Source organism: Streptomyces sp. NPDC001617 (genome assembly GCF_053596855.1).
In genome coordinates this window covers 1-57,671 of the sequence record NZ_JBSFHA010000046.1, presented here as the reverse complement: position 1 = coordinate 57,671, position 57,671 = coordinate 1, and the positions used below count along the sequence as shown (strand labels likewise).

At 69.7% G+C, this 57,671-nt stretch carries 51 protein-coding genes and 1 pseudogene (1 of these 52 running past the window's edge); 24 read left to right on the top strand and 28 right to left on the bottom strand.

Going from position 1 to position 57,671, the window contains the following annotated elements:
• Both ACWC09_RS30205 and ACWC09_RS30200 read right to left on the bottom strand, forming a co-directional pair.
• On the bottom strand, positions 1-715 hold the 5' portion of the coding sequence (locus ACWC09_RS30205; protein WP_152770334.1) for an NADP-dependent oxidoreductase. It extends 242 nt beyond the left edge of the window; only the first 715 of its 957 coding nucleotides appear in the window; its start codon is at positions 713-715; the stop codon falls past the left edge of the window.
• Between the two features lie 839 nt (positions 716-1,554).
• Positions 1,555-4,323, bottom strand: coding sequence for a helix-turn-helix transcriptional regulator (locus ACWC09_RS30200; RefSeq protein ID WP_152770322.1), 2,769 nt, complete (start codon positions 4,321-4,323; stop codon positions 1,555-1,557).
• Positions 4,324-4,879: 556 nt separating this feature from the next.
• On the opposite strand from ACWC09_RS30200, the gene ACWC09_RS30195 reads away from it, so the two are divergent.
• The 6 genes from ACWC09_RS30195 (at position 4,880) to ACWC09_RS30170 (ending at position 11,289) form a co-directional block, all read left to right on the top strand.
• Positions 4,880-5,713, top strand: coding sequence for an enoyl-CoA hydratase/isomerase family protein (locus ACWC09_RS30195; protein ID WP_450854082.1), 834 nt, complete (start codon positions 4,880-4,882; stop codon positions 5,711-5,713).
• Between the two features lie 405 nt (positions 5,714-6,118).
• Complete coding sequence (locus tag ACWC09_RS30190; protein ID WP_152770320.1) at positions 6,119-6,934, top strand: oxidoreductase; 816 nt, start codon at positions 6,119-6,121, stop codon at positions 6,932-6,934.
• A 137-nt stretch (positions 6,935-7,071) separates the two neighbouring features.
• Complete coding sequence (locus ACWC09_RS30185; RefSeq protein WP_228033945.1) at positions 7,072-8,157, top strand: SMP-30/gluconolactonase/LRE family protein; 1,086 nt, start codon at positions 7,072-7,074, stop codon at positions 8,155-8,157.
• 52 nt (positions 8,158-8,209) lie between these two features.
• Positions 8,210-8,788, top strand: a complete 579-nt coding sequence (locus ACWC09_RS30180) for a TetR/AcrR family transcriptional regulator (RefSeq protein ID WP_322723880.1) — start codon at positions 8,210-8,212, stop codon at positions 8,786-8,788.
• Positions 8,789-9,128: 340 nt separating this feature from the next.
• Positions 9,129-10,646, top strand: a complete 1,518-nt coding sequence (locus tag ACWC09_RS30175) for a carboxylesterase/lipase family protein (protein ID WP_152770318.1) — start codon at positions 9,129-9,131, stop codon at positions 10,644-10,646.
• Positions 10,647-10,938: 292 nt separating this feature from the next.
• Positions 10,939-11,289, top strand: coding sequence for a DoxX family protein (locus ACWC09_RS30170; protein ID WP_450854081.1), 351 nt, complete (start codon positions 10,939-10,941; stop codon positions 11,287-11,289).
• Between the two features lie 645 nt (positions 11,290-11,934).
• Here the strand turns inward: ACWC09_RS30170 and ACWC09_RS30165 are convergent.
• A pseudogene (locus ACWC09_RS30165) lies at positions 11,935-12,321 on the bottom strand (AMP-binding enzyme); the annotation flags it as partial.
• Here ACWC09_RS30165 and ACWC09_RS30160 point away from each other — a divergent pair.
• From ACWC09_RS30160 to ACWC09_RS30145, 4 genes are all read left to right on the top strand, one after another.
• On the top strand, positions 12,305-12,415 hold the full coding sequence (locus ACWC09_RS30160) for a CocE/NonD family hydrolase (protein WP_450854093.1): 111 nt from the start codon (positions 12,305-12,307) through the stop codon (positions 12,413-12,415). The pseudogene ACWC09_RS30165 and the gene ACWC09_RS30160 sit on opposite strands and share 17 nt — an antisense overlap.
• A 1,163-nt stretch (positions 12,416-13,578) precedes the next feature.
• Positions 13,579-14,652 (top strand): Rieske 2Fe-2S domain-containing protein, encoded by a 1,074-nt coding sequence (locus ACWC09_RS30155; protein WP_450854080.1) that lies wholly within the window; start codon positions 13,579-13,581, stop codon positions 14,650-14,652.
• Complete coding sequence (locus ACWC09_RS30150) at positions 14,649-14,837, top strand: hypothetical protein (protein WP_450854079.1); 189 nt, start codon at positions 14,649-14,651, stop codon at positions 14,835-14,837. The genes ACWC09_RS30155 and ACWC09_RS30150 overlap by 4 nt, the downstream gene beginning before the upstream one ends.
• Positions 14,834-15,769: a PDR/VanB family oxidoreductase gene (locus tag ACWC09_RS30145; RefSeq protein ID WP_450854078.1), complete on the top strand. Its 936-nt coding sequence runs from the start codon at positions 14,834-14,836 to the stop codon at positions 15,767-15,769. Before ACWC09_RS30150 ends, ACWC09_RS30145 begins: the two co-directional genes overlap by 4 nt.
• Here ACWC09_RS30145 and ACWC09_RS30140 read toward each other — a convergent pair.
• Positions 15,684-16,535 (bottom strand): IclR family transcriptional regulator domain-containing protein, encoded by an 852-nt coding sequence (locus ACWC09_RS30140; RefSeq protein ID WP_450854077.1) that lies wholly within the window; start codon positions 16,533-16,535, stop codon positions 15,684-15,686. The two genes, ACWC09_RS30145 and ACWC09_RS30140, sit on opposite strands and share 86 nt — an antisense overlap.
• 155 nt (positions 16,536-16,690) lie before the next feature.
• On the opposite strand from ACWC09_RS30140, the gene ACWC09_RS30135 reads away from it, so the two are divergent.
• Genes ACWC09_RS30135 through ACWC09_RS30120 form a run of 4 tightly spaced genes read left to right on the top strand, consistent with a single transcriptional unit; the run spans position 16,691 to position 20,044 of the window.
• Positions 16,691-17,659, top strand: a complete 969-nt coding sequence (locus tag ACWC09_RS30135; protein WP_450854076.1) for an ABC transporter substrate-binding protein — start codon at positions 16,691-16,693, stop codon at positions 17,657-17,659.
• Entirely contained in the window at positions 17,656-18,429 is a 774-nt protein-coding gene (locus ACWC09_RS30130; RefSeq protein ID WP_450854075.1) for an ABC transporter permease, read from the top strand. The genes ACWC09_RS30135 and ACWC09_RS30130 overlap by 4 nt, the downstream gene beginning before the upstream one ends.
• Positions 18,426-19,205, top strand: coding sequence for an ABC transporter permease (locus ACWC09_RS30125; protein WP_450854074.1), 780 nt, complete (start codon positions 18,426-18,428; stop codon positions 19,203-19,205). Before ACWC09_RS30130 ends, ACWC09_RS30125 begins: the two co-directional genes overlap by 4 nt.
• A gap of 20 nt (positions 19,206-19,225) precedes the next feature.
• Complete coding sequence (locus ACWC09_RS30120; protein ID WP_450854073.1) at positions 19,226-20,044, top strand: ABC transporter ATP-binding protein; 819 nt, start codon at positions 19,226-19,228, stop codon at positions 20,042-20,044.
• On the opposite strand, the gene ACWC09_RS30115 is transcribed toward ACWC09_RS30120, so the two are convergent.
• The 16 genes from ACWC09_RS30115 to ACWC09_RS30040 all read right to left on the bottom strand — a co-directional run bounded on the left by ACWC09_RS30115 (position 20,013) and on the right by ACWC09_RS30040 (position 37,715).
• On the bottom strand, positions 20,013-22,157 hold the full coding sequence (locus tag ACWC09_RS30115; protein WP_450854072.1) for a discoidin domain-containing protein: 2,145 nt from the start codon (positions 22,155-22,157) through the stop codon (positions 20,013-20,015). The two genes, ACWC09_RS30120 and ACWC09_RS30115, sit on opposite strands and share 32 nt — an antisense overlap.
• A gap of 84 nt (positions 22,158-22,241) precedes the next feature.
• A complete protein-coding gene (locus ACWC09_RS30110) occupies positions 22,242-23,843 on the bottom strand; it encodes a glycoside hydrolase family 13 protein (protein WP_450854071.1) in 1,602 nt (533 codons plus the stop codon).
• 30 nt (positions 23,844-23,873) lie between these two features.
• Complete coding sequence (locus ACWC09_RS30105) at positions 23,874-24,734, bottom strand: carbohydrate ABC transporter permease (protein WP_450854070.1); 861 nt, start codon at positions 24,732-24,734, stop codon at positions 23,874-23,876.
• Positions 24,731-25,687: a carbohydrate ABC transporter permease gene (locus tag ACWC09_RS30100; RefSeq protein ID WP_450854069.1), complete on the bottom strand. Its 957-nt coding sequence runs from the start codon at positions 25,685-25,687 to the stop codon at positions 24,731-24,733. Before ACWC09_RS30100 ends, ACWC09_RS30105 begins: the two co-directional genes overlap by 4 nt.
• 5 nt (positions 25,688-25,692) lie before the next feature.
• Positions 25,693-27,042 carry an ABC transporter substrate-binding protein gene (locus ACWC09_RS30095; RefSeq protein WP_450854068.1) on the bottom strand — a complete coding sequence of 450 codons (1,350 nt, stop codon included), beginning with the start codon at positions 27,040-27,042 and terminating at the stop codon, positions 25,693-25,695.
• Positions 27,043-27,152: 110 nt separating this feature from the next.
• The gene (locus ACWC09_RS30090) at positions 27,153-28,148 is read right to left on the bottom strand and encodes a LacI family DNA-binding transcriptional regulator (protein WP_450854067.1); all 996 of its coding nucleotides are present in this window, start codon (positions 28,146-28,148) and stop codon (positions 27,153-27,155) included.
• A 46-nt stretch (positions 28,149-28,194) separates the two neighbouring features.
• Entirely contained in the window at positions 28,195-28,875 is a 681-nt protein-coding gene (locus tag ACWC09_RS30085) for a GntR family transcriptional regulator (RefSeq protein WP_450854066.1), read from the bottom strand.
• A gap of 41 nt (positions 28,876-28,916) precedes the next feature.
• Positions 28,917-29,915 (bottom strand): proline racemase family protein, encoded by a 999-nt coding sequence (locus ACWC09_RS30080; protein ID WP_450854065.1) that lies wholly within the window; start codon positions 29,913-29,915, stop codon positions 28,917-28,919.
• Between the two features lie 11 nt (positions 29,916-29,926).
• Complete coding sequence (locus ACWC09_RS30075) at positions 29,927-30,823, bottom strand: dihydrodipicolinate synthase family protein (RefSeq protein ID WP_450854064.1); 897 nt, start codon at positions 30,821-30,823, stop codon at positions 29,927-29,929.
• 31 nt (positions 30,824-30,854) lie between these two features.
• Positions 30,855-32,252, bottom strand: a complete 1,398-nt coding sequence (locus ACWC09_RS30070; RefSeq protein WP_450854063.1) for an FAD/NAD(P)-dependent oxidoreductase — start codon at positions 32,250-32,252, stop codon at positions 30,855-30,857.
• Positions 32,245-32,547, bottom strand: a complete 303-nt coding sequence (locus tag ACWC09_RS30065) for a (2Fe-2S)-binding protein (protein WP_450854062.1) — start codon at positions 32,545-32,547, stop codon at positions 32,245-32,247. The genes ACWC09_RS30070 and ACWC09_RS30065 overlap by 8 nt, the downstream gene beginning before the upstream one ends.
• Positions 32,544-33,695: an NAD(P)/FAD-dependent oxidoreductase gene (locus ACWC09_RS30060; RefSeq protein ID WP_450854061.1), complete on the bottom strand. Its 1,152-nt coding sequence runs from the start codon at positions 33,693-33,695 to the stop codon at positions 32,544-32,546. The genes ACWC09_RS30065 and ACWC09_RS30060 overlap by 4 nt, the downstream gene beginning before the upstream one ends.
• A 62-nt stretch (positions 33,696-33,757) precedes the next feature.
• On the bottom strand, positions 33,758-34,573 hold the full coding sequence (locus ACWC09_RS30055) for an ABC transporter permease (RefSeq protein ID WP_450854060.1): 816 nt from the start codon (positions 34,571-34,573) through the stop codon (positions 33,758-33,760).
• An 11-nt stretch (positions 34,574-34,584) separates the two neighbouring features.
• On the bottom strand, positions 34,585-35,448 hold the full coding sequence (locus tag ACWC09_RS30050) for an ABC transporter permease (protein WP_450854059.1): 864 nt from the start codon (positions 35,446-35,448) through the stop codon (positions 34,585-34,587).
• A 3-nt stretch (positions 35,449-35,451) separates the two neighbouring features.
• Positions 35,452-36,651 carry an ABC transporter substrate-binding protein gene (locus ACWC09_RS30045; RefSeq protein WP_450854058.1) on the bottom strand — a complete coding sequence of 400 codons (1,200 nt, stop codon included), beginning with the start codon at positions 36,649-36,651 and terminating at the stop codon, positions 35,452-35,454.
• Between the two features lie 26 nt (positions 36,652-36,677).
• The gene (locus ACWC09_RS30040) at positions 36,678-37,715 is read right to left on the bottom strand and encodes an ABC transporter ATP-binding protein (RefSeq protein ID WP_450854057.1); all 1,038 of its coding nucleotides are present in this window, start codon (positions 37,713-37,715) and stop codon (positions 36,678-36,680) included.
• 128 nt (positions 37,716-37,843) lie between these two features.
• Here ACWC09_RS30040 and ACWC09_RS30035 point away from each other — a divergent pair, with 128 nt between their 5' ends.
• Both ACWC09_RS30035 and ACWC09_RS30030 read left to right on the top strand, forming a co-directional pair.
• Entirely contained in the window at positions 37,844-38,569 is a 726-nt protein-coding gene (locus ACWC09_RS30035) for a FadR/GntR family transcriptional regulator (RefSeq protein ID WP_450854092.1), read from the top strand.
• Positions 38,570-38,608: 39 nt separating this feature from the next.
• A complete protein-coding gene (locus ACWC09_RS30030; RefSeq protein ID WP_450854056.1) occupies positions 38,609-39,394 on the top strand; it encodes a PDC sensor domain-containing protein in 786 nt (261 codons plus the stop codon).
• A 17-nt stretch (positions 39,395-39,411) separates the two neighbouring features.
• Here the strand turns inward: ACWC09_RS30030 and ACWC09_RS30025 are convergent, their stop codons facing one another.
• On the bottom strand, positions 39,412-40,083 hold the full coding sequence (locus ACWC09_RS30025; protein ID WP_450854055.1) for an MmyB family transcriptional regulator: 672 nt from the start codon (positions 40,081-40,083) through the stop codon (positions 39,412-39,414).
• A 223-nt stretch (positions 40,084-40,306) separates the two neighbouring features.
• Between ACWC09_RS30025 and ACWC09_RS30020 the strand changes: the two genes are divergently transcribed.
• Both ACWC09_RS30020 and ACWC09_RS30015 read left to right on the top strand, forming a co-directional pair.
• Entirely contained in the window at positions 40,307-40,963 is a 657-nt protein-coding gene (locus ACWC09_RS30020) for a helix-turn-helix domain-containing protein (RefSeq protein ID WP_450854054.1), read from the top strand.
• A 32-nt stretch (positions 40,964-40,995) separates the two neighbouring features.
• Positions 40,996-41,526 carry a toxin-antitoxin system, toxin component gene (locus ACWC09_RS30015; protein WP_450854091.1) on the top strand — a complete coding sequence of 177 codons (531 nt, stop codon included), beginning with the start codon at positions 40,996-40,998 and terminating at the stop codon, positions 41,524-41,526.
• Positions 41,527-41,547: 21 nt separating this feature from the next.
• Here the strand turns inward: ACWC09_RS30015 and ACWC09_RS30010 are convergent, their stop codons facing one another.
• The gene (locus ACWC09_RS30010) at positions 41,548-42,570 is read right to left on the bottom strand and encodes an alpha/beta fold hydrolase (RefSeq protein WP_450854053.1); all 1,023 of its coding nucleotides are present in this window, start codon (positions 42,568-42,570) and stop codon (positions 41,548-41,550) included.
• Positions 42,571-42,786: 216 nt separating this feature from the next.
• Here ACWC09_RS30010 and ACWC09_RS30005 point away from each other — a divergent pair, with 216 nt between their 5' ends.
• Positions 42,787-43,014, top strand: a complete 228-nt coding sequence (locus tag ACWC09_RS30005) for a hypothetical protein (protein WP_450854052.1) — start codon at positions 42,787-42,789, stop codon at positions 43,012-43,014.
• A gap of 24 nt (positions 43,015-43,038) precedes the next feature.
• Here the strand turns inward: ACWC09_RS30005 and ACWC09_RS30000 are convergent, their stop codons facing one another.
• Positions 43,039-43,725 (bottom strand): 4'-phosphopantetheinyl transferase family protein, encoded by a 687-nt coding sequence (locus ACWC09_RS30000; RefSeq protein ID WP_450854051.1) that lies wholly within the window; start codon positions 43,723-43,725, stop codon positions 43,039-43,041.
• Positions 43,722-44,582 (bottom strand): metallophosphoesterase family protein, encoded by an 861-nt coding sequence (locus ACWC09_RS29995; RefSeq protein WP_450854050.1) that lies wholly within the window; start codon positions 44,580-44,582, stop codon positions 43,722-43,724. The genes ACWC09_RS30000 and ACWC09_RS29995 overlap by 4 nt, the downstream gene beginning before the upstream one ends.
• Before the next feature lie 292 nt (positions 44,583-44,874).
• Here ACWC09_RS29995 and ACWC09_RS29990 point away from each other — a divergent pair, with 292 nt between their 5' ends.
• The 3 genes from ACWC09_RS29990 (at position 44,875) to ACWC09_RS29980 (ending at position 48,666) form a co-directional block, all read left to right on the top strand.
• Positions 44,875-45,999 (top strand): ATP-grasp domain-containing protein, encoded by a 1,125-nt coding sequence (locus ACWC09_RS29990; protein WP_450854049.1) that lies wholly within the window; start codon positions 44,875-44,877, stop codon positions 45,997-45,999.
• Between the two features lie 147 nt (positions 46,000-46,146).
• A complete protein-coding gene (locus ACWC09_RS29985; RefSeq protein WP_450854048.1) occupies positions 46,147-47,835 on the top strand; it encodes a carbohydrate binding domain-containing protein in 1,689 nt (562 codons plus the stop codon).
• Positions 47,836-47,946: 111 nt separating this feature from the next.
• Positions 47,947-48,666: a hypothetical protein gene (locus ACWC09_RS29980; protein ID WP_450854047.1), complete on the top strand. Its 720-nt coding sequence runs from the start codon at positions 47,947-47,949 to the stop codon at positions 48,664-48,666.
• A gap of 7 nt (positions 48,667-48,673) precedes the next feature.
• Here the strand turns inward: ACWC09_RS29980 and ACWC09_RS29975 are convergent, their stop codons facing one another.
• The 4 genes from ACWC09_RS29975 to ACWC09_RS29960 are packed head-to-tail and all read right to left on the bottom strand — an operon-like array spanning position 48,674 to position 55,124.
• Entirely contained in the window at positions 48,674-49,924 is a 1,251-nt protein-coding gene (locus ACWC09_RS29975; RefSeq protein WP_450854046.1) for an alpha-L-fucosidase, read from the bottom strand.
• Between the two features lie 3 nt (positions 49,925-49,927).
• Entirely contained in the window at positions 49,928-52,972 is a 3,045-nt protein-coding gene (locus ACWC09_RS29970; RefSeq protein WP_450854045.1) for an alpha-mannosidase, read from the bottom strand.
• Positions 52,973-53,025: 53 nt separating this feature from the next.
• On the bottom strand, positions 53,026-54,363 hold the full coding sequence (locus ACWC09_RS29965) for a 6-phospho-beta-glucosidase (protein ID WP_450854044.1): 1,338 nt from the start codon (positions 54,361-54,363) through the stop codon (positions 53,026-53,028).
• Entirely contained in the window at positions 54,360-55,124 is a 765-nt protein-coding gene (locus ACWC09_RS29960) for a DeoR/GlpR family DNA-binding transcription regulator (RefSeq protein WP_450854090.1), read from the bottom strand. Before ACWC09_RS29960 ends, ACWC09_RS29965 begins: the two co-directional genes overlap by 4 nt.
• Before the next feature lie 128 nt (positions 55,125-55,252).
• Here ACWC09_RS29960 and ACWC09_RS29955 point away from each other — a divergent pair, with 128 nt between their 5' ends.
• Together ACWC09_RS29955 and ACWC09_RS29950 are read left to right on the top strand one after the other, a co-directional pair.
• On the top strand, positions 55,253-56,305 hold the full coding sequence (locus tag ACWC09_RS29955) for a carbohydrate kinase family protein (protein WP_450854043.1): 1,053 nt from the start codon (positions 55,253-55,255) through the stop codon (positions 56,303-56,305).
• 47 nt (positions 56,306-56,352) lie between these two features.
• Positions 56,353-57,630 carry an extracellular solute-binding protein gene (locus tag ACWC09_RS29950; RefSeq protein WP_450854042.1) on the top strand — a complete coding sequence of 426 codons (1,278 nt, stop codon included), beginning with the start codon at positions 56,353-56,355 and terminating at the stop codon, positions 57,628-57,630.
• Positions 57,631-57,671 lie beyond the last annotated feature (41 nt).

Genomic DNA, 57,671 nt, shown 5'->3' with positions numbered 1-57,671 from the left:
GGAACGGAAGGATCGAGACGAGGGTGCCGCCCGGGCGCAGCACGGCGAGAGAGCGGGCGCGGGCGGCCGTGTCCCGTGAGATCGGGTCGAGGACGACGTCGATGTCCTTGACGGCCTCGGTGAAGTCCACCGCTTGGTAGTCGATGGCCTCGTCCACTCCCAGGGACCGCAGGAAGTCGTGCTTGGCGGCGCTGGCGGTGCCGATGACGTAGGCGCCGCGGGACTTGGCGATCTGGACGGCGAGATGACCGACGCCGCCGGCGGCCGCGTGAACGAGGACGCGCTGCCCGGGCTGGATGTCGGCGGTGTCGACGAGTGCCTGGTAGGCGGTCAGGGCGGCGAGCGGGAGCGCGCCGGCCTGGACGTGGCCGATACCGGTGGGCTTGTGGACGAAGGCGCGGGCGGGGCCGGTCACGTATTCGGCGTGGGAGCCGACGCCGTGCGGGTAGGGCAGCATGCCGAAAACCTCGTCGCCCGGCTTGAACAGGGTGACGCCGATGCCGACGGCCTCGACGACTCCCGAGACGTCCCAGCCCAGGATGAGGGGCAGCCCGTTGGCGGTCATGGGCTGGGCCCGGTTCCACCAGTCGGTCGGGTTGACGCCGGCCGCGCGGACGGCGATCAGGATCTCACTCAACCCCGGTTCGGGCCGGGGCAGTTCGACTTCCTTGAGCACCTCGGGGGAACCGTGGGTGTCCTGGCGGATGGCGCGCATGGGGGTGGTATTGGAATTCGTCATGCGTCCAGCGTCGCTGCCTGGCACCCCTCGGCGCCATGGCATGAATGCCAACTTTCGACGGGATCGCGCCACGCCGCCAGGATGGAGGCAGGAGATCTACGAGTCACCGCCTGACGAGGCGACGGCGCCTGAGGTGTGCTGCTCAGCGCCCAACAGGACCTTCGCCGCTCACCGCGGTCACGCCCATCTGGTCATGGTCGGTGACTCCCCCTGCTCCTGCCGGGTTGCCAGGCACTGGTGACCGCGAGGCAGGCGGAGTGTCGATCCGCCGTGACTCAGCTCTACAACGCCTGTGGTGCGGCCCGCTCCCGGCCGCAGCTGGACCTGTCGTCCGGCAAGCCCTGCTCATGCGAACTCGCCTCGCGCGACGACACGCCGTTCGAGTGCCGCGCTGGTCCCCGCGCGCCCCCATCCACAACGGTGTCGGCGTGAGAAACGGCAGGGAGGAGTCAGTCCGGGTTACGAGGTGATCCGTGGAAGAGCGTTGAACACGTGGTCTTGCCAGAGGTGGCGCGAGGCTTCCTCTGGGTAGATGGTGCATCGGCTCCGTGTGTCGAGGATGGGCGTCGGGCGGTGCTCTGTCGTAGGCGGGCCGCCCCGGACGTCGGTACTGGGCTACGACGATAACCGTGGTGCCACTTCTGACCTGATGTAGGCCCAGCAGGCATCTGTCGCTGGTGCCCAAGGAGGTGCCGCCGCCACCGGCCGGGGCATCACCGCATCGTGGGGCGGGCGCCTCCGGGCGTGCATGACGACGAGCTCTACCCAGCGCTGGGCGTCAGTGGGCCGCCCGGTCCATCCCCGAAAGCAGCCGGTCAGCCCATCAGATGTAGCCCGTCTCCGAAGTCGATGCGCGCGAGGTCGGCGCGCGAGAGGATACCGAGCTTGGGGAACACGTTGGCCAGGTGATGACCCACCGTGCGGGGACTGATCAGCAGCTGTGCCCCGATCTCCCGGTTGGTGAGCCCCTGCGCGGCCAGCCGTGCGACTCTCAACTCCTGCGGCGTGAGGATGGCTGCGGTGTCCCGGGCCGGTGCGGAGTCGCGGCGCGGTTGCTGCCCGGTCAGCTCCTGTTCGGCCCGGGTGCGGGCGAGCAGGGGCGCCGCGTCCAGTCGCCGGAAGATCTCCGCGGCTTCGGCGAGCTGTGTCCGGGCGTCGGTACGGCGGCGGGCCCGCCGCAGCCACTCGCCGTACAGCAGGCGCGTGCGGGCGTAGTTGAAGGGCCGCGACTGGGCTCCGGGAACATCCAGCGCAAGCCGGAACTGCTTCTCCGTATCCGCCCCCGACGCCAGCAGGGCATGGACCAGGTGCGTCGCGGAGATCGCCCACGCTGCGTTGGTCCGTTCGGCCCACCGCCGCAGCAGCCGCGCCTGGTCCTCGGCCATCGCCCGCTGCCCTGCCTGGAGGGCGGCCTCGGCGGTGTCCGCCGCGGCGAGTACGGCAATGGTGGGGTGCGCAGAGTGGTGCCCGTGCTCTGTCAGCCGGACCAGGCGGTCCAGCGCCTCTTCGGCCCGGCCGGCGAAGAGCGCCGTCATGCCGAGGTTCCACTCCGCGCCGGCGCTGAAGACGAGCACCCCACGCGGCACCCATTCCTCGATGAACCGGGCGGCGAAGTCCGCGACGGTCAGCTCATCGCCTCGCGCGGCTGCCAGCCATCCGAGACCAGCGCGGCACTGCGCCGCCAAGTGGTCGTCGCCGGTCCCCTCGGCCACTTGGAGCCCCTCAAGGGCGTTCGCCGTGGCCGAGGTCCAGGAGCCCTGCGCGATGTCGGGCGCCACGGTCTGGGCCAGCGCCTGGGTGAGGGCGGTGACCTGGTCGGTGTGCCGCAGCGTGTCGATTTCGCGGCGGAGCGCCTCCTGCAGGGCGGACTCGATGCCCCAGGCCACCGCCAGCGGTGCTGGTGGCATCAGGAGCCAGGAGCTGCCGCTGAGCCGGGTGAGGATGTCAGCGACGGGGGCCACGGCCTGGTAGCGGTCATCGGCACCGTCCGGTTCCTGCGTCCACCATTGGCGCAGCAGCGGCAGCAGATCGGCGTTCGGGAAGTTCCCTTGCGGGAGCCGCCGCTCGAGCCGCTGGAGCGCCTCGCGCTGAAGTGCGCCCCGGCCGGCCGCCCAAGCGGCCCGCAGCGCCATGCTGCCGAGCCTGAACGCCTGCCCGGGATCGGCCACGCGTTCCATGTCTCGGGTCAGTTGACGGCAGGCGGTTTCCAGATCGCCGTTCGCGAACTCGATCAGTCCGCGCAACCCTTGGCTGAGATCGGCGACCGCGGATGCGGAGGAGGCTTCTTCGGTCTGGTCCAGCATTCTCCGCGCCACGTCGACGTGGCCGGCCTCCCAGGCCGCCCTAGCTCCGTGAGCCAGTCGCCTGGCCGCGTCGTCCTTGGAGGGGGACAGCTTCGCCGCCCGCCGCAGTGCACGTGCCGCCGTGGCACAGCCACCGCGCGCCCAGGACCGCTGGGCCGACTCCTCCAGCAGCCGGGCCACCTCCTCGTCGGGTCGGCCCGCGGCTTCCGCGGCCGCGGCGAGGTGCCAGGGGCGCAGCTCCTCGGCGTTCTCACTGGTCAGCACGGAGGCGAGCGCGCGATGAACGGCCTGGCGGTTCGCGGGCGGCGCCTCCTCGTAGACCACGGCCCCCATCAATGGGTGGCGGAAGCGGACGCGACCGTCCGAGCGCGTGGCGAGCAGACCCGAGTGCATCGCCTCGTCCCACGCCCCCACGTCGAGGCCGAGCACAAGTCCGGCCTGGCTCATGGTGTTTCGATCGCTACGGTCGTCGGCGGCGGCAAGAAGGAGCGCGGTGCGGGCAGACGCGGACATCCTCTCCATCCGGGCGCGGAAGGCACTGCGCAGACGTGGCCCGACGGCGATCCGCTCATCGGCAAGAGGGTGCGTCGAGATGTCGCCGGCCGCCACGGACGTGGTCAGCTCCTGGAGCGCGAGGGGATTTCCGGCCGCCGCACGGACCGTGCGGCGGATGACTGATTCGTCCGCGCGCGGAGCAACGGCACGGGCGAGGAGCCTGGCGTCCTCGTCGCCCAGCTCCCCGACCTCCAGGGCCGCCAGTTTCTCCCAGGGGCCGTCGACGGGGTCGTCGTGTCCGGTGAGGAGCATGACCACGGGCTCGTTGCGCAGTCGGCGCCCGGCGAAGGCCAGGCACTGTGCGGACGGCTCGTCGAGCCATTGGGCGTCGTCGGCGACGATGAGCACCGGCCGTTCCTTGGCCAACTCGCCGACGAGCGTCAGTACGGCCACGCCGATCAGAAACCGGTCCGATACGTCGTCACTGGTACCGAGCGCCCCGTTCAGGGCCTTGACCTGCGGCGGCGGGAGCGTGCTGATCCGCTCCGTCACCGGCCACAGCAGTTCGTGCAGCGCGGCGAAGGCCAGCTCCGACTCAAGACGAGTACCGAGGCACCTCAGGATGGTGAAGTCCGCGGCGGCCGACTCGGCCACGTATTCGAGCAGGGCTGTCTTGCCGATGCCGGGGTCACCCCACAACATCATGGTCGCTCCGCGTCCCTGACGAGCGCCGTCAAGGATCCGGTCGAGGGCCGCCTGCTCCTGGCGCCGTCCGTACAGGTCCATTTGCTTGAAGCTTAATGGGCTGCGACCGCCCGGAACCACTGCCGACAACCCGACTTCAACGACACCAGACCGAATCTTGACGGACCCGGTGACGGACACGGTGACGGATCCGGTTTCCCCTTTTTCCTCGTAGCGTCGGGCGCGATCAGTGCACGCGCGCCCGACCGCAGGGGGAAGACATGGTGACGGCGATCCGGGTCGGGAGCGTCGGCAGGACAGCGGCTCAGCTCGTCGTGACGCAACACCGCGATCGCCGCGGCGGCCACGGAACCGAAACCGAGGCCGCGCTACACCGCCGCCCCAACCGCCGACCGCGTCAGCACGCTATGTCGCGTCGCCCTGCCCGGCCCTGGGCAATCAGCGCTGCGCACCCAGCCGGCCGCGACTGACCCGCTCGTCCGTCAAACCGATCGAGGCCTCGAAGCGCAGCAAGGAAAAGCCCGACATGACCACGGGTGTGCCAGACCTGGTTGTGGGCGTCGCCTCTGCCAGTTCAGGACGCCCCGACGAACACGCCCCCCTGGCAAACCGCCAGGATCACCACTCGGAGCGAACGATGACGCAACCCAGCACGATCAGCGTGGAGCGGCTGGCACCAGGGATCCGCAAGATCACCTTCTCGAATCCACCGGTGAACCTCATCGTCGGGGAGACCGTGTCCCGACTGGTCGAGGTGGTCACGGAGCTGAGCGAGGACCCGCAGGTTCACGTTGTCGTCTTCACCAGCAGTACACCCGGCTACTTCTTCAACCACTTCGATCTCGGCCGGGTCGCCGACTTCATGCCGTCCGATCCGGAGGCGACGCCGGAGTGGATCGATCTCGTCGTACGGCTGTCCACGGCTCCGTTCATCAGCATCGCGTCCATCCGCGGACGGACCAGGGGCGGCGGAGACGAACTGGCCCTGGCCTGCGATCTGCGCTACGCCAGCCGCGAGCACGCGCTGTTCGGCCAGCCCGAGGTCGGCGGCGGAATTCTTCCCGGCGGCGGGGGCACAGAACACCTGCCCCGACTCATCGGACGGGATCGGGCACTCGAAGCCATCCTCAGCAGCGATGACTACGACGCCGACGCGGCTGAACGCTACGGATGGGTGACCCGCACCGTCGCCGACACCGAGCTGGACGGCTTCGTGGACGGTATGGCAACCCGGCTGGCGTCCTTCGACAAGGCGGCGCTGGCAACCGCCAAGGCTCAGGTCAACCGGGCCACGCTCCCGCCCGATGCCGACCTGCGAGCGGCCTACACGCAATTCCTGACCTCCCTGACCTGGCCAGGCCCCCAGGCATTCCAGCCCCAGTTCGAGAAGCTCGCCGCCGAAAAGGGTCCTGAGGAGCTGGAACTCCGCTTGGGCCACTACCTCGGCATCGCACGTCAGGAGAGCCGGTGAACACCTACTGCGAAGACCCGTTCGCGACCAGCGGATGACGCTTCCGGGATCACCTCCAGCACCACGATCGCAACGGCCTCCACCGGTTCGACACCGGCCGGCGACCGGGCCCACGCTCGTCGACTGAGCTCGGTCGGCCTGCCGCTCCGTGTGTCCAAGTCCGAAGTGCTGCGTGAGGACGGCACCGAGGCCGCCGTCGACGAGTGCAGCGGGTGATGCGACGACTGGCGGTGGCGGTCTCGGTCACCTGCTCGTCATCCGCCCATGGTCTTTCCCGTACCGCCCCCTTCGTTTCCAGATCCTTTCCTGGATCGCCGGACGTGAACGCTTGCCATCGGTCGACGATCCCCGTATGGTCGTACGAACGTAAGACATACGAGCGTAATTCAAATTAGGGAGTTCGTGATGGCGGCAACTCGGCCGGTGGCGCTCGTGACAGGTGCTTCATCGGGGATCGGCAAGGAGACGGCTCGCGCCTTCGTCGCGGCGGGCTTCGATGTGGTCGGAACCGGTCGCAAGACCTCCGGGCTCACCCCGCCCGCCGGGGTGACGTACCTCGATCTCGACGTGGGCAGTGACGACTCGGCCACCGCCTTGGTCGCGGAGGTGATCGAACGGTTCGGGCGTATCGACGTCCTGGTCAACAACGCGGGCATCGGTGCGGCGGGTGCCGTCGAGGAGAACTCCGTCGCCCAGGCCCAGAGCGTCCTGAACATCAACGTCTTCGGTGTCATGCGTATGACGAAGGCCGTACTGCCGCACATGCGCGCCCGGGGCGGCGGACGCGTCATCAACATCTCGTCCGTTCTGGGGGTCGCCCCCCAGCCCTTCATGGCCCTTTACGTTGCGTCGAAGCATGCCCTCGAGGGCTACTCCGAGTCCCTGGACCACGAGGTCCGCGAACACGGCATCCGCATTCTCCTCGTGCAGCCCGCCTACACCAAGACCAGCTTCGACACCAACGCCGCGCAGCCCGACACCCCGCTGCCCCTGTACGCGGAGCGACGCCGGATCTTCGACGAGGTGATCGCGGAGGCGATGAGCGCCGGCGACGACCCAGCCGTCGTCGCCAGGACGATCGTCACCGCGGCCACCGACAAGAAGCCGAAGCTGCGCTATACCGCCGGCCCGCTGGCCGCACGCGTCACCAAGGCGCGCCGCCTCGTCCCCGTCGGAGTGTTCGACAAGCAGATCCGCAAGAACAACCGCCTGCCCGGCTGACACCCCGGTTCAATCCCGGTCTGGCCCCAAGAGTGTTGATTCCGGCTGAATGCCTGCGATGTACCCAATATCGCCGGCATCCCTGATGTTCCTCAAAGTCCATTGATCAGTCCCTCGTTGATTTGCCAAGGAGAGTCATGCAGCAGCAAAGCCAGCAAACGGCCCCGCGCAGTACATCGATCACACGGCGTTTTCTGAATAAGAAGAAGGTCGGCATCGCGCTGGCGGTCACCGCGACAGCGGCCGTCCTGGCCTCGGCGCCGTCCGCGTCCGCGTGGACGGGAGGCTCCTACGGCGGGTCCGTGGTCACCGACGTACGGACCGCCGCAGCGTTCGACTTCGCGGCCGGCGAGATCCCCGAGAACATCACCGCCAACCCCGACGGCTCGGTGACCTTGTCCATGCTCGGCAGCTGCGCGGTGTGCCAGCGCACCCACGGACCGGAGCTGATGCGTATAGACGCGTCCGGACAGCGCACGGTGCTCGCCACCGGGCAGGTGGGTGAGGCGATCAGCGGCAACGCCCGCGGCAGTGACGGCACCGTCTACTACGCGCTGTGGGCCCCGGGCAACGCCGACCGCAACGGCGTGTACAAGCTGCTTGCCGACGGCACCCCGCAGCGTGTCGCCGCTCTGCCCGCCGACTCGGGCCCCAACGGGCTGGCCGTCGACCCGACGGGACGCACCCTCTACATCGCGGACAGCCTGAAGGGCGTCATCTGGTCCGTTCCGGTGTCGGGCGGATCGGTGACCCCGTGGCTGACCGACGCCGCTCTCGCGCCGGTACCGACCGAAGCCCTGCCGATCGGTGCCAACGGGCTCCGGTTCCACAACGGCGCCCTGTGGATCAGCAACTTCAACAAGGGAACCCTGCTGCGGGTACCGGTCACCGGCACCGGCACGGCCGGCCCCGTCCACCAGATCGCGGGCGGCCTGCCCAACATCGACGATCTCAGCTTCCTGACCCCCTTCTCCGATGTGGTGTTCGCGGCGCAGAACGGCTCGTCCTCGAACAACGGCCCGGACAGGGTCGTGGTCATCTATCCCAACGGCACCTACAAGCCCGTCCTGACCAGCGCGGACGGTCTTGCCTCGCCCTCGGCGACCGCGGTTCGCGGCGACCGGCTGTACGTCACCGACGGCGGGGTCCCCGAGCCCCACGACCCGAAGCTGCAGACCGCCAGGATCAACTTCCCCGCTCTCCTTGCAGGCGCGACACACTGACCCGACCAGGCCGGCAGCCGGGGCACCCGCCCCGGCTGCGACGGAGGAACGCATCGTGCGGTACACGAAGGAACACAAACAGCAGACGCGGCAGCGGATCATCACGACGGCAGGCCGCCGGCTCAAGCTGGACGGCATCGACGGCTCCGGAGTCGCGACCCTCATGAAGGACGCGGGCCTGACCAACGGCACCTTCTACGCCTACTTCACGTCCAAGGACGACCTCGTCACCACCGCCGTAGCCGACCAACTGCGCGCACAGCACGCGAACATCGTCGCGCAGGCGGCACCAGGCCGCGCCGGACTCGAACAGATCATCCGCTGGTACTTCTCCACCGAACAGCGCGACACCATCGAGGACGGCTGCCCCAACGCCGCCCTCCTCGACGAGATCGCACGCTCCACAGACGCGACCCGGCAGGCGTACACCGATGGCGCGCTGACCCTCATCGACGGCTTCGCCGCCCGCCTGGCACCCCACGACCCGCCATCAGCGCGTCTGAAGGCACTCAGCCTCCTCGGCATGATGGCCGGGACGCTACAACTCTCCCGCGCCCTGACCGACCGGCAACTCGCCGACCAACTCCTCGAACAGGGCATCCACAACGCCCTCGCCCTGCTGGACGCCTAGCAGGACGACTGATCGCCGCAGTCGGCGATGATCCCGGCCCGACGTGATACCGGTGAAAATCACCCCCGTCGGATCTGACCACGCCGATGCGCCGGCCGGCCACGGCGATCTTCCCTTCCCCGCCCGGTGCGCTCAGGCATGCCATGTTCGTCCCGCCAATTTCAAGGCCGCGGCTCCCCTCCCCTCACCCACAGGGGAGCCGGGCCTGTTCAAGCCCTGCCAATGCAATGACCTGCCCTGACCGGCGCAGTACACGGTTGCTACCGCACATCGCCGACGGCGGCGGATCAGCACACTCCCGGCAGTACCGCCAGCCCACCCGCCTCCAGAGGAGCCTTCCATGACTGTCATCAGCCGCCCCGAGATCCATGTCAGTGGCGGGACCGTGCGGGGCCGCAGGGAGGAGGGGCTCGCCGTCTTCCGCGGCATACCCTTCGCCCAGCCACCAGTGGGCGAACAGCGTTTCGCGGCGCCCCAGCCCGCGCTGCCGTGGGACGGGGTGCGCGAGGCCTCTGCCTACGGGCCTCCGCCGCCGCAGTCCTCGGTATTCGGGCTCATCCCGCCCTGGGAGGGCGGCGGGGAGAACGAGTGGCTGACGGTCAACGTCTGGTCCCCCGCTTACGGCGATAGCCCCGAAGCGGCCCTGCCGGTCATGGTGTGGATCTACGGCGGTGCCTATATGGCCGGGCACACGGGTCAGCCCGATTACGACGGGGCCGCGCTGGCCGCGGTGGGCGTGGTCGTCGTGACAATGAACTACCGCGTAGGCATGGAGGGTTTCGCGCAGATCAAGGGCGCGCCGGCCAACCGGGGGCTGCTCGACCAGGTCGCCGCGCTGGAGTGGGTTCGGAACAACATCGCCTCATTCGGCGGCGACCCGGGCCGGGTGACGGTCTTCGGCGAGTCCGCCGGGGCCGGCTCGATCGCGGCGCTGATGGCCATGCCCAGGGCCGCCGGACTGTTCCGGCGGGTGATCGCGCAGAGCGTGCCGGGCACCTTCTTCTCCCCGGAACTGGCCGACGACATCGCCGTCACGTGCGCCGCCGAACTCGGGCTCCGTCCGACACTGGCCGACCTCTCGTCCATCGAGCCGACCGCGCTGGCCGCGGCGGGCGACGCGGTGGCCGCGAAGATGGCCCAGTACGAGGACCGCTGGGGGCCGGTGGCACACACCGTGACTCCCTTCTCGCCGGTCGTCGACGGGGAGATCCTGCCGACCGACCCGTGGCAGGCGATCGCCGCCGGCTCGGCGCGCGACATCGACCTGGTCGTCGGTCACAATCGCGAGGAGTACCGGCTGTTCATCGCCCAGGCCGGACAGCTCGGCCAGATCACCGACGAGCGGGCGACCACCGTCCTGCGAGGGCTTGCGCCGGGACCCGAGGTGGAGGCGGCGTACCGGGCCCGCGGTTACGCGGCCGGTGAGCTGTACGAGCGGATCTACTCCGACTGGCTGTTCGACATGCCCAGCCTGCACCTGGCCGAAGCGCACGCCACCGCCGGCGGCCGGTCCTACCTCTACCGGCTGAACTGGCCGGCCCCGGCCATGGGCGGCGCGTTCGGCGCCTGCCACGGTCTGGACGTCGGACTGGTCTTCGGCAACCTGAGCGCAGGCCTCAGCGCCCTCCTGATCGGTGAGCAGCCACCCGCCGACGCGGTGGCCCTGTCCCAGTGGATGCGCTCCGCGTGGACGGCCTTCGCCACCACCGGCACCCCCGGTTGGCCCGAGTGCGACACCGAACAGCGCCTCACCCAACTCATCGACACCGAACCCACCGTCACGCCCTACCCGGCCGAAACCACCCGCCGCATCTGGGCGGACCACACCTTCAACGCCCTTCCGCTGCGCCCGTCCTGACTATCCGCCGACGCCAGATCGAGGCCCGGCCGGCTCCGCACTTCCGCCGGCGACGCTCCGCCAGGGTTCCGGCTCGGGGGCCCTTTCGCCTTGCCGGTGATACCGCCACCGCCACAACGCCCGCTTCTGAACCGGTGGGAACGGCGGCCGCTCCCACTCGGCATCACCAAGATCACCTCGCCGATGCTCACAACAATGCCCCGGACGCGAGGCAGTCACCTACCGCGGCTCATCGCTTGCCGCCCTGTTCCTGGACCGATCGACGGTCCCGTCAATCCTTCCGGAGTTCTCCGTGTACATCGCCTATGTCGTCATCGCCGTCGTGCTGTCCCTGGTGCTGGTCCTCTCTGCCGTTCCCGACATCACCCGCGACCCGAAAATCACAGATGGAATCAAGGCGCTCGGGGTGCCCGACAGCTGGTTCCTGCCACTCGGCCTGCTCAAGATCGCAGGCGCTCTGGGGCTGCTCGCCGGCATCGTCTACCGACCGTTGGGCATCGCGGCGGCGATCGGTGTCGTCCTGTACTTCCTGGGCGCCGTGATCACGCACGTCCGTGGAGGCGACGCGAAGAGAATCGGCCTCCCGGCCAGCATCATGCTCGTTGCCGTGGCGGCGCTGGTGCTGGGCTTCGCGACGCTCTGACCGTGCTCCACGATCGCACTCGGACCAGCTCGCGATCACACCGTGCAGCAACTGCCGGACTCTTGCCTCCAGCACCCGGGCCGGAGGCAAGTCGCTCAGGGACGGCTGGCGACGGCAATGTCCGGGACGGCCCACGCCGGCCGCCCCGGACAGCCTCGGACTTGCGGGCGGCTACAGAGCGCAGTCCGGGTCGGGGCGCCGGCAGTGCCGATCAGGTGGCCGGCCATCAGCTTCGGGGAACTGATCGGCACAAGCGTCGGCGGCCCGGCCGAACACCTGGCGCGCTCTGACGCTCTCCGGCCGATGTTCTCCGGTTGTGCTCCCGGTCGCTTCAAGACCGCTGGGCTGTTTCGCTCTTCCGGATCAGCATCGTCGAATGTCCCTGCTGAGGGATCGTGCTGATACCACCGGCCTGAGTGCCGCGTGCTCCGCCGCCCTGGGATCGCTCAGGCCGCGCGGGACCGGACCTGATCCGGGGCCGGGTCGCGACCGGCTCCGACGGTATTGCTTCCCGACGGCGGCGGTCCGGGGCGTTGCGCTTGTCGGCGAGCCCCGCTCAACGCGGACTTCATGATCAGGTTCGGCGGCACCTGACCGTTGGCCGGAGTCAGATCGTCGGCCCAGATGCGACAACGTCCAGGATGCTCAGGCGAGTCCGCGTTTGAGGATCTTGCCGGTGGATGTCAGGGGCAACTCGTCGACGAACTGGACGACCCGCGGGTACTTGTACGCTGCGAGACGTTCCTTCGCCCAGGCGGCGAGCTCCTCCTCGGTCGTGCCACTCCCGGCTTTCGTCACCACGACGGCCTTGACCTCCTGGCCGTGGGACTCGTGCGGTACGCCGATGACCGCGACCAGCGAGACGGCGGGGTGCTCCATGAGCACTTCCTCGACCTCGCGCGGGTAGACGTTGAAGCCACCCCGGATGATCATGTCTTTGGACCGGTCGACGATGTAGTAAAAGCCGTCTTCGTCCCTTCGGGCGAGGTCGCCGGAGCGGAACCAGCCCTCATGGATCGCCTCGGCCGTCGCCTGGGTCGCCGAGCAGCCGTGGTCGGACGGCACGGTGGGCATGTACGGGCGCGGCGCTGGCACGGCGTCCCGATACGAAAGCCCACTGCCCTGACTTCCTCCGCCGAGATCACCCTGGGCCTCGCCTCCGTGAGTTCCGTCGACCGACCCCGCTCAGCCGCCTCCACGGTGTCCCAAGCAAAGGTCGCCCCGCTGAAGCGGGCTTTCAGACTGCCCCGTCCGCCGGTGGCGCACAGGCGTCCGTCACCCGTCGGGGGGCCTCACCGCCAGCGATGACACCAGTGTCGACCTGGACACAGAAGATGTGAACTCCCTCAACTGCCCAGCCATGGGCAGGACTTACTTGAGCGCCACTCAAGGGCCCTCGCGGACGTCCGTGAACTCGTTGAGGTACCGAGATGTCCAGTTCGGCGTCGGTGACGGCGAGCCGGCCGAGGCTGTGCTGATGCCGGCGCCGAGGAATGGCAGTTCCGGGGCGTACCGGATGTTGCGAGAGCGCCGACTGCCTCGCGGCGGGGCAGCCTGCCACGCCACCCGCCAACCACCGTCCCCTGGATGCTCCTGCCGCCCGGCAGGTCGGTCTTGGCCAGGAACCGCCGTTCCCGGGCCGTCGCGCATCAGCCGGGCGTCTTAAGACATGTCCACAGGGCATGATCACGAAAGGCCTGCACCACCACCAGCGAAGAATCCGCTGGTGAGCCCCCTGCGCCTGGCAGCCGATCACAGCCACTCGGCGCCTGTTCAGCGGTTCATCGGTCCGACTCTCGTCTCGCCGTCCCCGTACACGAGGCGCGCCGGCACGTGACCTCACACCACCCTGACCAGCGGCGACACGCTCAACAGCCTAAAAGGGTGCGGATTCGACCCGGATTCGACCCGAGGGCCCCAGACTCCAAAACGATCAGCAGTTGACCTGCAGTGATGCCGATTCTTGCCGCTGTACCGAGCATCCATCGACAGATGGGTATCACATTTACAATTAAGCGGACACATTTGGGCGATTAACGCTACGCAGTGAGTAGTCGCACTCGCCGTCGCCCTCTCCGGCCAACCAAGCGCGAACCGAACAGCAGCAACCACCCGGGGCACCTACTCCGGCGACCCAGGGCTGACAGAACAGGGATCTGACCAGCCTCTTTACAGAAGTCCTTCCGCCTGGCAGAAGCCGCCTTGCCAAGCCGCCACAAGCCTCACGACCCTGATTCCAACCACGGCACGCGGGGCGACGGCGCCCCGCCGACAGGGACGGGAACCCCCATGCCTCACACGACCGCCTTCGCCAGGAACCAGTGGTACGTCGCCGCGTACAGCCACGAGGTCGGCCGCGAGGAACTTCTCGGCCGTACGATCCTCGGCGAGCCCCTCGTCTTCTACCGGACCGAGGAGGACGGCACCCCGGTCGCGCTGGCCGACCGCTGTGTGCACCGCCGGTTCCCGCTGCACGAGAAGCCCAGTCGGCTCGACGGCGACAAACTCGTGTGCGGGTACCACGGGTTCACGTACGACACGACCGGTACGTGCGTGTATGTGCCGGGGCAGAAGCGCGTGCCGCGCACCGCCCGTGTCGCCTCCTATCCCGTGGTCGAGCAGGACTCCCTGGTGTGGGTGTGGATCGGCGACCCGGCGCTGGCCGACGCCGACACCATCCCGCGGGCCAGGCACCTCGACTCCCCCGGCTGGGTCACCGTCCGCGGCATGGAGCCGATCGACGCCGACTACGGGCTGCTCGTCGACAACCTCCTCGACCTCTCCCACGAGACGTACCTGCACGGCGGCTACATCGGCACCCCCGAGGTCGCCGAGACGCCGATCACCACCGAGGTCGACGAGGGCGCGGGCATAGTCCGGGTCAGCCGGCACATGGACGACGCCGAATGCCCGCCGTTCTACGCCAAGTCCACCGGCATAGAGGGCCGGATCACCCGCTGGCAGGACATCGAGTACCACGCCCCGTGCCTGTATCTGCTGCACAGCCGGATCGCACCGGTGGGTGTACTGCCGGAGGCGGACGGAAGCGATCCCCACGCCTTCCACACCGAGATCACGTACGCGATCACGCCGTCCGGAGACGGTCGCGTGTACGACTTCTGGATGGTCTCCCGCGACTGGGCCATCGAGAACGACGAGGTCACCGAGTTCCTGCGGGGCAACAACCACACCGTGGTGATGCAGGACGTCGACGCGCTCAACCTGCTGCAGCGCACGCTCGGCACCGAGCGGACCGGGTACCAGGAGCTCAGCATCAACATCGACACCGGCGGCCTCGCAGCCCGCCGTATCCTCGCGCGGCTGGTCGAGGAGGGCGACAAGCCCGTGGAGAAGGTCCTGTGAGCAGCAGCCCCACCGGCGAGATCTACCGCATCGACTGGCTGCCGGGCACCGACGTCCTGCACGGCACCTGTCACTGCGGTGCCGAGCACGCCGCCCAGGACCCGGTCGAGATGTGGGAGTGGATGCTCGCCCACCCCGAAGGCCACCAGCCGCAACGGCACGAGTCTCAAGGGAACAGCTCATGACCGTGTACGAAGCCGAACTCGTCGTAGACCGCAGGGAGTTCGCGGCCGACGGCGTGCTCGCCCTCACCCTGCGCCATCCGCTCGGCGAGGACCTGCCGGACTGGGAACCGGGCGCCCATGTGGACGTCGTGCTCGGGCCCGAGCTGGAGCGGCAGTACTCGCTGTGCGGCGACCCGGCGGACCGGTCCGTGTGGCGGATCGCCGTGCTGCGGGAGCCGGACGGTCGAGGCGGATCCGCCCATGTGCATGAGCAGTTGGGGCAGGGCGACAAGGTGCGGGTGCGCGGGCCGCGTAACCACTTCCGGCTGGAGAGCGCGCCCCGGTACCGGTTCATCGCGGGCGGGATCGGGATCACGCCGATCCTGCCGATGCTGGCCGCGGCGGAGGCGGTGGGTGCCGACTGGACGCTGCTGTACGGCGGACGGACGCGCGACTCCATCGCTTTCACCGAGGAGTTGGGGCGCTACGGGGATCGGGTGACCGTCGCCCCGCAGGACGAGACCGGACTGCTGGACCTCGCCTCCGTGCTGGACGACCTGCCCGACGGCACCCTCGTCTACTGCTGCGGTCCCGGGCCGCTGCTGGACGCGGTCGAGGAGCGCTGCCCGGCCGACCGGCTGCATGTCGAGCGGTTCACGCCGAAGGCCCAACACAGCGGTGAGAACACGGAGTTCGAGGTCGAGCTGGCGCAGAGCGGGCGTACCGTCACCGTCGCGCCCGACGTCTCCGTGCTCGACGCCGTGCGCGCCTCAGGTGTCGAGGTGCTGTTCTCCTGCACCGAGGGCACCTGCGGCACCTGCGAGACCGACGTGCTCGACGGCACCCCGGACCACCGGGACTCCGTGCTCACCGCCGAGGAGCAGGAGAGCGGGGAGACGATGATGATCTGTGTGTCCCGCTGCCTGGGGAAGCGGCTCGTGCTGGACCTGTGATCCGCAGGTCGGCGTCGATCCGGGCGACCGCCGCGAGCAGGTGCGGCAGCAGCTCGCGGCGGATCGACTCGACCGAGTTGCGGCCCGCCGGCACGGCGATGTTGACGGCCGCGACCACCTCGCCGTCCCGGTCCCGCACCGGGGCGGCGACCGACCGGAGCCCCTCCTCCAGCTCCTGGTCGACGATCGCGTACCCCTGACCTCGCACCTGTAGGAGTTCGGTGCGCAGGGCCGGCACCGAGTCGACGGTGCGGTCGGTCAGGGGGCGCAGTCGTGTCCGGGCGAGCCGGGCGTCGATCTCCTCGTCCGCCAACCCGGCCAGCATGACCCGGCCCACCGAGGTGACGTACGCCGGGAAACGGGTGCCCACGGTGATCGAGGCCGACATGATGCGGCGGGTCGGCACCCGGGCGACGTAGACGATGTCGTCGCCGTCGAGGACGCACAGCGACGACGACTCCCGTACCTGCGCGACGAGTTGCTCCAGATGTGGCTCGGCGATCTGCGGCAGGGTGAAGCCGGCCAGGTAGGAGTAGCCGAGCTCCAGGACGCGGGGCGTGAGGCGGAAGTGGCGGTCGTCCGTGGCCATGTAGCCGAGGTCGACCAGCGTCAGCAGGAGCCGGCGGGCGGCGGCTCGGGTGAGGTCGCAGGCGCGGGCGACCTCACTCAGAGTCTGTGCGGGGTGCTCGGCGTCGAAGGAGCGGATGACGGCGAGGCCACGCTCGAAGGACCTCACGAAGTGCGGTGCTCGGGCTCCGGCGGCCATCGCCACCTCCAAAAGTGTCAACAATGTTGTCAGCGAACCCATTGACCGAACTGTTGGACGGCTCTACCTTCCCGCTGAGCGTGCACGCGCACTACTGTGCGCCCTGCGCACGACCTGTCGGAACACCGTTGCACGTTGTCTGTACAGGAGGAGCCATGCGTCGTCTGTTCGCCGGTCTCAGTGCCGGCGCCCTTCTGCTCGTCGCGACGGCCTGTGGCTCGTCGGGCGGCGGTTCGTCCAGCGGGAGCACGTCGTCCGGGGGCGTCACCACGGTCAAGGTGGGACTCATTCCGATCGTCGATGTGGCGCCGCTCTATCTCGGCGAGAAGAAGGGCTTCTACGAGAAGCAGGGTCTGAAGCTGTCGCCGACCCTGGCGTCGGGCGGGGCCGCGATCGTGCCGGCGGTGGCCTCCGGGCAGTACCAGTTCGGCTTCTCCAACGTGTTCTCCCTGATGGTCGCCCAGTCCAACGGCGTCTCCCTGAAGGCGATTTCGAACGGGGTCGCCTCAACGGGCGTGCAGGGCAAGGACTTCGGCGCCACGCTGGTGAAGAAGGACAGCTCCATCAAGTCGGCGAAGGACCTGGAGGGCAAGAAGGTCGCCGTCAACACCCTCAAGAACGTCGTGGAGTTGTCGGTCCGTGAGTCGGTGAAGAAGGCGGGCGGCGACCCGGACAAGGTGAAGTTCGTCGAGATTCCCTTCGACCAGATGCCGGCCGCGCTGGACAAGGGCCAGGTCGACGCCGCGATGGCCGTGGAGCCCGCGCTCACCACCATCGAGGACCAGGGCGGTCGGGAGATCTCCTCGCCACTGGTCGACGTGGCGCCGAACCTCACCGTCGCCATGTACTTCACGTCGACGCAGTACGCGCAGAAGAACCCCGCCGTGGTGAAGAGGTTCCAGACGGCCACCGCCCAGTCCCTCGCCTACGCGGACGCCCACCCGGACGAGGTGCGCCAGATCGTCGCCACGTACACCAAGGTCCCGGCGTCGGTGCTGGCCAAGGTGACCCTTCCCAAGTGGCCGGCCGACGCCAACCGCGCCTCGATCGAGACACAGGCCCAGCTCGGCCAGGAGTTCGGCTTCTTCAAGAAGGCGCCCGACCTCAACACCCTTCTGCCGTGAGGGGGTTGAACACCGCGCTCGGCGCGGCCGGGCTCGCGGCCTTCCTCGCCCTGGGCGAGGCGGTGCCGCGGCTCGGCCTGGTCAAGGAGGCCTACTTCCCGCCGACCAGCCGTATCGCCTCCGCCCTCGGGGACGAACTGTCCGACGGCGCCTTCTGGTCGGCGCTCGGCGACACGCTCACCGGCTGGGCGATCGGTCTCGCGATCGCGGTCGGCGCCGGTGTCGTCGTCGGCGTGCTCGTCTCGATCGTGCCGTATCTGCGCGAGGCGACCGCCTCGACGATCGAGTTCCTGCGCCCGATCCCGTCGGTCGCCCTGATTCCCCTCGCGGTACTGCTGTACGGCACCCAGCTGAAGTCGGTGCTGCTGCTCGTCGTCTACGCCTCCTTCTGGCAGGTGCTGATCCAGACCCTGTACGGCGTCCAGGACGTCGACCCGGTCGCCGAGGAGACGGCACGCTCGTACGGTCTCGGCACCTGGGCGCGGGTCCGCCATGTGCTGTGGCCTACCGCGCTGCCGTACGTCATGACGGGCGTCCGGCTCGCCGCGGCCGTGGCGCTGATCCTCGCCATCACGGCCGAACTCGTCATCGGGGCACCGGGGTTGGGCCAGCGGATCGCAGTCGCGCAGACCTCGCAGGCGGTGCCCGACCTCTATGCGCTGATCGTGGTCGCCGGGCTGCTGGGACTGGTCGTCAACGTGGGCGCGCGTACGGTGGAGCGACGGGCGCTGGCCTGGCACCAGTCGGTGCGCGGGGAGGTGGCGGTGTGAGGCGTCTGCTGCTCCGGCTGTTCTTCGTCGTCGCCCTGCCGCTGGTGCTGGTCGCGGTGTGGTGGGCCGCGTCCGACGGCAGCGCCAACCCCTTCTGGCCGCCCCTGCGCACGATCCTGAAGACGTTCCCGGACGTCTGGACCGGTGACCGCCTGCGCACGGACGTCCTCCCGAGCATCTGGCGCCTGGCGGCCGGATACGCCCTGGCGACCGTCGTCGGCATCGCGCTCGGCACGGTCATCGGCTCCTACCGACGGGTGCGGGCGGTCTGCGAGCCGGTCCTGGAGTTCCTGCGAGCGGTCCCGCCGCCCGTCCTCGTCCCGGTCATCATGCTGTTCGCGGGCATCGGCGACACCATGAAGATCGTCGTGATCGCGAGCGGCTGCGTCTGGCCGGTCCTCCTCAACACCGTCGAGGGCGTGCGCGCGGTCGACTCGGTGATGCTGGAGACGGCCCGCTCCTACGGCATCACGGGCGTCGCCCGCCTGCGCAACCTGGTCCTGCGCTCGGCGAGCCCGCAGATCTTCGCCGGTCTGCGCCAGGCGCTGTCCATCGGCATCATCCTGATGGTCATCAGCGAGATGTTCGCGGCCAGCGACGGCATCGGCTTCACCATCGTCCAGTTCCAGCGCAGCTTCGCGATCCCCGACATGTGGACCGGCATCCTGGTCCTCGGCCTGCTCGGCTTCCTGCTCTCCGTCCTCTTCCAGCTGGTCGAACGGCGGGTCCTCGCCTGGTACCACGGCCTGCGCGCGTCCACCCGGCGGTCCCCGTGAACATTGTGAAAGGGCGGTCCATGCACGCGCTCGACGTATCCGGCCTGCAGAAGGTCTACGAGGGTTCCGGCCGCCGCGTCGAGGCGGTACGGGACCTCACCTTCACCGTGGAGACGGGCGAACTCGTCTGTCTCGTGGGCCCGTCGGGCTGCGGCAAGACGACCCTGCTGAAGTGCGTGGGCGGCCTGCTCGCACCGTCAGCGGGTCGCGTCATGCTCTCCGGAAAGCCGGTGAGCGGGCCGCCGCCGGGGATGGCGTTCGTGTTCCAGGAGTACGGGCGGAGTCTGTTCCCGTGGATGCGAGTCGGTGAGAACGTCGAACTCCCTTTGAAGCAGAAAGGCTTGAGCAAGGCGCGACGCAGGGAGCTGGTCGCCGACGCACTGGAGTCGGTGGGTCTCTTGGACGCGGCCGGGGCGTACCCGTGGCAGCTGTCCGGCGGGATGCAGCAACGTGTCGCCATCGCCCGCGCGCTCGCCTACGAGCCTCAAGTGCTGTTGATGGACGAGCCGTTCGCGGCGGTGGACGCCCAGACGCGCGCCGATCTGGAGGACCTGGTACGACGGCTGTGGCGCGAGCGCGGCATGACGATCCTGTTCGTCACCCACGACATCGACGAGGCCGTGTACCTCGGCGAACGGGTCGTCGTCCTGTCCGCCTCCCCCACCGTCGTACAGGAACAGCTCAAGGTCGATCTCCCCGCCGAACGCGACCAGTTGCACACCCGGGTGGACCCGCGCTTCGCCGAGCTGCGCACGCATGTGTACCAGCAGATCCAGGCGGCCAAGCGCGGGGTCCCGCAGGACGAGGTCACGAAGTCGAATACGCCTCCACCTCACTGAACTGCCCTGCGGGCCACCCGGTGTTGGCACTCACGGACAGGCGCAGATAGCGCAGGGCGGTGCTGGCCGGCAGGGCTACGGTGGCGGTGTTGCCGGTCGCCGGGTCGAAGCGGTAGTCACTGGACCCGACCACGGTCGAGTAGGCGGATCCGTCGGTACTGCCGAGCACGGTGATGGTCTGCGTGCGTGCGCCCCACGCCGTCGACGGCGGCAGTTTCAGCACCAGGCGCCGGACCGCGTAGGACGAACCGAGGTCGACCGTCCAGGACTGCGGGAAGGCGTTGTTGGTCGACTCCCAGTAGCTGTTCGCGTCACCGTCGACGGCCTTGCCGGGCGTGTAGACGTCCTGGGAGCCGGTCGCGGTGGCCGGGCGGCCCCCCGCGAGGTTGCGGTTCGGGTCGGGGTCGGGGTTGCCCTGGCCGGGCTGGGGCCAGGTCGAGCAGTCCGACCAGGTGCTGCTCCAGCCGGAGTTGCCGCCACCGTCGGTGAGGGTGAAGCTGCCGGAGCCCGCCGGGTAGGGGCAGTTGTAGATGCCCGCGGCGCCGACGCTCGTCGCCGTGACGTCGCGGAAGGTGGCCGCGCCCTGGGCCTCGGCCTGGACGACCACGGTCCCGGTGTTGCGCACGGTCGCGCCGTCCACGGTGACATTGCGCACGGGATGGCCCTGTCCGCCGCCCGACACGAACTCGAAGGCGCTGTACGGGCTGTCGGTGACCGTCGTGTCGGTGATGTCGACGGTCGCGTCGATGGCGCTGTCGTACGAGTCGACGCGCAACGCGCCCATCGGATGGTTCCAGTTGGGGTTCATGGCCCCCGCACGGACGAGCGTGTTGCCGTCGACCGTGATCGTGCCGGCGAGCGGGGAGAACGGATCGAGGAACTTCTGGTTGGAGATCGCGATGCCGCTGCCCAGGGCGTTGGTGTCGGAGACCAGGTTGTTCCTGACGGCGATGTCGGTGCCGCCGTAGATCGCGATGCCGTTGGCGAGGTTGGGCTGCGAGACGGTGTTGTTCTCGAAGCTGGAGTTGGTGTCGGGCGCGTACAGCGACCACATGGCGAGCGAGTCGTCACCTTGGTTGCGCAGGAAGTTGTTGCGGACGCGGACCCCGCGCGCGTTGCCGTTGAGGTTGAGGCCGTCGGCGGTGGTGTCGAGGATGCGGTTGTTCTCGACGACCAGGTTGTCGTTGTCGCCCATCAGCCACAGGCCGACCTTCAGGTGCTGGATCCACATGCCGGAGACCGAACTGTTGGGCCCCAGTGACCCGTTGACGAAGTTGTCCGGGTTGGAGTCGACGCGTTCGGTGACCTCGCCCATGACCGCGAAGTCCTTGATGTGGACGCCTCCGGACGAGCTGGACTGGTCGATGAAGCGGGAGGTGTGCACGACCGAGTACCAGCTGCCCGCGCCTTGGAGGGTGACGTTCTGGACGCCGCTGAGGGAGGAGGTCAGCTTGTAGTCGCCCGGCGGGATCCAGACCACTCCCCCTTGGGCGGCGGAGAGGGCGTCCCGGAAGGCCTGGGTGGAGTCGCCGTTGCCGCTGGGGTCGGCGCCCTTGGAGGTGACCGCGACCGAACCGGCGGGCTGGGAGGCGGCGGCGTCGACCTGCTCGAAGTCGGCCACGTCCACGGTGACTTGGGTACCGGTCGACTGGAAGGCGACCTTGTCGCCGGCCTGGAGGTTCTGCCCGAGCGGCAGCCGGGAGTTGTCGAAGAAGTGGTGTTGCTTGGCGCCCGGGATCCAACCGGTGTCGATGTACGAGTACTTGGAGGTCACCGGCAGTGTCCTGGCGAGCTTGGTGCCGTTGACGTACACGTCGAGCGAGCCCGACTGCCCGTCCGGGACGCTGTAGGCGAGGTTCACGGCGTTGGCCGCGCGCGGCACCGTGAACTCGACGCGCTGCCCCGAGGTGAGGCGCACGGCCTGCCGTCCGGAGGCCTCGGAGGCGAGGGTGCCCTGGGTGTGGTCGGGGCCGATCTTCGTGCCGGTGCCGGTGGCGGACTCGGCCTCGACGGAGGTGAAGGGCAGGGTGGCGCCGGACGCCGCGTGGGCGGCGGGCACGGTCGCGGTGAGCAGGCCCGCGGAGAGGGCGGCCACGGCACCGATTACTGGCATGCGCCTGACAGATCTGGACCTGTGCATGTGCTGATCCCTTCGGGAATGGGGGTGCGGGGACAGCGGAGGCGGTCGGGCTGCGGCTCAGGGGCGCAGCCAGACCGCGGTGTCCTTCGGCAGCCGGCCGTCAGGGCTCAACGGGCCGCTGGCGAGGAGGAGTTGGGAGTGGGCGGGCAGCTCGGCGGGAATGTCGGAGAGGTTCACCGCGCACACGGCGCCTTCCCTACGGGCGAAGGCGATTACGCCGTCGGGTGCGGGCAGCCAGGTGAGCGGGCCGTCGCCGAAGACGGGCCGCAGGCCGATCGCCGCGCGGTACAGGGCGAGCATCGAGAAGGGGTCCGCGGCCTGGCGGTCGGCGGCGTACGTCGCCCAGCCGGCGGGCTGCGGCAGCCACGGCTCCTGCTGTGAGCCGAAGCCCGCGTACGGCGCCCCGGCGACCCACGGCAGCGGGACCCGGCACCCGTCACGCCCCGGGTCGATGCCGCCCGAGCGGACGTACATCGGGTCCTCGATGCGGTCGCGCGGGACGTCGGCCTCGGGCAGGCCCAACTCCTCGCCCTGGTAGAGGTAGACGGCGCCGGGCAGCGCGAGCGACAGCAGGGCGGCCGCGCGGGCGCGCCGGGTGCCGAGGGCGAGGTCGGTGGGGGTGCCGAAGGCCTTGGCGGCGAAGTCGAAGCCGGTGTCGGTGCGGCCGTAGCGGGTGACCGTGCGGGTGACGTCGTGGTTGCACAGCACCCAGGTGGCGGGGGCGCCCACGGGAGCGTGCTCGGCGAGCGTGGTGTCGATCGACGTACGGAGCCCGGCCGCCTCCCAAGGGCAGGACAGGAAGGAGAAGTTGAAGGCCGTGTGCAGTTCGTCGGGGCGGAGATAGCGGGCGAAGCGCTCGGCGTCAGGGAGCCACACCTCGCCGACGAAGACTCCGTCGTAGTCGTCGGCCACCGCGCGCCAGGAGCGGTAGACGTCGTGGAGTTCGTCGCGGTCGACGAAGGGGTGCGGCTCGGGTGCGTCGGCGAGGTCGGGCAGGTCCGGGTCCTTGGCGAGCAGGGCGGCCGAGTCGATGCGGACACCGGCGACGGCCCGCTCGAACCAGAACCGCAGGATGTCCTCGTGCTCCTGACGGACCGCCGGATGGGCCCAGTTGAGATCGGGCTGTTCGGGCGTGAACAGGTGCAGGTACCAGTCGCCGTCGGGCAGCCGCGTCCACACCGGCTCGGTGGAGCCGACGAACTGGGACGGCCAGTCGTTGGGCGGGAGCCCGCCGTCCCGGCCGCGGCCGGCCCGGAAGTGGAAAAGCTCGCGCTCGGGGCTGCCGGGACCGGCGGCGAGCGCGGCCCGGAACCAAGGGTGCTGGTCGGACACGTGGTTGGGCACGATGTCCACGATCGTGCGGATGCCGAGTTCCCGGGCCTCGGCGATCAGCTTCTCGGCCTCGGCGAGGGTGCCGAAGGCCGGGTCGATGGCGCGGTAGTCGGCGACGTCGTAGCCGCCGTCCTTCATCGGGGACAGGTACCAGGGGTTGAACCACAGGGCGTCCACGCCGAGTTCGGCGAGATACGGCAGCTTCGAGCGGACGCCCGCGAGGTCGCCGGTGCCGTCTCCGTCGCCGTCAGCGAAACTGCGGACGTACACCTGGTAGATGACGGCGGAGCGCCACCACTCCTTCTGGGCATGGCGGGGCTGTCCCACTGTGCTTGCCTTTCTGTCGGAGGGAGGGCGTCAGCCCTTGGTGCCGCCCGCGCTGATCCCGGCGATGATGTGCCGCTGGAAGAGCAGGAACAGCGCGACCATCGGGATGCTGGCGATCACCATCGCGGCGATGAGCACGGTGAGTTGGATGTTCTGCGACAGCTGGACTAGGGCCACGCTGATGGGCTGTTCGTCGGTGTCGGAGAAGACCATCAGCGGCCAGAGGAAGTCCTGCCAGACGGCGACCAGCGCGAAGATCGACACGACGCCGAGCACCGGCCGGGACATGGGCAGCACGATCGACCAGAGCGTACGCAGCTTTCCGGCGCCGTCGATCTCGGCGGCCTCCATGACGTCGCGCGGGAGTTGGTCGAAGAACCGCTTGAGCAGATAGAGGTTGAAGGCGTTGGCGACGGCCGGCAGCCAGATGGCGAGGGGGTCGTTCAGGAGACCCAGATCCGCCACGGTCAGGTACTTCGGTACGACGAGGGCCTGCGCCGGGACCATCAGCGTGGCGAGGATGCCGCCGAGGATCAACCTGCCGAAGGCCGGCCGGAGTGTGGAGAGAGCGTAGGCGGCAGCCGTGCAGAGGACGAGCTGGAACGCCCAGGCTCCGGCGGCCTGGACCACCGTGTTCCACAGGTGTCGCGGGAGCTGCATCAGGTCCCAGGCGTCGGTGTAGCCGCTGAGGTGCCAGCTCTTCGGGACGAGGGTGGGCGGGGTCCGCGCGATCTCGTCCGGCGACTTCATCGCGCCGGTCGCCATCCAGTAGACCGGGAAGAGGAAGGCGAGGGCGAAGAGCAGAACGACGGTGGTGAAGACGGTCCAGTAGAGGGCCTTGCCACGGGGGCGGGCCAGGGTCGCCGGGGAGATCAGGGTTCTCGTGCTCACGCTCCCTCCTCTCCGGAGCGGGTGAGGCGCAGATAGACGGCGGAGAAGGCGCCGAGGAGGACCAGGAGCATCACGCTCAGCGCGCAGGCGCCGCCGAAGTCGTTGTAGAGGAAGGCGTACTTGTAGATCAGGTAGAGGACGGTGACCGTCGCGTTCTCGGGGCCGCCTCCCGTGATCACGAAGGGTTCGGTGAAGACCTGCATCGTGGCGATGATCTGAAGGAGCATCAGCATGAGGATCACGAACCTGGTCTGAGGGATCGTCACATGGCGAACGCGCTGGAGGAGGTTGGCGCCGTCCAGTTCGGCGGCCTCGTACAGCTCGCCGGGGATCGACTGGAGGGCGGCCAGGTAGATCAGGACGGTGCCGCCCATGTTGGCCCAAGTCGCCACGATCACCAGGGAGACGAGCGCGGTGTCGGCGCCGTTGGACCAGTTCGAGGTGGGCAGGTGGAGGGAGCGCAGCGCCTCGTTGGCGAGGCCGGCTCCGGGGTCGTAGAACCACTTCCACAGCAGGGCGCTGACCACCGGCGGGATCATCACCGGCAGGTAGACCACGACCCGGAAGAAGGCCTTGGCGTGCCGCAACTCGTTGAGTACCAGGGCCAGTACGAAGGGGATCGCGAAGCCGATCAGCAGGGCGAGCAGGGTGAAGGTGAGCGTGTTGCGCCAGGCCGCGGTGAACTCGGGGTCGTGCCAGACCCGGGTGAAGTTGGCGGTGCCGACCCACTCGGGCGGTGCGCCCGGCGTGTACTTCTGGAAGGCGATCACGACCGCGCGGATCGCCGGGTACCAGGAGAAGAGCGCGAAGCAGATCAGGCCGCCGACGAGGAAGCCGTAGGCGCGGGCCTGGTCGGCGAGGCGGCGCCGCCTCCGGTCCCCTGCCGGGGGCGGCGCCGGGACCGGGGGGACGGCGGCCGTCTCGATCGCCCGCCGCTCGGCTGTCTTCGTCATGACCGTCAGCCCCGGGACAGGATGCTGTCGATCTTGCCGGAGGCGTCCTTGAGGAGCCGGTCGATGTCGGCGTCCTTCTTGGTGAGGACGGCGGAGACCGTGCCGTCGAGGACGGAGTAGATCTGCTGGGCGTCCGGCGGCTCGATCTTCAGCTGGAGGCCGTGGTTGCCGTCGAGGAAGGCCTGGTAGTTCTCCACCGGCACATTGGCGTTGGCCTTCTTGACCTGCTGGTCCTTGGCGTCGGCGGCGCCGGTGAACAGGCGCGGCTCGGGCAGGCCCACCGGGGCGTTCGCCTTCCTGGCGCGGGCGTAGTCGCCGAGGAACCCCGTGCCCGGGGTGAGGAACATGTGGTCGAGCCACTTCAGGCCGGCGCGGATCTGGGCAGGAGTGTCGTGCTTGTTGAACATGTAGCCGTCGCCGCCGATGAGCGTGCCGTTGCCGCCTGGCATGGGTCCGAGGGCGAGGTCCTTGTAGTTGCCGCCCTTCTCCTTGACCAGGATCGGGATGTTGTCCGGCGCGGACAGATACATGCCGAGCTTGCCCGAACCCATCATCTGCTGCACGTCGTTGATGACCAGGAGCTGCTTGCTGCCCATCGAGTTGTCGGCCCACCGCATGTCGTGCAGGTTCTGCAGGACGGCGTGCCCCTCTGCGGTGTCGATGGTGGCCTTCTTTCCGTCGGCGCTCACGACGTCGCCGCCCTGCGAGTACAGCTCGGCGGTGAAGTGCCAACCCCCTTGGTTCTGGGCGCTGTAGTCGGCGTAGCCGACGGTGCCGTTGCCCAGTGCGGCGATCTTCTTGGCGTCGGCGCGGACTTCGGCCCAGGTCGCCGGGGGCTGGTCGGGATAGAGGCCGGCCTTCTCGAAGAGCCTGCGGTTGTAGATCAGACCCATCGAGTAGCCGGTCCGTGGGACGCCGTAGATCTTCCCGTCGACCGTGTAGATGTCGCGCAGCTGCTTCTGGATGGTGCCGTAGCTCTTCAACTCCTTGATGTACGGGGTGAGATCGGCCGCCTGCTTGATGTCGACGACGTGCTTGGCGTCGGTGAAGTACGTGTAGAAGACGTCCTCCATCTGTCCGCCGGCGAGCTTGGCGTCGAAGGTCTTGGGGTCCTGGCAGGGGAACGCGTCGTGCGCGACGACGTCGATGTCCGGGTTCTGCTTCTCGAAGGAGGCGACGTCCTGCTCGAAGAACCCGCGGTCGACCTTGGCGCTCCTGGGCGGCTCGCAGTTGACGGTGATACGCGTCTTGCCGCTCGCCGATCCGTCGTCACCCGACCCGCAGGCGGAGGCGGCGAGAGCGAGAGAACAGACGCTGAGCGCGGCGAACGTACGACGGAACCCGGTGCTTCTCATCGGTGGACCCCTCGTGGCAGGAGCGGTGGGCGCCGCACACTCAAGCACCGGCGACATCTGTCCGCAAGATGTCGCGCAGAGTCTGTAATTATTCGACAGTCGGGTGGATCTCAGGGACGAGGTGCTTGCGCCGTCGACCCGCGGACCACCAACTCCGGTTCGAAGAGCAGCTCCTCGGGGGCCACGGAACTGCCGTTGATCTGTGTGTTCAGGAGCTCCACGGCCGCTCGCCCCATGGCCTCGATGGGCTGACGCACGGTGGTCAGCGGGGGTTCCGTGCAGTTCATGAACGCGGAGTCGTCGTAGCCGACGACGGACACCTGGGAGGGGACGGCGAGACCCTTGCGGCGGGCGGCCCTGATCGCGCCGAGTGCGAGGGGGTCACTGGCGCAGATGATGCCGGTGACACCCCGGTCGATGAGCCGGGAGGCGGCCGCGTGACCGCCCTCGAGGGAGAACATGGCGCGGGCGACATGCTCCTCGGGGAGGTCGCCGAGGGTCTGGGCGGCCGCCAGCTTCCGGGCCGACGGCATATGGTCGCCGGGGCCGAGCACCAGCCCGATCCGCTCGTGCCCCAGCGAGGCGAGATGCCGCCACGCCTGCTCTACCGCCACCGCGTCGTCGCAGGAGACGCCCGGGAAGCCGAGGTCGTCGATGGCCGCGTTGACCAGCACCACCGGGATGTTGCGCTCGGCCAGCTGCCGGTAGTGGTCGTGCGGGGCGTCGGCCTGGGCGTACAGACCGCCGGCGAAGACGACGCCCGAGACCTGCTGTTGCAGCAGCAGGTCCACGTAGTCGGCCTCGGAGACGCCGCCCTTGGTCTGGGTGCACAGCACCGGCGTCAGCCCGAGCTGGGCGAGCGCCCCGCCGATGACCTCGGCGAACGCCGGGAAGATCGGGTTCTGCAGCTCGGGCAGGACGAGGCCCACGAGCCGCGCCCGCTCGCCGCGCAGCTGCGTGGGCCGCTCGTAACCGAGGACGTCCAGGGCGGACAGCACCGCCTTCCGGGTGGCCTCCGAGACGCCGGGCTTGCCGTTGAGTACCCGGCTGACCGTGGCCTCGCTGACCCCGACCTTCTTCGCCACCTCGGCAAGTCGTCGCGTCATGCACGCAAGAATAACGCAAGAAACGCAAACGGCTTGCGTAGCGGCGTCAGCTCTCCTCGCGGGCGGCCCAGACACCGCGGACATGACCGAGGTGGCGGGTCATGACCTCGCGTACGGCCTCCTCGTCACGGGCGAGAAGCGCGTCGAGGAGTTCGAGGTGCTCCTTGGCGGAGGCCTCCAGCCGCCCCGCCTCCACCAGGGCCGTCAGCCCGTACAGCCGCGCGCGGCGCCGCAGGTCCCGTACGACTTCCACGAGATGGTCGTTGCCGGCCAGTGCCAGCAGCTCCAGGTGGAAGCGCAGGTCGGCCTCGACGTAGGCGATGAGGTCGCCCTTCGTGGCCGAGGTGACGATCTCCAGGGCGATCGGGCGGAGCGCCTTCAGGTCCTCGGGGTCGGCGGTGGTGGCGAGCCCGACGGTCGTCGGGATCTCGATCAGGGACCGGATGTGGGTGTACTCGTCGAGCTGCTGGTCGGAGACCTCGGTGATCCGGAAGCCCTTGTTCGGAACGATGTCGGCCAGGCCCTCCTTCACCAGCTCGAGCATCGCCTCGCGCACCGGGGTCGCGGAGACGCCGAAGCGGGGCGCGAGGGACGGCGCCGAGTACACCTCGCCGGGGCGCAGTTCACCGGAAATGAGCGCGGCCCGCAGCACATCCACCAGCCGCTCCCGGAAGTTGGGCTTCCTTCCGCCGAGATGGGGCAGAGCTGGTCGTTTGCGCACGGCCATGGTGATCGTCCTCCTTGGGTCACCGGACATTATCGGGTCGCCTACAGGACGAATCCGGCGGGGAACGGGTCGTCGGGGTCGAGCAGGTACTGGGCGGTGCCGGTGATCCAGGCGCGGCCCGTGAAGCTGGGCAGGACGGCGGGGCGGCCGGCGACCTCGGTGGTGCCGAGGAGGCGCCCGGTGAAGCGGGTGCCGATGAACGACTCGTTGACGAACTCGGTGTTCAGGGGGAGCTCGCCGCGTGCGTGGAGTTGGGCCATACGTGCACTGGTGCCGGTGCCGCAGGGCGAACGGTCGAACCAGCCGGGGTGGATCGCCATGGCGTGGCGCGAGTGGCGGGCGGTGGAGCCGGGGGCGTACAGATGGACGTGGTGGCAGCCGCGGATGGTCGGGTCCTCGGGGTGGACCGGTTCGTCCTCGGCGTTGATGGCGTCCATGAGTTCCAGGGCCGCCGCGAGGATGTCGTTCTTGCGGGAGCGGTCGAAGGGGAGGGCGAGTTGGTCGATCGGGAGGATGGCGTAGAAGTTACCGCCGTATGCCATGTCATACATTACTGATCCGTCAGACACCTTCACCGTCCGGTCCAGCCCGACCGAGAACGACGGCACGTTCCGCAGCGTCACCGCCTTCGCCGCCCCGCCCTCCACCGCCACCTCGGCGACGACCAGCCCGGCCGGGGTGTCCAGCCGGATGGTGGTGACCGGTTCGACGACCTCGACCATGCCGGTCTCCACCAGCACGGTCGCGACGCCGATCGTGCCGTGCCCGCACATCGGGAGGTAGCCGGAGACCTCGATGTAGACCACGCCCCAGTCACAGTCGCCGCGGGTCGGCGGCTGCAGGATCGCGCCGCTCATCGCGGAGTGGCCGCGCGGCTCGTTCATCAGCAACTGCTTGATGTGGTCGCGGTGTTCACGGAAGTACAGGCGCCGCTCGTTCATGGTCGCGCCGGGGATGGTGCCGATCCCGCCGGTGATGACGCGGGTGGGCATGCCCTCGGTGTGCGAGTCGACGGCGTGCAGGACGAGTTTGCTGCGCATGAACTTCCCCTCTACGCCAGGCCTGCGGCGACGGCGTTCTCGGTGGCCGTGCGGACCGCGGTCTCCTGCTCGGGGAGCAGCGGCACGCGCGGTGGCCGCACCGGACCGCCATGACGGCCGACGATGTCCATGGACAACTTGATGGCCTGCACGAACTCGACCTTGGAGTCCCAGCGCAACAGCGGGTGCAGCTGCTCGTACAGCTTCTTCGCGGTGGCCAGATCGCCGTCGACGGCGGCGTGGTACAGCTCGGCGCTCGCGGCGGGCAGCGCGTTCGGGTAGCCGGCCACCCAGCCCTTGGCGCCCGCGATCGCGAGTTCGAGCAGGACGTCGTCGGCACCGATCAACAGGTCGAGTTCCGGGGCGAGTTCGGCAAGCCGATAGGCACGACGTACGTCTCCGGAGAACTCCTTGACGGCCTGGATGCACCCCTCGCCGTGCAGCTTGGCGAGAAGCTCCGGTACGAGGTCGACCTTGGTGTCGATCGGGTTGTTGTACGCCACGATCGGCACCCCCGCCTTGGCGACCTCGGCGTAGTGGGCGAGCACCGAACGCTCGTCGGCGCGGTAGGCGTTGGGCGGCAGCAGCATCACGGAGGCACAGCCCGCGTCTCGTGCCTGCTCGGCCCAGCGCCGCGACTCGGCGGATCCGTAGGCCGCGACGCCCGGCATCACGCGCGCGCCGCCGATCGCGGCCACGGCCGTCTCCACGACCCTGGCCCGCTCCTCGGGGGTGAGCACCTGGTACTCGCCGAGCGAGCCGTTGGGGACGACACCGTCGCAGCCGTTCTCGACCAGCCAGGCGCAGTGCTCGGCGTACCTGTCGTAGTTCACGGACAGGTCGTCGTCGAGCGGGAGCGCGGTGGCGACGAGGATGCCGCGCCAGGGGCGGTGGTCGGTGGCGGTCATGACAGTTTCCCTTTCAATAGTATGTGACATATCACTGATCGGTCTCTTCACCGGCCCGCGCCAGCACCCCGAGCGGTACAGGCCGCGCGAACGGCCGCCGTGAGGGCGTGAGATCGCACCCGGCGAGTCCCGCGACCGCCGGTCCGCACATCCGGCCCTGGCACCAGCCCATCCCGGCCCGCGTCAGCAGCTTCACCGTGCGCAGGTCGCCCGCGCCCAGCTCGCCGACGGCTTCCCGGACGGTACCGGCGGTCACCTCCTCGCAGCGGCAGACCACGGTGTCGTCGGTGACCTGCTCGCTCCAGCGGGCTGGCGGCCGGTACACCCGGTCCAGCGCTGCCGCGAACCGCCGTAGTTTCGTACGGGACTTGGCGGCCGTGGCCCACTCCCCCGGGTCGGGTTCGGTGCCCGCCAGGCGCGCCGCGGCCGAGCCGCCCGCGATGTGCCCCTCGGTGAGCGCGAGGGCCGAGCCGCCGATGCCGGTGGTCTCCCCCGCCGCCCAGACGCCGGGGACGTCGGTGCGCTGCTCCTCGTCGACGTGGACGTGTGTGCCGTCGAGCCGGCAGCCGAGGCTCTCCGCGAGGTCGGTGTGCGCGAGCATGCCGTGGCTCACGGCGAGGGTGTCGCAGGGGATACGACGTCCGGTGCCGGGCCTGACCCGTCCTTCCGCGTCGAGCGCGGCGACGGTCACGGCCTCGACGCGGTCGGTGCCGTGCGCCTCGACGACGGTGTGGCGGTAGAGCGTGCGCGTCCGACGCCGTAGCAACTGGCCTGCGTACAGGGCCCCTTCACCGAGCTTGCCCGGGTGGGCGGCCAGGGTGCGGGACTGCCGTAGGAAGACCCGCGGGTCGGCGGACTCGACGAGCGCGGCGATGTCCACTCCGGCTGCGGCGAGTCCGGTGGCGACCGGCAGGAGCAGGGGTCCGGTCCCGGCGACGACGGCTGTGCGGCCGGGTACCGTGAGGGTTCCCTTGAGCATGGCCTGGGCGCCGCCCGCGGTGAGGACACCGGGCAGGGTCCAGCCGGGGAAGGGCAGCACCTGCTCGTACCCGCCGGTGGCGAGGAGCACGGCGTCGGCGCGGACGGTGACCGGGTCCTCCTGCTCGGGGCCGAGCAGCGCGTGCACGGTGAAACCTTCTGCGAGCCGCTCGACGAACCAGATGTGATGCTCCGTCAAGTGCCGTACTCTGCCCGCCTTTACATGGCCGGCCAGGCTGTCCCGCAGTCGTTCCCAGGTCCGCCACTGGTGATGCAGTGCCTGCGGTCGGCGTGCGCGGAGTCCGGTGGCGGGCTGCCGGTAGAACTGTCCGCCCGCCTCCGCGGCCGAGTCGATCAGCGTGACCCGGGTTCCGCGCGCGGCGGCGGCCAGGGTCGCGGCGAGGCCCGCCGGGCCGGCGCCGATCACGGCGAGGTGCGGTCGGTCAGTCATCGTGGCCGGTTCCCTCCTGGGTACGGATCACATCGCCCGGAGCCACGGGCACCAGGCAAGCCCGTTGGTTGGGGCGGCCGTTGACGGTCACCAGGCAGTCGAAGCAGACGCCGATACCGCAGAAGATCCCGCGCGGGCGCCCCTCGCCCCGGGTGCTGCGCCACGAGGTGACCCCGGCCTCCCAGAGCGCGGCGGCGACGGTCCGGCCGGGCAGCGCCTCGATCTCCCGGCCGTCCAGGGTGACCGTGAAGGCGGGGCCGGGACGCGCGTCGGCCAGGTCGAGCGGTGAACTCACGCGCCCTCCTCGGAGAAGCGGTCGGGGCTGAACGGCGTCAGGTCGAGGTCGGGAGTCTTCGCGGTGAGTACCTGGGCGATGAGGTGGCCGGTACCGGTGGACAGGCCGATGCCGGCGCCCTCGTGGCCGCAGGCGTGGAAGAGGCCGGGGACGCGGGGGTCGGGGCCGATGGCGGGCAGGTGGTCGGGCATGTAGGGGCGGAACCCGACGTAGGAACGGATGGCGTGGACGTCGGCCAGGAAGGGGAACAGCCGGGTCCCGCCCGCCGCGAGGGCGCGCAGGGCCGGCAGGGAGAACGACCGGTCGAAGCCGACGCGTTCGCGGCTGGCGCCGATCAGGACGGGCCCGGCCGCCGTGCCCTCCACCACGGGCGAGGTCTGCAGGGCGGCCGAGTCGCTGGCCACGTCGGCCACGTAGTCGGCGGCGTACACCTTGTGCCGGACCAGGCGTGGGAGGGGTTCGGTGACGAGGACGTAGCCGCGCCTCGGGAGGACGGGCAGGGTGGCGCCGGCGAGTGCGGCGAGGTCCCCGCCCCAGGTACCGGCCGCGTTGACGAGGGCCGGGGCGTGGATGTCGCCCCGGTCGGTACGGACGCCGAGGACCGATCCCTCGGCGGTGCGCAGTACGCCCGTCACGGTCCGGCCGGTGAACAGGCGGGCGCCCGAGGCCCGTAGCAGACGGGCGGCGGCGAGGGCGGGCATGACCTGGCTGTCCTGCGGATAGTGGACGCCGCCCGGGAGGCCCGGCGCGAGGTGGGGTTCCAGGCCGTACAGGGCGTCCCCGGCGACGGGTTCGGCGGTGACGCCTGCGGTGCGTTGCTCGTCGGCGAAGCGCTCCAGAGCGGTGAGGCTGCCGGGCGAAGTCGCCACTACGACGCCGCCCTTGGCCTCGTACTCGATCGACTCGCCGAATTCCTGGGCGAGTTCGGTCCACAGGCGCCCCGAGAGCAGGGCGAGGTCCAGCTCGGGTCCGGGTTCCTTGTCGGAGACGAGGAGGTTGCCCTCTCCCGCGCCGGTGGTGCCGCCGGCCACCGGGCCGCGGTCCACCACGATGACGTCGAGGCCCGCGCGAGCCGCGTAGAGGGCGCAGGCGGCACCTACCATGCCTGCCCCGACCACGACGACATCGCAGGTCAGTCGCTGACTCACGCCAGTACTATGTCACATATCACTGCACCTGGAAACGGTTCGCGAGCCCAGGACGCCACCCCTCACACCCGACTCCCCGAAGCCGTATCGGCCGACAGCCGCTGCGCCACATAGATCGGAACCACCGACAGCAGCACCAGCACGGCCGCCACCACGTTCACCACCGGCGCCTGTTGGGGCCGGGTCATGTTGTTGAAGATCCAGATGGGGAGGGTCTCGATGCCGGGCCCCGCGGTGAACGTGGTCACCACGATCTCGTCGAAGGACAACGCGAAGGCGAGCAGTCCGCCCGCCAACAGCGCCGACCGCACCAGCGGGAAGGTGACGTCGACGAAGGCGCGGAAGGTGTCGGCGCCGAGGTCCATCGCGGCCTCCTCGTAGGAGCCGGACGTACGCCGCAACCGCGCGACCACGTTGTTGAAGACCACGACGATGCAGAAGGTCGCGTGGCCGACGATCACCGTGAACAGCCCCAGACCCACCCCCAGCGGCTCGAGTACCGTGCCGAAAGCCGAGTTGAGGGCGATGCCCGTGACGATGCCGGGCAGGGCGATCGGCAGGACGACCACGAAGGAGATGGCGTCACGGCCGAAGAAGCGGTGCCGGGCCACGGCGAAGGCGATCAGCGTACCGAGGACCAGGGCGATGGCGGTGGCACCGAGGCCCGCCTTGACCGAGGTCCAAAGGGCTTCCCGCGCACCGGAGTTCTGCCAGGCGACGGACCACCAGTGCAGCGTGAGACGCGGCGGCGGCCAACTCGCGCTGCGGTCCGGGTTGAGGGAGTTGACGAGCACGAGCAGCAGCGGGACGTAGATCACGGCGAAGCCGAGCCCGGCGGCGACGCGCAGGGCGATGCGCGCGGAACGGGAGAGTTGCACGGCGGGCTCCTCTACAGGCTGCTGAGCGCGCCCGTACGACGCATGGCCAGCAGGTACAGCACGATGACGACGACCGGGACCGTGCCGAGCGCGGCGGCCATGGGCAGGTTGAGCTCGATGTTGGAGTAGACGAGGTTGCCGATCAGCTGGGTCTTGCCGCCGACGATCTGCACGGTGATGTAGTCACCGAGGCTGAGTGAGAAGGTGAAGATCGACCCGGCGGCGACGGACGGCAGCACCATCGGCAGCACGACCGACCGGAAGGTGCGCCAGGTCCGCGCGCCCAAGTCGGCTGACGCGTCAAGCAGGTTGGCGGGCAGCTGCTCCAACGCCGTGTGGATCGGCAGGATCATGTACGGCAGCCAGAGGTACGTCAGTGTCAGTACGGCCGCCGGGAGTCCGAACCCCGGCCCGCTGAGCCCGAACGGCTTCAGCATCCAGTCGGCGAGCCCGCCCTCGGACAGGATGAGCCGCCAGGCGTACACCTTGACCAGGTAACTCGCCCACAGCGGCGTGAGGATGGCGACGACCAGCAGCGGACGCCACTTCGCGCGGGCGACGCGGGCGGTGTAGAAGGCCACCGGGAAGGCGATCACCACGCACAGGGCCGTCACCGCGAGGGCGACGCCGACGCTGCGCACGATCACCTGCCGGTAGACGGGCGTGGTGAACAGCTCGTGGAAGTTGTCGGTCGACCAGACCTTCACCACCTCGGAGGTGAAGGAGTCGGTCGTCCAGAATGCCGAGACGAACAGCACGGCGAGCGAGCCGAGGTAGAGCACGGCCAGCCACAGCAGCGGAGCGGTCAGCAGCAGGGCCAGCCGGAGGCGGGGGCGGCGGTGCAGCGCCCCCGCGGTCCGGGTCAGCAGTGCCATGGGTCAGCCCTTGATCTCGGTCCAGGCCTGGACCCACTTGGCGTACGGCACGCACTTGACGTCGGTACGTCCGTCGAGGCACTGCTCGATGGGCGTGTTCCAGAAGGCGATGTTCTTCCAGTAGCTCTCGTCGGCCGCGTGGTAGGTGGTGCAGAAGTTCTTGTCCGACGTCAGCTCGCAGGCCTTGGAGTTGGCGGGTGCCTCGCCGAAGTACTCGGCGACCTGGGCGTTGACCTTCGGGGAGACGATCCAGTTCATCCACTGGTAAGCGCAGTTGGGGTGCTTGGCCTTGGAGTAGAGCATCCAGGTGTCGGACCAGCCGGTCGAACCCTCCTTGGGTACGAAGGCCTTGACCTTGACGCCTTCCTGGGCGGTCAGGTTGGCGATGACCTGCCAGGTGGTGCCGACCACGGAGTCACCGCTCTTGAAGGCGGAGATCTCCTTCAGATAGTCGCTCCAGTACTCGCCGATGTTCGCGTTCTGCTTCTTCAGCAGGGCGACGGCCGCGTCGAACTGCTTCTGGTCGAGCGCGTAGGGGTCCTTGATCTTCAACTCCGGTTTGGTGGCCTTGAGATACAGGGCCGCGTCGGCGATGTAGATCGGGGAGTCGTACGCGGTGACGTGCCCCTTGTACGTCGAGGCGTCGTCGAAGACGGCCGACCAGGAGGTCGGTGCGGGCGTCACCTTCTGGGTGTTGTACATCAGCAGGTTGGCGCCGCGGCCGTGCGGGATGCCGTACATCCGGCCCTTGACGGAGTTCCAACTGCCGTTCTTCAGACCGCTGAAGATGTCCTTGTAGTGGGGGACGAGCTTGGTGTTGACGGGGGCCGCGTCGCCGGAGGCGATGAGGCGCAGGGAGGCGTCGCCGGAGGCGGAGACGGCGTCGTACTCGCCGGTCTTCATCAGCTTGACCATCTCGTCGGAGCTGGCGGCGACCTTGGAGTTGACCTTGCAGCCGGTCTGCTTCTCGAAGGGGGTGACCCAGTCGACCTTGGGGTCGTTGGAGCCGTTCTCGACGTAGCCGGCCCAGGCGATCAGGTTGACCTGGCCCTCGGACTTGCCGAGCTTCGACCGGGCTTTGAGATCAGGGGGGTTGAGGCCGGTGGACGAGGAACCGCCGTTGCCGGAGGAGCCGCAGGCGGTGGCGGCGAGGAGCAGTGCGGCGGCGGAGGCCGCGACCTGGAGGGTTCGGGTGAGGCGCACGACGTTCTCCAAAACGGGAGGGGGCTTCAGCGGTTGTCCGGGACCTGGATCGAGTGGCGGCGGTGCCAGCGCAGTCGCACCCGGGTGCCGCGGTAGGCGGCCACGTCCTCGGCGGAGGTGTCCAGGTTCTGCTGGAGGGCGGTGAGCCGGCCGCCTGCGTCGAGGTCGACCAGGAAGCGGGTGGCGTCCCCGAGGTAGACGACCTCGGCGACGGTACCGACGGCGGTGGCCTGGTCCGGCTCGTCGGCCTCGGCGGACTCCTTGAGAACGCGGATCTTCTCGGGCCGGATGCTGTAGACGCCGGGGGCGCCGACGACGCGCTGGGCGGACTCGCCCTCCAGCAGGTTCGAGGTGCCGACGAAGGAGGCGACGAAGGGGGTCGCGGGACGTTCGTAGATCTCGGCCGGGGCCCCCACCTGCTCGATCCGCCCCTGGTTGAAGACGGCGATGCGGTCGCTCATCGTCAGGGCCTCCTCCTGGTCGTGGGTGACGAAGACGAAGGTGATCCCGACCTCGCGCTGCAGCGCCTTCAGTTCGACCTGCATCTGCTCGCGCAGTTTCAGATCCAGGGCGCCCAATGGTTCGTCGAGCAGCAGCACACGAGGCCGTCCGACCAGAGCCCGTGCGAGAGCGACCCGCTGCCGCTGACCACCGGAGAGCTGGGCCGGGCGTCGCTTGCCGAACCCCTCCAGCCGCACCTCTGCCAGCGCCTTCCGCGCGCGCACGAGCCGCTCCGCCTTCGGCACCTTCCGCACCTTGAGCGGATAGGCGACGTTCTGCTCGACGGTCATGTGCGGGAACAGCGCGTAGTCCTGGAAGACGGTGTGCACGTCCCGCTCGAAGGGCGCGAGCCCGGTGACCTCCTGCCCGGCGAGTTCGATCCGCCCCTGCGTCGGTATCTCGAACCCGGCGATCATCCGCAGGACCGTGGTCTTGCCCGACCCGGACGGACCGAGCATCGAGAAGAACTCTCCGTCCCTGATCTCCAGGTCGATCCCGGCCACGGCGGTCGTCTCCGCGAACGACTTCCGCAGATCCTGCAGCCGGATCGCAATTCCCTCCATGGACGGGAACCTTTCTGGCGTTCTCGTACGTTGCACGGAAAGATATGAAGTCATAGTTCAAAGCTCAAGGCCCCCTTAGGGTAAAGCTTGAGTCAACGCACAAGGTGGTGGCCGTGAAGCAGCAGCAGATGAACGGCGGCGCCCGCAGAGCCGTCTTCGCCCCGGTGGACAGCCGGGCGCGGGTCGACGCGGTCGTCCGCCGTATCGGCGACGCCATCGAGCTGGGCCTGCTCGCCGACGGGGAGCAGCTGCCCGGCGAGAGCGAGCTGGCAGGACAGCTGGGCGTCTCCACGGTGACCCTGCGCGAGGCCCTCATGGCCCTTCGCCAGCAGGGCCTGGTCACCACGCGCCGGGGCCGCGGCGGCGGCTCCTTCGTCTCCCGCCCCGAGGTCCCCGGCGAGGAGCGCCTCAAGGTCCGGCTGCGCGGCTGGAGCACCGAGGAACTCCGCGACCTGGGCGACCACTGGGCGGCCCTCTCCGGCACGGCGGCACGCCTGGCCGCGGAGCGCACGGAACCGGACGACCTCCTCCAACTCCGCCGTACGGCCGAGGAGTTGGCGCACGCGGAGGACGCGGCAGCCCGCAGCCGCGTATACGGCCGCTTCCACGTCGAGTTGGCCGCGGCCGCCCAGTCGGCCCGTCTCACCCGCGAGCAGGTCGCCCTGCAGACCGAGGTCGGGGCGCTGCTCTGCCTTGTGTTCGGGGACGACGAATATCGTGAAGAGGTGGCAGACCGTCACCGCTCCGTAATCTCGGCCGTGCAGGATGGAGCCCACGAATCGGCCAGGGAGCTGGCCGAGCGGTGCGTCCGGGAGTCGACGGCGAAGCTCATCGGGCTCCGGCTGGCGCTCTGACCCGCCACCGCCCCGGCTCCCGTCGGTGGGAGGGCACGGATGAGCCTGGCGTCGGCGCCACTGCACACGGCACCACCGGAGGAGCTGGTCGCGATCCGGGTCCGCTCCGCCCTGGAGAGCGTGTTCGAGGCCGTCGCCGCCACCCGTGCCGACACCGTGGCCCTGCTGACCCGGGTGGCCGCGGAACACCGCCGCCCCGCGACGGTCGACCTGGCAGCCCTCCGCCCGGGTCTCCACCTGCGCCTGAACCGGTACGAGCTGGTCTCCGGAGTCGGCTTCGTGGCGGCCCCCGGCCTGCTGACGGACGTACCGGCGTGGCTGGAGTGGTGGCAGACGGGCGCCGAGGGCGACGTACGGCCGCTCCTCCTGGACCTGGACCCGAACCAGTCGGCGTACTCGGACTACACGCACTGGGACTGGTTCGCCCTGCCCCGCGACACCGGCCGGCGAGCCGTGGCGGGCCCCTACGTCGACTACCTCTGCTCGGACGAGTACAGCCTCACGCTCTCGGCCCCCGTCGAAGTGCAGGGCCGTTTCGCGGGGGTGGCCGCGGCCGACGTCTACCTGCGCCACTTCGAGACGGCGGTACTCCCCCTCCTCCGCCAACTGCCCGGCCCCGCCCACCTGGTGAACGCACGCGGGCGCGTGGCGGCATCCGCGGACCCGGCACACCTCGCCGGTTCGCTCACCAAGGGCCCGGACTTCGCAGCCGTACTGGAAAGGGGCGGACCCAGCCGCTTCCCCGGCACGCGACTGATCCCCTGCCGGGGCATCCCCCTGGTCCTGGTGATCTCCGCTGCTGACGAGGCACCGTCGGCGACCTGAACGCCGGCGGGGCCCGGTCAGGCCTCGCCGGCCGGCACCACCCTCAGGTGCGCCCCCGCGAGCCGTGTCCTGCGGGCCCGCGACCGGTCACGGCGCGCCTCCCGCAGCACCAGTGTCAACCGCGTGTACCCCATCTCCTGGAGGGTCCGGGGCGTCTCGTCCACGATCCGGCATTCGGTCGCGCCCCATCGCGGATCGGGATGGACCACGGACCGTACGGCCCCGTCGTGCACGACGGCCCGTTCCCCCATCGCCCGGATCCAGTGGGGCAGCCCCTGACGGTAGGCGGCCTCCATGATCGGGTCCTGGGCGATGTCCCGCCGGATGGCCTGCAGCCCGTGGTCGTGTCCGTACCGCTCCACAGCGGCGGCGAAGTGGGCGAGCACGGGCAGGCACCAGCTCGACTCGTGCTCGCCCAGAACCGAACCCGCGTCCGGATGGAAGAGCACGAACCGCAGGAAGTTCTGGCCCGGCATGGCCGTCGGATGCGGGCCGACCTCACCGAAAAGTGACGCGAAAGCGTTGTTGGAGAGAACCACGTCCCACCGGCGGTCGAGTACGACGGACGGAAACGGGACGGCCTCCAGAAGCGTGGCGTAGTCCCGCAGATACGCCAGATTGGCCTGGTCCTCGGGACTCGCGGGGACGGGCCGCGGTGCCGGCCGCTGCCCTCCTGCCTGATACGCCATCGGGAGGTCACCCCTCTTGCCTCTGCGGCCTTCACGCGGCACCTTGATCCTGCGGCCCGGACACGAGTCGTGTCAACTATCGTGGCATTTCATGCCGGTTGACGGCCGAAACTGGCCACAGTTGTGGCGAGACCTGGATGTGAGTTCGAACCACCCGGTAATGTCCGTCGAGTTCACGGCAACCGCTTGTGAGAAGCCTGTGAGAAACGTAGGAGATCTGTCGGTGACGGATGGCTTCGAGAGTCCGGGCACCACGACGACGCCCCACGCCCTGTCGGCCGTCGTCGCACGCGTGACCACGCTCGCCGACCGCCTCGGCCTGCCGCAGTCGGAGATCTTCGACACGCGCCGCCTCTCCACCACCTCGGGCGTCCCCGAACCGGTCGTCAAGGCCCTCCTGGCCGGCCGCCGGGCAGGCGAACCCGACGTCCAGGCCCGCTTCCTCCAGCGCCTGGACCTGCTGCGCCGCACCCGCCTGAAGCCCAACGGCCGCAAATACACCCAGCAGGAGATCGCGGACGGCGCGGGCATGTCCCGCCAGCAGGCCGGCGCCCTGATCAACGGCGACCGCCGCCCCACCATGGAGCACTGCGACGCCATCCAGCGCTTCTTCCGGGTCCACGCGGGCTTCCTCACCGCCGAAGACCCCGAAGCCCTCACCCACACCCTCCAGAGCACCGAACAGGAGCTCCTCCAGAAACTCGCCGAACGCGAGGAGACGGCGGCCCCCGTCGACGACCCCCTGGAGAAGCTGCTGCAGGACCACGGCGTCCGGGGCATCGCCTGGCGGGCCGCCCAGCTCCCCACCGACCAGCACCGCGACAAGGTGGCCGAGTGGCTGGACATGCTCCTGGAGAGCGTCAAGCGGCCCGAGAAGTGAGCCGGGGGAGGACTGTGGCCATCGCCAGGGAAATGCGCCGACTGTGCGGCGCGTTGATCACGGAACTGACCCTCCCCGCCCCCGCGGCCCCCACGGACCTCTACGGCGCCCTGTGCGAGGCGATGAGCCGACGCCGCGGCCGCCCGGTCCACTTCCGCACCGCGGCCTTCCCGCCCGGCACGGCAAGCGGCCTCTGGCTCGACATGGCCGACCAGGACCTGGTGGTCATCGAGGAACGAACCGCCCCCGACCACCAGTTGGTGATCCTCGGCCACGAGCTCTGGCACATGCAGGCCGGACACGGCACCCATCACGTGGAGGGCGCCAAGGTGGCGGCCCGTCTCCTCCAGAACACCACCGACCTCCAGGCCACGGTCCGCAAGGTCGCCGCCCGCACCCACTCCGACCTGGCCGATGAACAGGACGCGGAGAGCTTCGGCCTGCTCCTGGCCAGCAAGTGCCGCACCTGGCTGGCGGGTTCGGGAGCCCGGGGCCCGATACAACGCGACCACCTCGCCGGCCGCATAGAGGCCTCCCTCGGCTACCTGGGCCCGCAGAGCTGACTCGCCCCGCCAACCCCACCCTCACGTAGCACTGCGCTCACTGGCCTCCCGCAGATCCAGCTCCAGCTCCCGACTCACCACACCCCCCGGCCGCCCCTCCAGAAGCAGCTCCCGCCAGTGCTCCCGGCTCCAGTCCGCCGGATGGGTGGTCCCCGTGAACTCCTCCACCAGCGACACGAACCGCCCCGGGTCGCTGTGGAACGGGAAATGCCCGGCCCCCTCGAAGATCTCCAACCGACTCCCCGGCATGGCCTCATGGGCCCCGTACGCATGCCGCACGGGTACGACACTGTCCCGGTCCCCCCACAACAGCATGGTCGGCATGCCTTCCGTCAGGTAACACCGGTCCAGCATGGTCACGACCTGTCCGCGCCAGTCCACGACGGCCCGCAGCGTGCGAATGAACGCGTTCCGAGAGGTCTCGTCCGGCAGGGCGTCCACGAGGTTGACCAACTCGGCGGCGTCCTGGCCGAGGTCGGTGTCCAGAAGCTTCATCAATCCCACCGCGAGCCCCACTTGGAGCCGCATTCCGGGCAGCCGAAGGCTGGAGAGCATCAGATGGGCACCGGGCAGCGAGACCAGCCGCAGCACGGGATTCACCTCCCGCCCCACCCCACCCGCGCTGACCAGGATCAACCGCTCGGTCCGTTCGGGAAACTGATACGCGAACTGCATCGCCACACCGCCACCCAGCGAGTGCCCGACCAGGGTCGCCGACTCGATACCGAGTGTGGTGAGCAGGTCCCGGACGCCGTTGGCATACGCGGCGACCGAGTAGTCGGCACGCGGTTTGTCGGAGGCGCCGTGGCCGAGGAGGTCAGGGGCGATGACGGTGTGGGTGCGGGCGAGGTCGGGGATGAGATCGGCCCAGGTGGCCGAGGAGTCGCCGATGCCGTGTATCAGGACGAGGGCGGGCCCCTTGCCGGCCATGCGGAAGGCACGCCGATAGCCGTGCACCACGCGGTACTGCAATTCCAGTTCACCGTCGCCCACCGGACGCAGCCGTACTGCGCGCACCGGGCGCCGGTGCGGGACATCGACCACGCAAGCCTCCCTTTCCAAGGCCACCCCAGGCAGCCGAAAGCTCTTGCTCTCCAGCGTAGAACCGCTTTCCCACAAGGGATTTCGAGGACGTTTCGCCTCGGCTAAGCGAGCGAACCCGCAGGTGCCCGAACCCCATTGTCAGTGGCGCACGGCAAGCTGGAGTCGCGCACTCACACAGGGTGCGGACCGACGACGCCGACACGGGGAGAGCCGACGATGCCCACTGCCGTACTGACCGACCGCGAGCGCACCGCCGTACAGGCCTACCTGCGGCTGTTGCACACCGTACGAGCCGCCTTCGACGGTCCGCCCGGCGAGGCGCGACCACCTCTCGTGCCGCCCTCCGTGCTGGCCGAGGCGGAACAGGCACTGGCAGCCGCCGGGCTGACGGGGAACGAGGAGGAGTTCTTCCGGCTGCTGCAGAGCTGGTACCCGGAGCCATGACCGCCGGCACCGTCGGCCGGGGGCTCAGGCGGCGGCGTGCGGCACCGTGACCGCCGTCGCCACCAGCCCCCGCCGCACGGTCCAGCGGCCCTCGAAGCGGCTGAGCCGCCGTCCCCCGACCACTGGCCCGGGGACGAGGAGTTCGGCGCGGAAACCGCCGCTGAGCCGTTCGCCCGGGTCGGCGAGGACCTCGATGTCGGCCTCGCTGAAGTCCAGCCAGAGGCCGGTGAGAGGGAACCACGCCTTGTAGACGGACTCCTTGGCGCTGAACAGGAGGCGGTCCCAGTGCACGCCGGGGTGGTCGGCTGCCAGGCCGTGCAGCCGGGCGGCCTCGGCGGGCAGGGCCACGGCGTCGAGGACTCCCGCGGGGAGGGCGTCGTGGGGTTCGGCGTCGATGCCGAGGGAGGCGAGGTCGGTGGCGCGGACCAGGGCGGCGGCGCAGTAGCCGTCGCAGTGGGTCATGCTGCCGGCCAGGCCGGGCGGCCAGCCGGGGGCGCCGCGTTCGCCGGGGACCAGGGGCTGCGGGGGTACGCCGAGCTTGTCCATGGCGCGGCGGGCGCAGGCACGTACGAGGGCGAACTCGCGGCGGCGCTTCGGCACGGCCTGTGCGACGACCGCGGCCTCCTCGGGGTACAGCGGCGCGGGCTCGGTGCCGTCGTCACCGTGCACCTCTACGGCGACCACAGTGCCCGGCAGCAGCTGCTCGATCACCCGACCCCGACCTCCTTCGGCAGCACCCGGCGCAGCCTCCCCGGATCCGCCGACCGCTTCTTCCACTCCCGCGGATATCCGACCGACACCTCCTCGAACCGGACGCCCTCGTGCCAGGTGGTCCGGGGGATGTGGAGGTGGCCGTAGACCATCGTCTCGACACGGAAGCGGCGGTGCCAGTCGGCGGTCAGTTCGGTGCCGCACCACATGGCGAACTCGGGGTACCAGAGGACGTCACAGGGGTGCCGGTCCAGGGGGTAGTGGTTGACGAGGACGGTGGACAGGTCGTCGGGGAGGGCGGCGAGCCGCTGTTCGGTCTCGGTGACCCGGGCCCGGCACCAGGCCTCGCGGGTCGGGTAGGGGTCGGGGTGGAGCAGGTACTCGTCGTTGCAGACGATGCCGGTGCCGTGCGCGTACTCCAGTCCCTCGGCCTTGGTGGCGCAGCCGGCCGGCAGGAACGAGTAGTCGTAGAGGAGGAAGAGCGGTGCCACGGCGACGGGGCCGCCGGGGCCGTCCCAGACGGGGTAGGGGTCCTCGGGGGTCGTGACGCCCAGGTCGCGGCACATCTCGACCAGGTGCTCGTAGCGGGCGACGCCGCGCAGGGTGACCGGGTCGCCGGGGTGCGTCCACAGCTCGTGGTTGCCGGGCGCCCAGATCACCTGGGCGAAGCGGCTCGCGAGGGTCTTCAGCGCCCAGCGGACGTCGGAGACGTTCTCCGAGACGTCGCCGGCGACGAGCAGCCAGTCCTCGTCGGTCCCGGGGCGCATCGCCTCGACCAGGGCCCGGTTCTCCGGGTATCCGATGTGCAGGTCGCTGATGGCCAGCAGCTGTCGGGCATCACCGGCCGTCGACGTCACCTCGCACCCCCTCCACTCGGACGGGACCACGACAACACATTCACGGCGTCCGGACAAGGCGGCACCAGGCCCGTGACACCGGTCTTCTCCTGGCAACTCGTGGTCCCGGTGGGCATGACCGGGAAATCCGTAACACGTACGTTGCACGCGCGGCCCTCTGGAAGCCGTATGATCGCCCCACCACCACCGCTACGGAATTCCCTTCACAGGGGCGGTTTGGTGACCCTCCAACTCCCCTGCCCGGGCACGGGCTGCTCAGCCGTGCCCGCGAACCGTGAAAGGACGGCCCTGCATGGTCTCTCGCGTACGCGTCTGGCTCAACCGCACGTACGCGGAGAACGTGTTCTTCATGGATCAGCTGCGGCGAAATCCCAGCGATCGGGCCGTCGAGATCCATGCGACGCACGGCGACGCCGACTCTCCCGTGCTGGCCGCCGCCGACACGGCGGAACTGGAGCCGGAGGGGCTGTCCCCGGCCGCGTACGTCGAGTACGCGCTCGACCAGTGCCAGCGCCGTGGGATCGACGTCTTCGTGCCCCGGCTGCAGCAGTCGGCGATCGTGGCGCACCGCGCGGACTTCGAGGCGGTCGGTACGGCGCTGCTGGCGCCGCCGCCGGAGGCGGTCGCCGTCTTCGAGGACAAGGTGATCGCCTACGAGGCCGTGCAGGCGATCGGGGTGCCGGTGCCGTTGTGGTGGCGGGTGCGCAGCGCCGATGAACTCGTCGCCGCCGTCGAGGAGTTGGAGGCGGGCGGGCACAAGGCGTGCTTCAAGCCGGCGTCCGGTGCGGGTGGGGTGGGCTTCCGTGTGATCACGCGCACCCCCTTCTCGATGGTTCACCTGAACGGGTTCCCGAGCCCCTACGTGCCGCTGGACACGGTCGTGGAGGTGCTGAAGCAGTCCGACGAGCCGGTCGACTGGATCGTGATGCCGCGCCTTGAGCAGCCGGAGGTGTCGGTGGACTGCCTCACCGGGCCGGACAACCGGGTGCGGCTGGCGATCGGGCGGACGAAGAACGGGCGTCGGCGCGGGTTCACGCTGCACGAGCAGTGGCTGGAGCCGGCGCGGCGGCTCGCCGAGGAGTTCGGGCTGCACTATCTGTCCAACATCCAGTTCCGGATGTTCGGGGACGAGCCGGTGTTGATGGATGTCAACACGCGTCCCGCCGGCGGCTTGCACCAGCTCTCCCTGTGCGGTGTCAACGCCCCTTGGGCAGCTGTGCAGTTGGCGCTGGGTGAGGACCCGGGTGAGGTGACGCCGCCGTTCCTGGGGCAGGACTACACGGTGGTTTCCGGGCCGCGGCCGCTCCGTGCCGTTTCTCTGCCCGCACAGCGAGTCGAGGAGACCGAGCCTCTGCTGCCCGTGGTGCCTGCACCCGTGGAGAGCGTTGAGGCCGCGGCGGAGGCACTCCCGCTCTAGGTTCAGCCGCACGTCAGTCCACTCACCGGTATGGACCAATTCCGTCATTCTCCTTGACAGGCGGATTGGTCCATACCAACTTGGTTGCGCACCCCTCTGCACTTCTCTCTGCACTCCCGAACACCCCCATTCCTTCAGGGAGATCGCGTGCGCAACACACTCAGACGTTCCAGACGTCGGCTTCTCGCTCTCCTCGGTTCCGCCGCTCTCGCGCTCGCCGGAGCCATCGCTCTTCCGGGTACCGCACAGGCGGCCAACATCCTGACCAATCCGGGCTTCGAGTCGGGGAGCCTCTCGCCCTGGTCGTGCACCGGGAATCTCGGTTCGATCGTCTCCTCACCCGTGCACGGGGGCTCCAAGGCCCTGCAAGGGGCGGTGACGGACAGCGACAACGCGCAGTGCACGCAGACCGTCTCCGTGCAGCCCAACACGGCGTACAACCTGACCGGTTGGGTGCGCGGCAGCTATGTGTACCTGGGCGTGAGCGGCGGCGCCTCGAACTGGACCACCTCTCCGTCGGCGTACAGCCAGCTGTCCGTGTCGTTCACCACGGGGGCCTCGCAGACCAGCGCCACGATCTACGTCCACGGCTGGTACGCCCAAGGGACCTACTACGCCGACGACATCAGCCTCGACGGGCCCGGTGGCGGTGGGGGCGGGTCCGACACCCAGGCGCCGACCGCGCCCACCGGGCTGACCTCCACCGGCAAGACCTCGTCGAGTGTGTCGCTGTCGTGGAACGCGTCGTCGGACAACGTGGGTGTCACGGCGTACGACATCTACAGCGGCTCGAACAACGTGCTCAGTGTGTCCGGGACGAGTGCGACTGTCAGCGGCCTTTCGCCGAGCACGAGTTACGCCTTCACCGTCAAGGCACGGGACGCTGCCGGGAACACCTCCGGTGCCTCCAACTCGGTGTCCGTGACCACCGACGCGGGCAGCGGTGGCGGGAGTGGGTTCAAGCAGGCCGCGCCCTATCTGTACGAGGGCTGGGGCGATCCGCCGAGTCCGAGCACCGTGATGAGCGCCACCGGCATCAAGTGGTTCACGATGGCGTTCGTGCTGGACTCCGGTGGCTGCACGCCCGCCTGGGACGGCAGCCGGGCGCTGACCGGCGGGGTCGACCAGACCGCCATCAACCAGATCCGGTCGGCCGGCGGTGACATCGTGCCGTCCTTCGGCGGCTGGCAGGGCAGCAAGCTCGGTGCCAACTGCTCCTCCGCGAGCGCGCTCGCCGGAGCCATCCAGAAGGTGATCGACGCCTACGGGCTCAAGGCCGTCGACATGGACATCGAGAACACGGACGAGTTCGAGAACGAGGCCGTGCAGGCGAAGATCCTGACCGCGCTGAAGACCGTCAAGGCCAACAACCCCGGGCTGAAGACGATCGTCACCTTCGGCACGTCGACCACCGGGCCGACGTACTACGGCAACCGGCTCATCGAGCAGGCCCAGTCGCTCGGCGCCAACATCGACGTCTTCACGATCATGCCGTTCGACTTCGGCGGCGGCTCGGACATGTACGGCAACACCGTGAACGCGGCGGAGGGCCTGAAGGCCAAGCTGAAGTCGACGTTCGGATGGGACGACGCCACCGCGTACTCCCACATCGGCATCTCCGGCATGAACGGCCTGTCCGACCAGCAGGAGACCACGACCACGGCGATCTGGACCCAGATCAAGGACTGGTCCAACAGCCATCACATCGCACGCCTCGCCTTCTGGTCGGTCAACCGTGACCGGCCGTGCCCGGGCGGCGGCGTGGTGAGCAACTGCTCCGGCATCAGCCAGAACAACTGGCAGTTCACCTCGATCACGGCCGGCTTCACCGGCTGACGGCGACCGGAAGAAGGGCTGGCGCCCGGGCCCCCGCGGCGGGAAGAATCGTGTCCCGCCGCGGGGGCCTCCTCGTGGTCCGACGTGACGGAAATCGGGGGCGGCACAGGCGTGAGGAAGAGGATCGCGGCCGCCTGGTGTCTGGTGCTCCTCCTCGCGCTCGGCCTCGCCGCCTGCGGGGTGCCCGGGGAGAGCGACAAGGCCCCCGAGTCCGTGCGACAGCGCCCCGGCCAGGCCGACTTACAGGCCTCGGTCGTCGACGACCGCAAGCACCTCTTCGACGGTTCCCTCGCCTACGACCCCTCCGTCTCGGTCTCCGTCGACGGCAACCTGACCTACGACGTCCGCCTCACCGCGCGGGACGAGAAGTCCTCGCACGGCACCGCACAGGCCGCGCTGGTGACCCGGGCCTTCCAGGTGGGCGGGGCCGAGGGGGCCGCTCTGTCGGCCGGCGACTCGGATGTGCGGGTGGTGTTGCTGACCCCCATGCCCAAACACCAGTTCATCGCCCGGCCCGGAGACACCGCGGAGTGGCAGTGGAGCGTGTCCGCCACCGAGCCGGGCGACTACGGCCTCGCCCTCACCGTGACCACGTTCCAGGGCGACTCGGACCGCGCCCTGGACACCCTCGCCCCGATCACCATCCACCTGAGCGTGCACAACACCTGGTCGCACCGTTTCGCCTCGATGCAGAACTGGCTGTACACGGCGGCGGGCATCGCGGGCGCCCTGGTGGCCGTCCACGCGCTCCGGGCTCCCCTGACCGAACTCGTACGAGGACGGCGGGAAGCCCGGCGACAGCGCGACGAGGACCGGGACGGCTACATGTGAGCGACCGTCAGAATCGGCCCGACCCCCGGTACAGCTCCAGCTCCCCGTCCAACTCGACGGCCAGCACGGTGGCGTACGGGTCCAGGTCCGCCTCCGTCGGCGGGTCGATCCACAGCACGCCGACCGCGTCGTGCAGCCCGCCGACCACCCGCGCGCCGAGCTCGGTGCCGGTGCCCACCACGCTGACCTTGCGGACCTTCGTGGCCAGGCCCCGGACGCCGATCTCGGCGCGCGGGATGTCGAACAGGGTGAGGTAGAGAGTGCGCCGGTCGGCGGAGAGGGTGCTGGGCCCGTAGTGGTGCCCGGCGGGCAGGCCGCGCACCGTGCCGTACACCGCCTCCGCGTGCTTGCGGATCCACTCCCCCAGGCCTTCCAGGCGCTCGACCTGCGGCTGCGGGATGGTGCCGTCCTCCATCGGGCCGACGTCGAGGAGGAGGTTGCCGCCTCCGCCGATCGTCTCCGTGAAGTAACGGACCAGCTGGGCAAGGGACTTGTGGTTGTGGTCCTGGTGCTGGTAGCCCCACGAGTCGTTGATCGTCAGGCACAGCTCCCAGGGACCGTCCGGCGGCACGATGGGCGCGCCCTGCTCCGGCGTCGCGTAGTCGCCCTCGCTGAGCATGCGGGCGTTGAAGACGACATGCGGCACGTACGAGCGGATGTGCGCGGCGAGTTCGGGGATCCGCCACTGCTCCTCGCTGCGGTCCCACTCGCCGTCGAACCACATCAGGTCGGGGTGGTAGCGGGAGGCCAACTCCGTGATCTGGCCGTCCCGGTAGGCGATGAACCGCTCCCAGGCCTGAAGGTCCTCGTCCTCGGCCGCCACCTCGGAGTAGCGGTTGTCCTCCTGCTCCGGCGGGCGGCCCGGCTTGCGCGTGGAGGCGTAGTCGGGGTGGTTCCAGTCGGAGTGGGAGTAGTAGAAGCCGACCTTGAGGTCCTTCTCGCGCAGGGCCTCGGCGTAGGGGCCGAGGTAGTCCCTGCCGAGGTTGAGGTCGCCGTACTCCGTGTCCCACAGGGCCACGCCGTCGTGGTGACGGCTCGTCAGGACCGCGTACCTGGCGCCGGCCCGGGCGAACAGGTCCGCCCACGCCTTCGGGTCGTACTTGGCACCCGTGAAACGCTCCAGCTGGGACATGTACTGGTCGTGCGGCACGATGTCGTCGTAGAACGACCAGGACTCCTGGACGCCGTCGACAGCGTAGATGCCCCAGTGGACGAAGATCCCCAACTTGGCGTCGGTGAACCAGGGTTGCATGGGCATCGGTCAGGCCCTCCGCAGGCGGAGCGTCAGGATCTGGAAGGGGCGGAGGGAGACGGAGACCCCGCCGTCGGCCGACTCCGCGTCCTCCAGGGGGCGTTCGAGCAGGTCGGTCACCTGGGCACCGGCCAGCGGGAAGCTCGTGCGCAGCACACCCGTGGCCCGTCCGCCGTTGGACTCGTAGAGGCGGACGACGACGTCGCCGCTCTCGTCGTCGGCCAGCTTCACGGCCTCGACCGTCACGCCCTCCCCGTCCACGGAGACGACCGGCTCCGGCGCGCCCGCCGAATCGGCCACCCTCAGCGGGAGGTTGAGGGCGTAGCCCTCGGCGACGGCGTCCTCGATGCTCGCGCCGGGCAGGAGCGAGTACGTGATGCGGTGGCGGCCCTGGTCGGCGCCCGGGTCCGGGACGCGCGGGGCGCGGACCAGGCTGAGGCTGACCCGAGTCGTCGTACCGCCGTCCTCGCGGACCGTGCGGGAGACGTCATGGCCGTAGGTCGAGTCGTTGATCACGGCGACGCCGTAGCCGGGCTCGGCCACGTGCACCCAGCGGTGGCCGGAGACCTCGAAACGGGCCGCCTCCCAGCTGGTGTTGGTGTGCGTGGGCCGCTGGATGTGGCCGAACTGGATCTCGGCGGAGGAGTGCGGGGCGCGGATGTCGACGGGGAAGCCCGCCTTGAGGAACTTCTCGGCCTCGTGCCAGTCGATGTCCGTCTCGAAGTCGATCCGGGGGCTGCCCGCGCGGAGCGTGATCGTCTGGGTGATCTGCGAGCCCTTGCCGAAGGATCGGGTGACACGGATCGAACCGAGCAGCGGGTCCTCGTCGACGACGACCAAGGAGTCGGCGTCCAGCAGGTCCGTGTAGCGGTTCTTGTAGTGCTTGTCGACGTCCCAGGCGTCCCAGTAGTTCGGGAGGTCGGTGTGCAGGCGCAGCAGGTTGCCCTTGTCGGCCAGGACTTCACGGCCGCCGGCCCGCAGGTCGCGCACGGACGCCAGCGTCCCGTCCTCCGCCACCTCCACCCGCACCAGGCCGTTGTCGAGGACGCGCCCGCTCACCGTGACCGGCTGCGGGGCCTCGGCCACCACGACCGGCGCGCTGCCGTTCGCCGGCACCTCGACGTACGTGGGCACACCGGTGGCGGTACGGATGACCTCGGCGCGGTCGAAGGGGCTGGTGTTGAAGACCCGGGTCCCGCCACCGCCCAGCGCGGCCACGGCCTCCGCGGTCAGCTCCTCCAACTCGACGGCCACGCGGGCGTATTCGGCCTCCGCCTCCCGGTGCACCCAGGCGATGGACGAACCCGGCAGGATGTCGTGGAACTGGTGCAGCAGCACCGTCTTCCACAGCCGGTCCAGCTTCTCGTACGGGTAGGCGTAGCCCGCCGCGTGCAGCGCCGCCGTCGTCGCCCACAACTCGGCCTCGCGCAGCTTGTGTTCGGAGCGACGGTTGCCCTGCTTGGTGCGGGCCTGCGAGGTGTAGGTGGCGCGGTGCAGTTCCAGGTAGAGCTCACCGACCCACACCGGGGCGTCCGGGTACTCCTCGCGGGCCTTGGCGAAGAAGGCGTCCGGGTGCTCGACGACGACCTTGGGCGAGCCCTCCAGGTCGGCCAGCCTGCGTGCCCGTTCCATGATCTCGCGGGTGGGGCCGCCACCGCCGTCGCCCCAGCCGAAGGGGGCGAGGGAGCGGGTGGCGTTGCCCTTCTCGGCGTAGTTGCGGACCGCGCGGGACATCTCCTCGCCGCTGAAGCGTGCGTTGTAGGTGTCGACGGGCGGGAAGTGGGTGAAGATGCGGGTGCCGTCGATGCCCTCCCACCAGAAGGTGTGGTGGGGGAAGGTGTTGGTCTGGTTCCAGGAGATCTTCTGGGTGAGGAACCAGTCGTTGCCGGCGAGCTTGGCGAGCTGCGGGTACGCGGCGTTGTAGCCGAAGGAGTCCGGCAGCCAGACGCCCTTGGTCTCGATGCCGAAGTGCTCGATGAAGAACCGCTTGCCGTGGACGAGCTGGCGGGCGATGGCCTCGCCGCCGGGCAGGTTGCCGTCGGACTCGACCCACATGCCGCCGACCGGCGCCCACTGGCCCTTCTTCACGGACTCCTGGATGCGGGCCCAGACGTGCGGGTAGTTGTCGCGCACCCACTCGTACTGCTGGGCCTGGGAGCAGGCGAAGACGAACTCCTCGTACTCGTCGGCGAGCGAGGTCACGTTCGAGAACGTACGGGACGTCTTGCGCTTGGTCTCACGGATGGGCCACAGCCACGCCGAGTCGATGTGGGCGTGGCCGACGCCGGAGATGACGTGGGCGCTGGCGTTCGCGGGCTTGGACAGGACCGGGCGCAGGGCCTCGCGCACGGCTGCGGCGGAGCCCGAGATGTCGTCCAGGTCCAACAGGTCCAGGGAGCGGTCCAGCGCGTGCATGATCTCGTGCCGGCGCGGGTCGTGCTCACCGAGCTCGACCATCAGCTCGCGCAGCACCTGGAGGTCGAGGTCGAGGTGCCAGACCTCCTCGTCGAGGACGGCGAGGTCGGCGCGCTGGAAGGTGTAGAGGGGCTTGTCGCCGGCGGTCAGGACATCGCCCAGCGGGGTCGGAGCCGCGAAGTTGTTGGCGAGGATGTCGGGGTTGGAGGCCGCCTCGACCAGATAGTCGATCTGTTCGCCGCCCTGCGCCGGGTTCGCGATCGGCACGTACTGGTTGAGCGGGTTGACCGCCTTCAGCGGGCGGCCGTCGGGCAGGTGGACCAGGGCCTCGGCCTGGTTGCCCGGCCAGTCGCCGACGAAGCCGAGGTCGATGACCGCCTCCACGCGCCTGCCCGCCCACTCGGCGGGCACCCGGCCGTTCATCCGGAACCAGGTCGTGCCCCACGGCGGGCCCCACAGGGTGTCCATCGCGAAGGGCTCGTAGCGCGCGGACGCGGCCTCCTCGAAGGGGACCGGCTCGCCCGGCGCCTGCCAGGCCTCGACCGTCATCGGGACGGTGGCCGCGTAGACGGCGGGCTTGATGCGCTGGGTGTGGAGGCGCTCGGCGCGCTCCTCGATCCGGCGGCGTTCGTCGTGCATCAGAAGTCTCCAGTGCGGGAGAGAGCGGAGGGAAAGCGCTTTCCAGCGAGTGCTTACTTAAGGTACGCCAGGCCGGGGTGGACGTCGGCATAGCCCTCGACCAGCCGTCGGGCCACGTTCACGGAGTCGACCAGCGGGTGCAGCGCGAACGCCTTCACCGCTGTCGTACGGGAGCCGGACTCGGCGGCGGCGAGCACCTCGCGCTCGACCGCCTTGACCGCGCAGACCAGCCCGGTGGCGTGGTCGGGCAGCGGGGCGACGGAGACCGGGTGGGCGCCGTTGGCGTCGACCAGACAGGGCACCTCGATGACCGCGTCGGTGTCGAGCACGGAGAGTGTGGTGCGGTTGCGGACGTTGAGGATCAGGGTGGTGCGTTCGTCGCGGGCGATGGCCCGCATCAGGGCGAGCGCGACCTTCTCGTAGCCGCCGGAGAGGTCGTCGGCGTCGCGCTCCCCGGCGCCCGCGGTCTCCCGGTTCTCCGCCATGTACGTCGCCTCGCGCTCGGCCCGGGTGCGGTCCCAGGCGGCGAGGGCGTGGGCGTCGGGGTCGCGCATCTCCTCGTAGAAATGGGCCTGCTGGTCGCGGAGGAAGGCGCCGCGGGTCTTCTCGGCCTGCTGGTAGGCGCGGACGGCCTCGCGGTTGAAGTAGTAGTAGTGCAGGTACTCGTTCGGGATCGCGCCGAGGGACTGGAGCCAGTCGACGCCGAAGAGCTTGCCCTCCTCGAAGGAACCGAGCAGGTCGGGGTCGGCGAGCAGCCGCGGGAGCTCGTCACGCCCTGCGATGTGCAGGCCGCGGACCCAGCCGAGGTGGTTGAGGCCGACGTAGTCGATCCACGCCTCCTTCGGGTTCCCGCCGAGCACCCGGGCGATACGGCGGCCGAGGCCGACCGGCGAGTCGCAGATGCCGATGACGCGGTCGCCGAGGTGGCGGGACATGGCCTCGGTGACCAGGCCGGCCGGGTTGGTGAAGTTGATGACCCAGGCGTCGGGGGCGAGCCGGGCCACCCGCTGGGCGATGTCGACGGCGACGGGAACGGTCCGCAGGCCGTAGGCGATGCCGCCCGCACCGACCGTCTCCTGGCCGAGGACGCCCTCCGCGAGGGCCACCCGCTCGTCGTTCGCCCTGCCCTCCAGACCGCCGACGCGGATCGCGGAGAAGACGAAGTCGGCTCCGCGCAGGGCCTCGTCGAGGTCGGTCGTCGCGGTGACGTCGGGGGCGTCGGCGACCTGCGCGGCCTGCTCGGCGAGGACACGGGTCACCGCGGACAGCCGGCCGGCGTCCAGGTCGTGCAGGACGACCTCGGTGACCCGGCCCTCGCCTCTGTCGCCCAGGAGCGCCCCGTACACGAGCGGCACCCGGAACCCGCCGCCGCCCAGAATCGTCAGCTTCACGCTTGCACCTTTCCTGCCACGACCACTTCGACGCCCGCCTCCTCCAGCGAGGAGCGGGTCGCCGGATCGGCCGGCGCGTTCGTCACCACCACGTCCAGGTCCTCGGGACCGCAGACCTTCGCCATCCCGGTGCCCGGGAACTTCGCCGAGTCGGCGAGCAGGACGACCTTCTCGCTCGCCTTGATCATGGCGCGCTTGACCGGCACCTCGACGACCGTCGTGTCCATCACCTGCCCACCGGGGCGCACTCCACTGGTGCCGAGGAAGAGCCAGTCGGCATGCAGCTGGCGCAGGTTGTCCTCGGTGAGGAAGCCGACCAGGGAGCGGTACTCGCGGCGGAGCATGCCGCCGAGCAGCACCAGTTCGATGCCCTCGTCGTCGGCGAGCTCCTCGTAGACCACCAGATTGCTGGTGATCACCGTGAGGCGGCGGCCGTGCAGCTGGCGGGCGAGCCGGAAGGCCGTGGTCCCGATGTCGAGCAGGACGGACTGGCCGTCGCTCACCATCGCCGCGGCACGGGCGGCTATCGCGTCCTTCTCGGCCACGCGGACCTCGGCGACCTCGGCGAAGGGCTGGTCGCCCTCGTCCGCGACGGCGCCGCCGTGCACGCGCGTGAGCAGACCGTCCTCCTCGAGCTTGACCAGGTCGCGCCTGATCGTGGCGGGGCTCACGCCCAGCTGCTCGGAGAGGTCGGTCACAGCCGCGGGGCCACCGGAGCGCAGGGCCCGCAGGATGAGTTGGTGTCGTCGTTCTGCCAGCACGGCGTGCACACTACTCGTCATCTTCAATCATTTCCATGCTCAGTTCTGCTCGGGTATTGACCAATCTCGTGGATCAGCGCACGATTCCCGTCATCGAAAATGACGAGTTTTGACGAGAGGCTGTGCGCGTGGACGACGACAGGCCCGACGTGCTCCTGACCGGGCTGCTCTTCTACGACCTCGTCCTCACGGGGCTCGGGAAGCCGCCGACGCCGGGTGAGGAGATCTGGACGGACGGCATGGGCTGCGGCCCCGGCGGCATCGCGAACCTCGCGGTGGCCGCGTCCCGGTTCGGTCTGCGCACCTCGCTGGCCGCGGTCTTCGGCGACGACTTCTACGGCGAGTACTGCCGTGACATCCTGTGCGACCAGGAAGGCATCGACCTCTCGCTCTCCCGCACGGCGGACGGCTGGCACACCCCCGTCACCGTCTCGCTCGCACACGGGAACGACCGCGCCCTGGTCACCCACGGCCAGGAGCCCCCGTACTCGCAGGACGTGCTGATGGGCGACCCGCCCGAGGCGCGCACCGCCCTCATCCACCTCGAGGCCGAGCCGCGCGAGTGGATCGCCGAGGCCGCCGCGAACGGCACGCACGTCTACGCCGACGTCGGCTGGGACCCCACCCAGGAGTGGTCCACCGACCTCCTCGACCAGCTGAAGCTCTGCCACGCCTTCCTCCCCAACGAGACCGAGGCGATGGCCTACACCCGCACCGACAGCGCGGTCGCGGCCCTCGGCACGCTCTCCGAACTCGTCCCGGTCGCCGTGGTCACGCGCGGCGGGGACGGCGCGGTCGCCGTCGACCAGGTCACCGGCGAGTACGCGGAGGTCCCGGCCCTGGACGTCGACGTCCTCGACGCGACGGGCGCCGGTGACGTGTTCGGCGCGAGCTTCGTCGCCGCCTCGCTCGGCGGCTGGCCGCTGGAGGAACGGCTGCGGTTCGCCGTTCTGGCCGCGGGCCTGGCCGTCCAGCACCACGGCGGGGCGCTCGCCGCGCCCGGCTGGTACGGCGTCGCCCGCTGGTGGCGCTCCCTGACCGACCCCGACCTCAAACGCGCGTACGGCTTCCTGGCGGACCGTCTCCCGTCGGACGTCGGCCCGCCGGTGCGGTACGCGCCGGTGACCCCGCCCGCCCCGCACACGCTCGTCGGTCCACGCGTCTCCGACCGGCTGCACTGACCCCTCAAGCCCCTCAGCACCTCGAACAGGAACAACAGGAGTGACCCGTGGACCTTTCTCGTAGAGGCTTCCTCCAGGCCGCCGCGCTCACCGCGGCCGCGTCCGGCCTGACCGTCGCGTGCGGCGGCAGCTCGGGATCGGGCGGCACCAAGAACGGCAAGAACCTCACCCTGTGGTACTGGGGTGGCGCGCTCAGCGAGAAGGTGGTCGCGGAGGCGAAGACGCACTTCAGCGGCCAGATCAAGCTGACCACCGCCTCCATAGGCGGCGACTTCAAGCAGAAGCTCACCACCACCATCGCGGCGGGCACCTCCGTGCCGGACATCACCGGCATCAAGGGCGAGGACATCGCGTCCTTCCTGCCCAACGCCAACCGCTTCCTCGACCTGAACGACCTCGGCTTCAAGAAGCTCTCGTCCCAGTACCTGGACTGGAAGACCAAGCTCGCCCAGACCGCGGACGGCAAGCAGATCGGCTTCCCGATCGACATCGGCCCCACCGCGCTGTTCTACCGCGAGGACCTCTTCGCCAAGGCCGGGGTGCCGACCGACCCCGACAAGGTCGCCGCCCTGGTCAAGACCTGGGAGGACTACTTCACGCTCGGCACCGAGCTGCAGAAGAAGAACCCCGGCACCTACCTGGTCAACAACCTCGGCTCCATGTTCGACATGACCGTCGGCCAGGGCACCCAGCGGTTCATCGACAAGAACAACCACTTCATCGGCGACCAGGACCACATCCGCGCCGCCTGGACCACGTCGGTGCGCCCCTACACCCTCGGCCTCGACGCCAAGATCAACGACAACACCTGGAACGCCGCAATCGGCAAGAACCTCCTCACCGAGCTCGGCGCGGCCTGGCACGCGCTGGACATCGAGCAGGCGGCCCCGGCCACCAAGGGCAAGTGGCGGGTGTGCGCGATGCCCGTCGGACCGGCCAACCAGGGCGGCTCCTACCTGGCCCTGCCCAAGCAGTGCCGCAACCCCGAAGAGGCATTCAAGATCATCAGCTGGATCCTCAGCCCCGCCAACGACGCCCGCGGCTTCACCGACGCCGCCATCTTCCCCGCCGCCCCGGCCGCCTACACCACGCCGGCCATGACGGGCCCGGACGCCTTCTTCGGCGGACAGAAGATCATCGAGGTCTTCGGGCCGGCCGCCAAGGCCGTCCCGGACGCCTACGAGGCCCCGGCCGACGCCGCTGTCATGGCTCCCTACAAGACGGAGCTGACCAACATCGAGGCCAAGGGCAAGAAGCCCGACGACGCCTGGAAGGACGCGGTCAGCCAGGCCAAGCAGATCGCCCGGCGGCAGGGGGTGAGCTGAGGTGTCGTCACCTCCGGTGACCGGCCCCGCCGAGGCGCCCC

Coding starts and splice junctions, on each gene's coding strand:
- ACWC09_RS30200 (WP_152770322.1), bottom strand. CDS start 4,323: ATGGACCTGTACGGACGGCGCCAGGAGCAGGCGGCCCTCGACCGGATC.
- ACWC09_RS30195 (WP_450854082.1), top strand. CDS start 4,880: ATGACGCAACCCAGCACGATCAGCGTGGAGCGGCTGGCACCAGGGATC.
- ACWC09_RS30190 (WP_152770320.1), top strand. CDS start 6,119: ATGGCGGCAACTCGGCCGGTGGCGCTCGTGACAGGTGCTTCATCGGGG.
- ACWC09_RS30185 (WP_228033945.1), top strand. CDS start 7,072: ATGCAGCAGCAAAGCCAGCAAACGGCCCCGCGCAGTACATCGATCACA.
- ACWC09_RS30175 (WP_152770318.1), top strand. CDS start 9,129: ATGACTGTCATCAGCCGCCCCGAGATCCATGTCAGTGGCGGGACCGTG.
- ACWC09_RS30155 (WP_450854080.1), top strand. CDS start 13,579: ATGCCTCACACGACCGCCTTCGCCAGGAACCAGTGGTACGTCGCCGCG.
- ACWC09_RS30145 (WP_450854078.1), top strand. CDS start 14,834: ATGACCGTGTACGAAGCCGAACTCGTCGTAGACCGCAGGGAGTTCGCG.
- ACWC09_RS30140 (WP_450854077.1), bottom strand. CDS start 16,535: ATGGCCGCCGGAGCCCGAGCACCGCACTTCGTGAGGTCCTTCGAGCGT.
- ACWC09_RS30135 (WP_450854076.1), top strand. CDS start 16,691: ATGCGTCGTCTGTTCGCCGGTCTCAGTGCCGGCGCCCTTCTGCTCGTC.
- ACWC09_RS30120 (WP_450854073.1), top strand. CDS start 19,226: ATGCACGCGCTCGACGTATCCGGCCTGCAGAAGGTCTACGAGGGTTCC.
- ACWC09_RS30115 (WP_450854072.1), bottom strand. CDS start 22,157: ATGCCAGTAATCGGTGCCGTGGCCGCCCTCTCCGCGGGCCTGCTCACC.
- ACWC09_RS30100 (WP_450854069.1), bottom strand. CDS start 25,687: ATGACGAAGACAGCCGAGCGGCGGGCGATCGAGACGGCCGCCGTCCCC.
- ACWC09_RS30095 (WP_450854068.1), bottom strand. CDS start 27,042: ATGAGAAGCACCGGGTTCCGTCGTACGTTCGCCGCGCTCAGCGTCTGT.
- ACWC09_RS30090 (WP_450854067.1), bottom strand. CDS start 28,148: ATGACGCGACGACTTGCCGAGGTGGCGAAGAAGGTCGGGGTCAGCGAG.
- ACWC09_RS30085 (WP_450854066.1), bottom strand. CDS start 28,875: ATGGCCGTGCGCAAACGACCAGCTCTGCCCCATCTCGGCGGAAGGAAG.
- ACWC09_RS30080 (WP_450854065.1), bottom strand. CDS start 29,915: ATGCGCAGCAAACTCGTCCTGCACGCCGTCGACTCGCACACCGAGGGC.
- ACWC09_RS30075 (WP_450854064.1), bottom strand. CDS start 30,823: ATGACCGCCACCGACCACCGCCCCTGGCGCGGCATCCTCGTCGCCACC.
- ACWC09_RS30070 (WP_450854063.1), bottom strand. CDS start 32,252: ATGACTGACCGACCGCACCTCGCCGTGATCGGCGCCGGCCCGGCGGGC.
- ACWC09_RS30050 (WP_450854059.1), bottom strand. CDS start 35,448: ATGGCACTGCTGACCCGGACCGCGGGGGCGCTGCACCGCCGCCCCCGC.
- ACWC09_RS30040 (WP_450854057.1), bottom strand. CDS start 37,715: ATGGAGGGAATTGCGATCCGGCTGCAGGATCTGCGGAAGTCGTTCGCG.
- ACWC09_RS30035 (WP_450854092.1), top strand. CDS start 37,844: ATGAACGGCGGCGCCCGCAGAGCCGTCTTCGCCCCGGTGGACAGCCGG.
- ACWC09_RS30030 (WP_450854056.1), top strand. CDS start 38,609: ATGAGCCTGGCGTCGGCGCCACTGCACACGGCACCACCGGAGGAGCTG.
- ACWC09_RS30025 (WP_450854055.1), bottom strand. CDS start 40,083: ATGGCGTATCAGGCAGGAGGGCAGCGGCCGGCACCGCGGCCCGTCCCC.
- ACWC09_RS30015 (WP_450854091.1), top strand. CDS start 40,996: ATGCGCCGACTGTGCGGCGCGTTGATCACGGAACTGACCCTCCCCGCC.
- ACWC09_RS30005 (WP_450854052.1), top strand. CDS start 42,787: ATGCCCACTGCCGTACTGACCGACCGCGAGCGCACCGCCGTACAGGCC.
- ACWC09_RS29990 (WP_450854049.1), top strand. CDS start 44,875: ATGGTCTCTCGCGTACGCGTCTGGCTCAACCGCACGTACGCGGAGAAC.
- ACWC09_RS29975 (WP_450854046.1), bottom strand. CDS start 49,924: ATGCCCATGCAACCCTGGTTCACCGACGCCAAGTTGGGGATCTTCGTC.
- ACWC09_RS29970 (WP_450854045.1), bottom strand. CDS start 52,972: ATGCACGACGAACGCCGCCGGATCGAGGAGCGCGCCGAGCGCCTCCAC.